This is a genomic window from Pigmentiphaga sp. NML030171 (assembly GCF_002188635.1).
In the GTDB taxonomy this organism is placed as follows: domain Bacteria; phylum Pseudomonadota; class Gammaproteobacteria; order Burkholderiales; family Burkholderiaceae_B; genus Pigmentiphaga; species Pigmentiphaga daeguensis.
Window position 1 is genome coordinate 1 of record NZ_NINX01000024.1, and the last position, 56,533, is coordinate 56,533.

The following is a 56,533-nucleotide window of genomic DNA, read 5'->3' on the forward strand; positions in this document are numbered from 1 at the left end:
CGGCCGCGCTGCGCCCGGGCTGGCGCGCGCCCGCGGCGGCACTGGCCGCGCTGGCCGTCGGCATGGCGGGCGCCGCCTGGAACTGGGTGCAACCCTACGGCGCGCCGCTGACCGTCCGGCTGGTCCAGGCCAATATCCCGCTGTCCGACAAGTTCGACCCGGCGCAGATCTGGCAGGGCATGGACCGGCACCGCGACCTGGCCGAGCCCCCGCGGGCCGACGGCAAGCCCATCGCCCTGACGCTGCTGCCCGAGACCGCCGTGCCGGTGTTCCAGGACCAGCTCAGCGCCGAGGCCTGGAAGGAATGGGTGGACAGCGCCGCGCTGCGGGGCGGCACGTTCGCGCTGGGCGTGGCCATGCGCGACATCCATCCCGACCGCGACTACTACTACAACAGCGTCATCTCGCTGGATGGCCGCAGCTCGCCCGAACAACTGGTCGCCGGCCGCGTCGCGCACCGCTACGACAAGCGCCATCTGGTCCCCTTCGGCGAATTCGTGCCGCCCGGCTTCCGCTGGTTCGTGGACGAGATGGTCATGCCGCTGGGTGACTTCGACCGGGGCCGGGAACGGCAGAAACCGTTCGACATCGGCGGCCAGTACATCGCGATGAACATCTGCTACGAGGACGTGTTCGGCGAGGAACTGCTGCCCGCGGTCCGGCCCGGGCCGGCCGACCCGGGCGCCACCATCCTCGCCAACGTCAGCAACCTGGCCTGGTTCGGCAATTCGCTGGCGCTGCCCCAGCACCTGCAGATGTCCCGCATGCGGGTGCGCGAGACCGGTCGCCCCATGCTGCGCGCCACCAACACCGGCATGACGGCGGTGGTGGACGAGCGGGCGCAGGTGGTGGGCGAACTGGCGCCGCACACCGCCGGCGCGCTGGACGCCACGGTGCAGGGCACCACGGGGCTCACGCCTTACGCCCGCACCGGCAACGTGCCCATCCTGTTCATCGTCGCGGCCCTGCTGGCGGTACTGGGCTGGCTGCGGGTCCGGCGCGTGGACTGAGCCCGCCGCGGCACCGTCCGTCCGTATTTCGCCCGGGCCAGTTAAAATCCAGGGTTTGGCCGTGCCGCAAGGCCGCCCGCGGCCGCATCTACTCCAACACCATGCTGACATTTCAACAAATCATTCTCCGACTCCAGGAATACTGGAGCCAGCAAGGCTGCGCCCTCCTGCAGTCCTACGACATGGAAGTCGGTGCCGGCACGTCGCACACCGCCACCTTCCTGCGGGCGCTCGGCCCCGAGCCCTGGCGCGCGGCCTACGTCCAGCCCTCGCGCCGCCCCAAGGACGGCCGCTATGGCGAGAACCCCAACCGCCTGCAGCACTACTACCAGTACCAGGTGGTGCTCAAGCCCTCGCCCCCGAACATCCTCGACCTGTACATCGGTTCGCTGCAGGCGCTGGGCATCGATCCCCAGGAACACGACATCCGCTTCGTCGAGGACGACTGGGAAAACCCCACGCTGGGCGCCTGGGGCCTGGGCTGGGAGGTCTGGCTCAACGGCATGGAAGTGACGCAGTTCACCTATTTCCAGCAGGTCGGCGGCATCGACTGCAAGCCCATCATGGGCGAGATCACGTATGGCCTGGAGCGCCTGGCCATGTACCTGCAAGGCGTGGAAAGCGTATACGACCTGGTCTGGACCGAAGCGCCGGACGGCACGCGCGTCACCTACGGCGACGTCTACCACCAGAACGAAGTCGAGCAGTCCACCTACAACTTCGAGCATTCGTCGGCCGAGACCCTGTTCCGCCATTTCAACGACTACGAGGCCCAGGCCAAGCGCCTGGTGGAAGTGCCGCTGGCGCTGCCGGCCTACGAGATGGTGCTCAAGGCGGCCCACACCTTCAACCTGCTCGATGCCCGCGGCGCCATCAGCGTCACCGAGCGCGCCGCCTACATCGGCCGCATCCGCAACCTGTCGCGCGCCATCGCGCAGGCGTACTACGAATCACGAGAACGACTGGGCTTTCCCATGCTTGCACGCAAGGAGGCCGCGTAAATGCCGGCCGCTCAACCCCTCCTGCTGGAACTGTTCACCGAGGAACTCCCGCCCAAGGCGCTCAACCGCCTGGGACAGGCCTTCGCCGAAGGCATCGCCGCCGGCCTGAAGAGCCGGGGCCTGTTGGCCGAGGGCAGCACCGCCACCGCCTATGCCACGCCGCGGCGGCTGGCCGTGCGCCTGTCGGCCGTGCTGCCGCAAGGGGCCGACAGCGAGTTCTCCGAAAAGCTCATGCCCGTGAGCGTGGGGCTGGACGCCAACGGCCAGCCCACGCCCGCGCTGCTGAAGAAGCTCGCGTCCAAGGGCCTGGAAGGCGTGGACGTCTCCGGGCTGGCGCGTGAGTCGGACGGCAAGAACGAACAGCTCGTGTACCGCGGCATCGCCAAGGGCGCGGCGCTGGCGCCCGCCTTGCAGGCGGCGCTGGAAGATACGCTGGGCAAGCTGCCCATCCCCAAGGTCATGAGCTACCAGTTGGCCGACGGCGTCACCACCGTCCGCTTCGTGCGCCCCGCGCACGGCCTGGTCGCGCTGCACGGCGACACGGTGGTCGACATCTCCGCGCTGGGCCTGCGCGCCGGCCGCAACACGCGCGGCCACCGCTTCCAGTCGCAGGCGACGATCGAACTGCCCTCGGCCGACGCCTACGAGGCGCTGCTGCACGAGCCGGGCCGCGTGATCGCCTCGTTCGAACAGCGTCGCGCCGCCATCGAGCGCCAGCTGCGCGACCAGGCCGAGCGCCTGCAGTCGTCGCTGGGCGACGAGGCCGACGTGGCCTCGCTGCTGGACGAGGTATGCGCGCTGGTCGAGTACCCCACGGTCTACGTGGGCGAGTTCGAATCCGAATTCCTTGCCGTGCCCCAGGAATGCCTGATCCTGACGATGCGGCTGAACCAGAAGTACTTCCCGCTGTTCGACGCCGCCACCGGCAAGCTGACGCATCGCTTCCTGATCGTCAGCAACATGGCGCTGGCCAACCCGTCCAACATCGTCGAAGGCAACCAGCGGGTCGTGCGGCCGCGCTTGGCCGACGCGCGCTTCTTCTTCGAGACCGACAAGAAGGTGCCCCTGGCCCAGCGGGTCGAGCAACTCGCCACCGTCGTCTATCACAACAAGCTCGGCACCCAGCTCGAACGCGCGCAGCGCGTGCGCGCGCTGGCGCGCTGGGTGGCCGGCGCGATCGGCGCCGACCCCGAACGCGCGGACCGCGCCGCCCTGCTGGCCAAGGCCGATCTCGTCACCGGCATGGTGGGCGAGTTCCCGGAACTGCAGGGCGTCATGGGCGCCTACTACGCGGCGGCGGACGGCGAAGCCCCCGACGTGGTCGAAGCCATCCGCCAGCAGTACCGCATCCGGCTGGACCGGCCCGTCGACGCCGACGGCGCCACGGCGGCCGCGCTGTTCGTGGCCGAACGCGCGGAAACGCTGCTGGGCATCTGGAGCATCGGCCTGGTGCCCACCGGCGACAAGGACCCCTACGGCCTGCGCCGCGCGGCGCTGGGACTGATCAGCGCGTTCGAGCAGCTCGATGCGGGTGGGCGCCTGCCCGCCGACGGCAGCGGACTCACGCTGGACGGCCTGCTGGCGCGGGCGGCGGAAACCTTCGCCACGCCGCCCACGGCGGCCCAGATCGACGAGGTCCGCGCCTTCGTGTTCGAACGCTACCGCAACCAGCTGGCCGGCCAGTTCGACCGTGCCGCGGTCGATGCCGTGGTCGCCGTGACGCCGCCGCTGGCCCAGGTGCCGGCGCGGGTGCGCGCGGTGGTCGCCTTCTCGGCGCTGCCCGAGGCCGCCGCGCTGGCGGCCGCCAACAAGCGCATCGGCAACCTGCTCAAGAAGGTCGAGGGCGAACCCGGCGCGGTCGACGAAGCCCTGCTCAAGGAGCCGGCCGAACAGGCGCTGGCGCAGGCCGTGCGCACGCTGCGGCCGCAGGCCGAAGGCAAGTTCGCGCAGGGCGACTTCGGCGGCGCCCTGACGGTGCTGTCGCAGGCCCGCGAACCGGTCGACGCCTTCTTCGCCGACGTCATGGTCATGGCCGAGGATCCCGCCGTGCGGGCCAACCGCCTGGCGCTGCTGGCCGAACTGCATCGCACGATGAACCACGTGGCCGATCTGTCCCGTTTGGCAACCGCCTGACATGATGAGCCCCCCGCTACGCGCTGACGCGCGCCCCCCAGGGGGCGACGCAGGCGGACCGGCAAAGCCGGATCCGCTGCGTCCCGGATCGAGTCGCGCTCGTTTCATGCGATGCGCATCGTGCCACACCATGGATACCTGACATGCCCACCACTCCTGCCCGCCCCAAGCTGGTGGTCCTGGACCGCGACGGCGTCATCAACCAGGACAGCCCCGACTTCGTGAAGTCGCCGGACGAGTGGATTCCGCTGCCCGGCGCGCTCGAGGCCATCGCCCGGATCAACCAGGCCGGCTATCGCGTCGTGGTCGCCACCAACCAGTCGGGCCTGGGCCGAGGCCTGTTCGATGCGGCCACGCTGAACGCGATCCACGCCAAGCTGCGGGCGTCGCTGGCCAAGCATGGCGGCGCCATCGACGCCATCTTCGTCTGTCCGCATGCGCCGGATGAAGGCTGCGACTGCCGCAAGCCGCTGCCCGGCCTGTACCGCGAAATCGCCCGGCGCTTCGAGGCCGACCTGCACGGCGTGCCCTCGGTGGGCGACTCGGCCCGCGACCTGGAAGCCGCGGCGGCCGCGGGATGCACGCCCTGGCTGGTACTGACCGGCAACGGCCCCAAGACCCTCGCCAAGGGGCAATTGCCGGCCGGCACCGTGGTCTGGAACGACCTGGGCGAGGTGGCCGACGCGCTCGAAGCCGCGGCCCAGGCCGAGGAGCACTGATGCGCTGGCTCCGGTCGCTGCTGTTCTCGGTTTTCTTCATCGCCACGGTCATTCCCTACGCCATCGCCTGCGTGCTGTGGCTGCCGCTGCCCCTGCGGTGGCGCTACCGGCTCACGATAGGCTGGCCGCGCCTGATGATCTGGGGTGCCCGCTGGATCGTCGGCATACGGTGGCGCGTCAAGGGCTGGGAAAACCTGCCCGATCAACCGGCCATCCTGCTGCCCAAGCACCAGTCGACCTGGGAAACCATGTTCCTGGCCGGCTGGATGCCGCGCGAGATCTGCTACGTGTACAAGCGCGAACTGAACTGGGTGCCGTTCTTCGGCTGGGGCCTGGCGGGGCTGCGCATGATCGCCATCGACCGCAAGAAAGGCAGCGACGCCTTCGAGCAGGTGGTGGCGCAGGGCCGCGAGCGCCTGGCCGCGGGCCGCTGGATGGTGATGTTCCCGGAAGGCACCCGCATCGCTCCGGGCAAGAAAGGCAAGTACAAGAGCGGCGGCGCTCGCCTGGCCGCCCGAACCGGCGCCCTGGTGGTGCCCATCGCCCACAACGCGGGCGAATGCTGGCCGCGCAAGGCCTTCGTCAAGCGCCCCGGCCTGGTCACCGTTTCCATCGGCCCGCCTATCGATCCGCAGGGCCTGACCGCCGACGAGATCAACCGCCGCGTCGAGGACTGGATCGAAGCCGAGATGCGCCAGCTCAACCCCGAGCGCTATCCGGAGGCCCGGGGCGCCGAACGCGCCGCCGGTTGACCGCCATGGCCACACGTCCCGCTACCGATCCCGGCGCGCCTCCGGCTCCGCAGCGAGAGACCGCTCCACAGTCCGCGCAGCTCGACCTGTTCGCCGAGCCTCCCCCCCAGGCCGTGGCCGCGCCCGCGGCGGCCGCGCCCGCCGTCCTCGCGCCCGCCGCGCCGGCGCCCGCCTCCCCGGCCATCCAGCTGCCGCCCGGCGCGCGCTGGCACGAAGTGGTGGCCGAGGGACAGCGGATACGATTCGTTCTGCAACGCTCGCGCCGCCGCACCATAGGTTTCCTGATCGGCGACGACGGCCTGCGCGTGACGGCGCCGCGCTGGGTCGGCCTGGCAGAAATCGACGGCGCGGTCCGCGAGAAGGCGCGCTGGATCCTGTCCAAGCTGCACGAGTGGCAGCAGCGCCGGGAACGGCTCGCACTGAACCAGACGCGCTGGGAAGAAGGAGGCGACCTGCCCTACCTGGGCCGCCGCATCGTCATGCGCCTGGACGCGCAACGCGACACCGGGCTGGCTACCGCCGACCTCGACGCGCCGGCCGATGGCGACGTGCTTTGGCTGGGCCTGCCGCCCGACGCGACGGCGGCCCGCATCCGCGATACCGTCCAGGCCTGGCTGCAAGGCCGTGCCCGCGTCCTGTTCGACGTCCGCCTGCGCGACTTCCTGGCCCGCACCGGGCTTTCCATCAGCCGCTGGCGCCTGTCGTCGGCCGCCACGCGCTGGGGATCGTGCACCAGCGAGGGCAGCATCCTGCTGAACTGGCGCCTGATCCATTTCCCGGTCGACATCATCGACTACGTCATCGCGCACGAGCTGGCGCACCTGCGCGAGATGAACCATGGCCCGGGATTCTGGGCCGAGGTCGGCCAGCTGATGCCCGGTTTCGAGAACGCCCGCGACGCCCTGCGGCGCCACGATCCAGGCAGCCTGCCGCGGTTCGACTAGGCCTGTTTACACTAAGGGGCCGGATTCCCCTTCCCACGATTAGCGAGGTCATCCATGCGACTACTCCACACCATGCTCCGGGTCGGCGACATGCAACGTTCGATCGACTTCTACACCAAGGTCCTGGGCATGCGCCTGCTGCGCAGCAAGGACTATCCCGACGGCAAGTTCACGCTGGCCTTCGTCGGCTACCAGGACGAGAAGGACGGCGCGGTGATCGAACTCACGCACAACTGGGGCGTGGACAAGTACGACCTGGGCACCGGCTACGGCCACATCGCCGTGGCGGTCGACGATGCCTATGCCGCCTGTGACCGGGTGCGCGAACTGGGCGGCAAGGTCACGCGCGAGGCCGGCCCCATGAAGCACGGCTCCACGGTCATCGCCTTCGTCGAGGACCCGGACGGCTACAAGATCGAGTTCATCCAGGCCAACACCCACAAGGACTGACGCGCGGCCGCGCGGCGCGCCGCTATCGGCCCGCCGTGCGCAGGCGCTCCAGTTCGGCGAAGAAGCCGTCCACCTTCGCCTGCCCTTCCCGTCGCAGTGCCTCGTCGCGGCGCGCGCAGCCTTCGGCGTCCTCCAGCGCGCCCGCCTGTCCCACCTGCCGCGAGACCTCCTGCACCAGCCGGCACATGGGATGGCGGCGGCGGCCGAACGCCAGCAAGGCCTGATCCAGCGTCCCTTCCGCCCCCAGCGACTCGGCCAGCACCACCGCATCCTCGAGCGCCATCGCACCGCCCTGCCCCATGAAGGGCGTCGAGGCATGCGCGGCATCGCCGATCAGCAGCACCCGCCCGCGGTGCCAGGGCAAGGGCGCGATCACCTCCTCCACGCCGGTGTACAGCACCTCGGCCCCCTCGCCCAGTTGATCCAGGAAGGGCGCCGCCGGCCCCCCGAACTCGGCGAAGCGCTCGCGCATCAGTGCCGGCCACGCCGCGCGCTCGTACCAGCAGTCCCGGGGTTCGAGCATGACGCCGAACAGATAGAGCTTCTCGTCGCTGATGGGCATGATGCCCAGGCGCTTGCCCGTGCCCATCATCATGATCTTGGCGTCGAGCTCCCGCGGACGATCGTGCACGCTGCGCCAGACGCCAAAGCCCGAATAGGTCGGCGCCAGCTCCGGGAATGCCTCGGCCCGTACCTGGGATCGAATGCCGTCGGCGCCGATGACCAGGTCGCAGGCGGCTCGCGTGCCGTCGGACAGGACCACGCGCACCGGACCGTCGTCCTGGGCGGACGACAGGCTGGCCAGCGTCGTGCCGAGCTTGAGCGCGATGCCCAGCTCCTGGATGCGGCCGGCCAGGATGCGATGGAGTTCGGCACGCTTGATGCCGAGGATGGCAGGCAGTCCCTCCGGCGAGGGATAGACCGTCTCGACGATGAACGAGCCGTCCGGGCCGAAATAGCGGTTGCGCCCGCCCGGCACGGCAAAACCCGCCTGCAGGATCTGCGCAAGCACGCCGATTTCCCGCAACGCCCGCAGGCCATTGCTGTAGATGAACAGCCCGGAGCTCTGGAACTGCCAGGCCTGCTGCTTTTCCACCAGGGTCACCCGCGTGCCTTGCTGCGCGAGCGCGATCGCCGCCGAGCAACCGGCGATGCCGGCGCCGACGATCAGGGCGTGGTCGATTCGAGGCATGATAATCTCCGTGTCGATTCCATGAGTGTCGATGCCGCCGGCTCCCGCCTCAACCCTCGAGACGCCGGATCCGGGCACCAAGCGTCCGGAAATCCGCCACGCGGCGCGTCCCGACTTCCGATTCCGCATGCACGCTTCCGGAGACCTTCTGAGCCGCCTGCTCGCCCACTGGCGATCCGATCGCGCGGTGACGGCCCGTTTCACGCTGTCCGCGCCCTGGGCCTTGCGATCGGATGGCGTCGAAGGCGCGCTGATCAGGATGGCGACCGGGACTCCCTACTGGATCGCCGTCGGCCAGGACGAACCGCAAAGGATCGAGGCCGGCGACATCCTGATGCTGCCCCACGGCGACACGCATACCATCTCGTCCACGCCCGGGCTGCCCGCGCGTCCGTTCCAGCCACTGATCGCGGCGCACCAGGTCGGCGCCCACGGCGAACGGCCCATCGTGTTCTCGCACGGCGGCGACGGCGCGGTCACGGGCATGTTCTCGCTCCACCTGTGGATGCCGGAGAGCGGCGTGGGCACGCTGGTCGATACCCTGCCCCGGCTGATCGTGATCCGCCGGAGCGAGGCGCCGATGACGGCCGCGCTGGCGCAGACGATGGAGTCGCTGGTCGACCAATCGCTGCTGCAGCCCCCGGGATGGCAGCTGGCGACGGCCCGCATGGCCGACCTGTTGCTGGCGCACATCCTGGGGGAACACCTGCGAGCCTCGGCCGAACGGGGCGCCGGCATGCTGCGCGGCATGGCGGACCAGGGCATCGCGCGCGCCATGCTGGCCATCCATGACCATCCCGGGCGCCCCTGGACCGTGGCCACGCTGGCCTCGGCCTGCCATCTCTCGCGCACGGTGTTCAGCGAACGCTTCCGGCACCTGGTGGGCATGACGCCCATGCAGTACCTGGCCTCGTACCGCATGGCCGTCGCCGCCGAGAAACTCAAGGATCCCGCCCTGACCCTGGACGACATCGCCGCCGTCGTGGGCTACGAATCGGACAAGGCGTTCGCGCGCGCTTTCCGGCGCTGGAACGGCATGACGCCCGCGGCCTACGCCCGCCGCCGCTGACCGGCAGCCGGACGAATCGCTACAATCAGCGGGATTTGCCGCGCCTCCCAGGCCGGCGCCTTGTCCTCTACTCCTGTCGCGCATGCTGAACAAACTCTGGCTGGGATTTTTCATCGCCGCGGCAGCCGCCGCCCTGGCGCGCTGGGGCATCGCCCACGATCCGACGGTCTTCCAGGCCATGGTCGCCTCGCTGTTCGCGATGGCCAAGCTCTCGGTGGAAGTCATGGTGCTGCTGTTCGGCACCATCGCGCTGTGGCTGGGTTTCCTGAAGATCGCCGAACAGGCCGGGCTGGTCGACGCGCTGGCGCGGATCCTGGGACCGCTGTTCGCGCGGCTCATGCCCGAGGTACCGCGCGGCCATCCCGCCATCGGCCTGATCACGCTGAACTTCGCCGCCAACGTGCTGGGCCTGGACAACGCCGCCACGCCCATCGGCCTGCGGGCGATGAAGTCGCTGCAGACGCTCAACCCCAGCGGCACCACGGCCAGCAACGCGCAGATCCTGTTCCTGGTCCTCAACGCCTCGTCGCTGACGCTGCTGCCGGTCACCATCTTCATGTACCGCGCGCAGCAGGGCGCGGCCGACCCCACCCTGGTGTTCCTGCCCATCCTGCTGGCGACCAGCGCCTCGACGCTGGCCGGCTTCCTGTGCGTAGCCGCGGTGCAGCGCCTGCGGGTCTGGGATCCCGTGGTGCTGGCCTGGGTGGGCGGCACCGCGCTGCTGCTGGGCGGCTTCATGGCCTTCCTGTCCACGCTTTCGGTGGCGGCGCTGGGCGCGCTGTCCTCGCTGCTGGGCAACCTGACGCTGTTCGCGCTGATCCTGTTCTTCCTGGTCGTGGCCGCGATCCGCAAGGTTCCCGTCTACGAAAGCTTCATCGAGGGCGCCAAGGACGGCTTCGACGTGGCCAAGGGGTTGCTGCCCTATCTGGTCGCCATGCTGTGCGCGATCGGCGTGCTGCGGGCCTCGGGCGCGCTCGACTTCGCGCTGGACGGGCTGCGCCTGGCCATCCAGTGGCTGGGTTTCGACACCCGTTTCGTGGACGCCCTGCCCACCGCGCTGGTCAAGCCTTTCTCCGGCAGCGCGGCCCGCGCGCTGATGATAGAGACCATGCAGAACCACGGCGTGGACAGCTTCCCCGCGCTGCTGTCGGCCACCATACAGGGCAGCACCGAAACCACTTTCTACGTGGTGGCCGTGTACTTCGGCGCGGTCGGCATCCAGCGCACGCGGCATGCCGTGGGCTGCGCGCTGCTGGCCGACCTGGCCGGCGTGCTGGCCGCCATAGGCGTGTGCTACTGGTTCTTCGGCTGACCCGCCGGCGCGGCGATCGGCCGCGCGCCCTTGGCCTGCGCGAAGGCCCGCAGCGAATCGAGCATGAGCGCCAGCATGTGCGCCGCCGCCGGCGACAACGACCGGCCCTCGCCATGCAGCACGCCGACACGGCGCTCGATGCGCGGCGCCGCCAACGGCACGAACGCCAGGTCGTGCTCGACCGCCGGCCGCGCCAGCGTCGGCAGCACGGTAATTCCCAGGCCCGCCTTCACGGCGGCGATCAGCGACGTCCGGTTCTTGATGACCAGGTGGGGCCGTTGGAGCAGCGCCGCCACGCGATGCCCGCGCAGCGCATGGAAAGTGGTGTTCTCGATGATGGGTTCGCCTTCCAGGATCCGCCAGGGCACCGGTCTCCCGCGCCCGGCGATGGGATGGTCGCGGCGGCAGACGACGCCGAACGTGTCCTGGGCCACGGGTATGCAGCGCAGGCCCGCGAGGTCCGCGCCCACTCCGGCGATGCCGAGCTGGGCCTCGCCGCTGGCCACCATGGGGCCGACCTGCGGCGAGGACACGTCGGCGATTTTCAGGCTGACGCCGGGATGATCCGCGGCGAACCGCCGCAGCACCCGGGGCAGCCATTCCTCCGCCAGCGACGGCATGACGGCCAGGGCGATCGACCCCTGCTCGCCCGACGCCAGCAGGCCGACCTCGTTCTGCACGCGGTCGTGCAGCGCCACCAGCTCCCGCAGCAGCGGCAGCACGGACTCGCCCAGGGGCGTAAGGCGGGCCTGGTGCCCGTGCTCGAACAGGCTGCCGCCTACCTGGGCCTCGAGGTTCTGCATGGCCAGCGTGACCGCGGCCTGGGTGCGGTGGGTTTCCTCGGCCGCGGCCCGCAGGCTTTGCCGCGTGGCGGCGATGACGAACTGACGAAGCTGGGGGATCTTGAACGCCTCGGGCATGGGGACGTGGCCGGTTTTCCAGTAAGTCTTAATTTTAATTAAAAAAATTAAAATTGTTAAAAGCCCGGGAAGCACGGATAGTGGGCGGCATCGCCACGGCAAGACCGTGGGCAACGTCAACCGGAGACTTCATGTCCACTCCCGCATCCATGTGGCCGGGCGGCGCGCGCATCGTCGTGGCGCTGACCTTCCTGGTCGAAAGCTGGTCCGAGGGCAAGGCCCCGCCCTACTCGCCCATGACGAGTCCCCCCAAGCCGGGCGCGAAGGACCTGGCCGGCATCACCTGGTCGGAATATGGCGCGCGGGCCGGCGCCTACCGGCTGATGCGGCTGGCGCGCGACCGCGGGCTGCCCGCCACGTTCTGCGTCAACGCGCGGGTGGCCGAACTGTTTCCCGAGGTCATCCACGCCATCGTCGGCCAGGGCTTCGAGCTGGCGGGCCACAATTACGCGCAGGACGAGGTGCTGCCCGGCCTGGACGAAGCGGAGGAACGCGCCCTGATCCGCAAGAGCCTGGACATCCTGCATCGCACCGCCGGGGTGCGGCCCCAAGGATGGCTGAGCTCGACCATCGCGACCACCGAACGGACGGCGGACCTGCTGGCCGAGGAAGGCATGCTCTGGCATGGCGACTACAACTACCTGGACCTGCCCTGCCAGATCCAGACCCGGCACGGCGGCATGGTCGCCATCCCGCACAGCGATTTCGCCGACAACCGCGTGCTGCGCGCCGCCCCGCGCGACTTCTTCCAGTGCTACCGGGACACCTTCGATTTCCTGTATCGCAAGGAACCCAACGCGTTCATCAACATCACCGTGCATGGCCACTTCGGCGGGCGGCCGCTGATCAGCGCGATGCTGGACGAGGTGCTGGGCTACATCGCCGCCCATCCCGGCGTCTGGTTCCCCCGGCACGATGAGCTGGCCCGCTGGGTCAACGAAAACCGCATCGGATTCATTCCTTATTCCGTGCGCTTCCCGCCCGCGGCCTGACACGGCGACGGCCGCCTCTCGCGCGGCCGCGACCACGAACATCAAGGAGACACCATGAACCCGATGAGGCGGGCGCTGGCCGCCCTGTGCCTGATGCCCCTGCCGGCCCTGGCCGGCACCTATCCCGACCGCCCGGTCCGGGTGGTCGTGCCTTTCGCGGTGGGCGGCGCCGCCGACACCGTGGCCCGGGCCGTGGCCCACAAGCTGGGCGAGGCGCTGGGGCAGACCTTCATCGTCGACAACCGCGCCGGCGCCAACAGCATGATCGGCTCCGAACTGGTGGCGCGGGCCGCCCCGGACGGCTACACGCTGCTGATGCAGCTCGGGCCGCCCCACAACACGCTGCCATTCTTCTCGCGCAACGTCCCCTACGATCCGGTCAAGGACTTCACGCCGGTGGCGATGATAGGCACGGCGCCGCAGGCCATGGTGGTCAACGCCGCGCTGCCCGTGAAGGACCTGAAGGAATTCCTGGCCTATGCCAAGGCGCGCCCGGGCAAGCTCTCGTACGGGACATCGGGCGTCGGTTCATCCCAGCAACTGGGCGGCGAACTGCTCAAGGCCTCGACCGGCATAGACATGATCCACGTGCCCTACAAGGGTGGCGCGCCGGCGCTCAACGACGTGGTGGGAGGACAGGTGCCCGTGGGCATCCTGGTCCTTTCCAACGTCCTGCCGCACGTGAAGGCGGGCAAGCTGCGTCTGCTGGGGGTGCTGCAGGCCGAGCGCGCCAAGGCCGCGCCCGAGGTCCCCACGCTGGCCCAGGCGGGCCTGGCGGGCTTCGCCGTGCCGGACACCTGGGTGGGACTGCTCGGCCCGGCGGGCATGCCGCCCGCCGTGGTCGAGAAACTGCGCGGCGGCATCGAAGACGCCCTGGCCTCGCCGGACCTGCAGGAGCGCCTGGAGACCGCGGGCTTCGAGGTCGAGGCGCATCCTTCGCCGGCGACATTCGCGTCGCTGCTGGCCAGCAGCGTGGACACCTACCGGGGCATCGTCGCCAAGGCGGGCATCCAGCCCGAGTAGCGCGCCGCGCCGCCGGATGGCGGCGCGATCAGACCACGCCGGCCTCGTGCAGCACGTCGGCCAGCGCGATGAACTGCGCCACCGACAACGCCTCGGCGCGCGCGGTTTCCGGTATCCCCAGTCGTTCCCAGGGCACCAGCCCCGCCCAGTCGCCCAGCCCCCGCCGCAGCATCTTGCGGCGCTGGGCGAACGCGCGGGCCACGGTGGCCGACAGGGCTTCCTCGCTGCGCGCGCGCGGCCGGTCGGCCGGCAGCGGGATCATGCGCACGACGGCCGAGACCACGCGTGGCGGCGGATCGAAGGCCTCGGGCGGCACGTCGAACAGCTTCTCCATGTCGTAGCGCGACTGCAGCATGACCGACAGGCGCCCGTAGTCGGCATCGCCCGGCCGGGCCACCATGCGGTCGATGACTTCCCGCTGCAGCATGAAATGCTGGTCGCGCACCTGGTCGGCATAGGCCATCAGGTGAAACAGCAGCGGGCTGGAAATGTTGTAGGGCAGGTTGCCCACCACGCGCAGCGCCTGGCCGAACGGCGCGAAATCCACCGTCAGCACGTCGGCCTCGGTCACCTGCAGGCGCTCGGGCGGATACTGCCCCCGCAGCCGCGCCGCCAGGTCGCGGTCGATCTCGACGACCTTCAGGCAATCGAGCCTGTCCAGCAGCGGCCGGGTCAGCGCCGACAGGCCGGGACCGATCTCGACCACGTTGTCGGACCGGCGCGGGTTCACCGCGCGGACGATGGAATCGGTGATGCTTTCGTCGACCAGGAAGTGCTGGCCGAAGCGCTTGCGCGCCTGATGTTTCATGCGGAAACTCCGGAGCCGGCGGCCTGGACGCCCGCTCGTATCATCTGGAGGGCCGTGACGATGGCCTCCTGCAAACTGCCGGGATCGGCCTTGCCCGTTCCCGCCAGGTCCAGCGCGGTGCCATGGTCCACCGAGGTCCGCACATAGGGCAGGCCCAGGGTGATGTTGACGCCGTGCCCGAAACTCGCGTGCTTGAGCACGGGCAGGCCCTGGTCATGGAACATGGCCAGGGCCGCGTCGAACTGCGCGACGTGCGCGGGCACGAACAGCGTATCGGCGGGCAGCGGCCCGCGCGCGTCGATACCCGCGGCGCGGGCGCGCGCGATGGCAGGTTCGATGACCTCGATTTCTTCACGCCCCAGGTGGCCGCCTTCGCCGGCGTGCGGATTCAGGCCGCACACGGCGATGCGCGGGTTCGCCAGCCCGAAGCGCCGGCGCAGGTCGGCGTCCAGGATGCGCAGGACCTGGTCCAGCGTCTGCGCGGTGACCGCATCGGGCACCGCCCGCAGCGGCAGGTGCGTAGTCGCCAGCGCCACCCGCAGGCCGCCGCCGGCCAGCATCATGACGACCTTGTCGACGCCCGCCCGCTCCTGCAGATATTCGGTATGCCCCGAGAAGGCCACGCCGGCATCGTTGATCACGCCCTTGTGGACCGGCGCGGTAACGATGGCCTGCGCCCGGCCATCGGCCACCATGGCGATGGCCGCATCCAGCGTGTCGAGCACGTAGCGCCCATTAGCCACCGCCAGCCTGCCCGGCTCGGAGGGCACGCGCAGCGGCACATGATGCACCGCCACCTCCGCCAACGCCGCGGCATCCCGCCCGCCGCGCTGCGCGAGCAGATCGCGATCGCCCACCAGCACCAGCTCCACGTCCGCCGGCACCCGCCCCGCCCCGCGCTCGCCCGCGAACCACGCCGCGGCCGCGACCGACAACTCAGGCCCGATCCCCGCCGGTTCGCCGGTCGTCAAGACCAGCCTGCGCATCGCACTCATCTCACTCATCCGCCAGCCCAACGACCGGCCATCACAAAAAAACAAAAAACGGCGCCCAAGACGCCGTCCCCCACCCGCCGGGTAGTACCCCAGGGCACCGCGGATCCGGCTCCGCCGGTCCGCCAGTGCCGCCCCCTGGGGGGCGCCCGTCAGGGCGTAGGGGGGGGATTCAGTCTCATTTCGACATAGGCCTTGTCCCGCAACTGCCGCGCCCAGTCTTCGTACGCCTGGTCCAGCTTGCGCTGGAACAGCGTCTGGCGCGCCTCGGCCCGCTGCCGTTCGCGGCCGACGTCCTGCGTGCGGCGCTCGACGACCTGGATCAGGTGCCAGCCGAACGGCGACTGCACGGGCTCGCTCACCTGGCCGGGCTGCAGCGCGTCCATGGCGCGCTCGAACTCCGGCACGGTTTCCTGGGGCGACAGCCAGCCCAGGTCGCCGCCCTGTGGCGCCGACGAATCGTTGGAATACTGGCGGGCCATGTCGGCGAAGTTCGCCCCACCCTGCACGATGCGCTGGCGGATGTTCACCAGCCGCTCGCGCGCCTGCTCGGCGGTCAGCACCTCGGTGGGCCGGATCAGGATGTGGCGGGCATGGGTCTGCCGCACCGGCATCGCGCCGCCCGTGCCGCCGCCGGACGACTTGCGGTCGACCAGCTTGATGATGTGGAAGCCGTTGCCGCTCTGGATGATCTCGCTGATGCCGCCGGGGCTCAATTGCGCCACCGCGTCGACGAACATCGACGGCCAGCGGTCGGCGGGACGGGAACCGAGATCGCCGCCGCGCAGGGCCTCTTCGCCATCCGAGGACGACGCCGCCAACTGGGCGAAGTCGGCGCCGCCGCGCGCCTGCTGGAGCAGGGTCTCCGCCTTGCGGCGCAGGCGCGCCACCATGTCCGACGAGCTGCCCTCGGGCACGCGCACCAGGATCTGCGCCAGCGTCAGGTCGGAAGGCGCGGCTTCGTGCTGCTCGGACAGATAGGCATCGATCTCGGGTTCCGAGATCTGGATCTGGCTGTCCACCGCCCGTTCGCGCAAGCGCAGCAGCGTGATCTCCTGCCGCAGGTCTTCGCGATAGACCGAGAACGGCAGCCCGTCGCGTTCGATCTGGTCGCGCATCTGCGACACGGACACGTTGTTCTGCTGGGCGATGCGGCTGATGGCGCGGTCCAGTTGCAGGTCGTCGATGCGGATGCCGGTCTGCGCCGCTTCCTGCAACTGGGTCTTCTCGACGACCATGCGTTCGAGGACCTGCCGCTCGAGCGTGGCCGCGTCCGGCGGCGCGATCTGCTGGCGCGCCAGCGTGGCCTGGGCGGCGTGCACGCGGGCATCGAGTTCGCGGCGGGTGATGACGTCGGTGTTGACCACCGCGACGATGTTGTCGCCCATCTGGATGCGCGAACCGTTCGTGCTGCGCGGCGCCTGCGCGGCGGGAGCCGCCGGGGCCGCGGGAGCCTGGCTGGCGGGCGGCGCGGATTGAGGTCCGAGCAGGGTGGGACCGTTGCCGCCCGGCGAGCCGCCGAGGTCGCCGGGCATGCGCAGCCCCTGGGCCACCGCCGAACCGCCCGCCAAAGCGGCCAGGCAGCAAAGGGCGACGCCGTGGGCCGCTTTCGTCATTCTGGGCAATACCTTGGAAACCATCATTCGTACCTTTCGAACACCGTCCCTTTCTCAGGCGGCGGGTTGATTACCTGATAACCCGGGATGCTCCGGCGCAGCGTCGTCATCGGGCTCGCCCCGATGCCGCCGAATCCGGTCAGCTCGAGCTGGAAGAACATCGCGGTCGTGGCGTTGTCCTTGGCCACCGCGTAGCGCTGGCCGACCAGGCGGAAAGCCCAGCAGCACCCGCCGTTGTATTCGATGCCGGCCACCGCCTCGGCGATCCGGTTCTCGAGCAGCGAATAGTTGATGCGCCCGATGCCGAACCAGCGGGGCGCGAGCGGCCACTGGAAGGCGATGTCGATCAACTCCTGCCCCGGCACGCTGATCGTCTCCCGCTTGTAGCGGTAGGCCAGCGATATCGTGCTGAGGCGTTGCGGGCTCCATCGCGCGCCGATCGTGGACCGGGTCACCCGCTCGATCTTGGGATTGTATTGCACCGTCGTCTCGCCGCTGAGCGTGGACGTCAGCGCGCCATAGACCGACACCAGGAAATCGGAACGGCCGTCGGAACTGGGCTCCTCGCCCGGCAGCGTGACCCGCTGGTCGCTGAAGTACAGCCGCTGGGCGCCCATGATGCGCGCGCGCTCCACGCCGGTCTTGGGATCGAGCCAGCGCGTGGTCAGCGCCGCGGTCAGCTGGTTGGCCTCGGCGATCCGGTCCCAGCCCGAGTAAAGGTTCTCGGAGAAGATCTGGGCGAAGTTGAAGTCGGCCAGCGCCGTGTCGTAGATGGGCAGGTTCGACTGGTTGCGGTACGGCACCCGCAGGTAGTACAGGCGCGGCTCCAGGGTCTGGCGGGCTTCCTTGCCGAGCAGCGTGCTGTCGCGCTCGAAGATCAGCCCGGTGTCCAGCGACATGATGGGCACCGTCCGGTTCGCGGTGTAGGACGCCGCGCCCTGGTAGGAATCGGTGTTGTAGCGGGTGGAATGGATGCCGATCTTGGGAATGAAGAAACCGCCCGGCCGGATGATGGGGTACGACACCGACGGATACGCATAGGCGCGCGAACCGTTCACCAGCGTATTGCTGCGAAAGCGCGTGGCGTCGGCGTCCATGCGCACGTCGAAACCGTTCCAGTCGTAGCGCTGGCCGGTCAGGTGCAGTTGCGGCTCGCGGCCGTACGGCGGCACGATGGGCGCCAGCGGATCCTGCAAGGTCTGGTAGCTGATCACGCGGCCATAGGCTTCCCAGTATCCCTGCTGCCAGTTCAGCGAGAACGAGCGCTCCAGCGTCGCGGTCGAGGCCAGGCCCGTGCCCAGCACGGACAGGTCGCGGAAATAGGCGTCGTCCGAGGCCTTGGAGACGTTCCAGTTGAAACCCAGGTTGGGCGTCAGTTGCTGCCGGTGCTGCGAACTGAACAGATAGCGGTCGCGCTGCGCGACCCGGTCGTCGGGCAGGTAGCTCAGCCGCGTCACCCCGCTGAACGAAGGCTCCAGGTAGCGGAACTCGCCCGACAGCTGCAGCCCGCGGCGGGTCATGAACTTGGGCGTCAACGTGGCGTCGCGGTTGGGCGCGATGTTGAAGTAGTACGGAATCGAGAATTCCGGACCGCTCTTGCTGGTCAGGCCGAACGTGGGCGACAGGAAGCCCGACTTGCGCTCGTTGTTCAGCGGGAAGGAAATAATGGGCGAAGCCAGGATGGGGACGTTCTTGAAATAGAGCACCCCGCCGTAGCCCACCCCGGTGCCGGCGTCATAGTCGAAGTCGGCCCGCCGGGCGCGAAGCTCCCAGTCAGGCGTCTCGCACGCGCATCCCGAATAGCGCACCCTGTCGGCGCGGACCCGGTTCTGCCCCAGCATGCGGATGCGCTCGGCCGAACCGCTGCCGCCATTGAGGCCGAAGAAGAACCGGGCGTTGTCGATCTCGCCCGTGCCGCTGCTCATGTTGAGCTTGAGCCTGGGGCCGGTCAGCAGGTTGCCGTCGCGGATCAGCCGTACGTTGCCCAGCGCGTCCAGTTCGTCCTCGACCTGGTCGTACTCGATGGCGTCGCCCTTCAGGATGATGTCCTGGCGCCGCACCTGCGCATTGCCTTCCAGCCTGAGCTTGTCCTGGTCCTCGGCCGTGAGCGTGTCGGCCTGCATGAACACCGGCAACTGGTCGGGATCATAGGTATGTTCGCGCAGGCCCGGCGACAGGCGCAGGCCGGGGCCGGATACCGACCCGGCACCGGCCGGGGACTCGGACGGACCGTCTTGCGCATAGGCCAGCGGCGCTACCGCAAATGCTGCAAACAGGCTGAACCACCGGATCAATCGCACGGGCCTCGAGGAATGAAAAAACGGAAAGTCGAAGAATACGCGAGCCGGCGGCCGCGCGCGGTAAAAAAAGATAGCGGCCCGCCGGCTTTCGCCGGGGGCGCCGGACCCCGCCGAAAAGGGGCCGGTTCGTTCCGGGAACCGATATCGGTCGGTATTATAGGAGGCATGAATGCCATCCCCGATCAAGCCGCCGGCCAGGCCGGCGCCGACCCCCGGCGAGCCCAGGCCGCCGCCTGGCTGTCCAGCCTTCCCCCCGAGCTCGAACTCGACCCGTCCAGCCTCCAGCCCGCCTCCAGCGACGCCAGCTTCCGGCGGTATTTCCGGGTCGCCATGGGCCCGGGCACCGCGGTCGTGATGGACGCCCCGCCCGACAAGGAAGACTGCCGTCCCTTCCTGCACGTGGCCGGACTGCTGCACGACGCCGGGGTGCACGTGCCGCGCGTGCTGGCGCAGGACCTGGGCCAGGGCTTCCTGCTGCTGTCCGACCTGGGGCGCACGACCTACGTCGATTACCTGCGCGGCACGCCGACCCCGCACGATACCCACCGCATCTACATGGACGCGCTGGCGGCGCTGGTGAAGTTGCAACAAAGCGCAACCACCGGCCTGGTGCGCTATGACAAGGCCCGCCTGGCAACCGAACTCGAGCTGTTTCCCGACTGGTACGCCGCGCGCTACCGCGGCCTGCCCCTGGACGCGGCCGACCGGACCGCGCTCGACGCCGTGTTCCAGACGCTGATCGATGCCAATCTGGCCCAGCCCTTCGTGCTGGTGCACCGCGACTACCACTCGCCCAACCTGATGCTGACCGACCTGCCGGCGGGCGGCCCCGACTACGGCCCCAATCCCGGCGTCATCGACTTCCAGGACGCGGTCGTGGGCCCCATCACCTACGACCTCGCCTCGGTGCTGACCGACGCCCGCACCACCTGGGACGAGCCGCAGCAGCTCGACTGGGGCATCCGGTACTGGGAAATGGCGCGCAAGGCCGGCCTGCCGGTGGCAGCCGACTTCGCCGATTTCCATCGGGCCTACGAATGGATGGGACTGCAGCGCAACCTGCGCATCCTGGGCGTCTTCTCCCGCCTGGCCCACCGCGACGGCAAGCTCGGCTACCTGGACCACATGCCGCGCGTGAACACCTACGTGCGGCAGGTCGCCGGCCGCTACCTGGCCTTCAAGCCGCTGATCAAGCTGCTGGACAAGCTGGACGGGCGGACTCCCGACACCGGGTACACGTTCTGATGCGTGCCATGATCCTGGCGGCCGGACGCGGCGAACGCATGCGGCCGCTGACCGACACCACCCCCAAGCCGCTGCTGCCGGCCGGCGGCAAGCCCTTGATCGTCTGGCACATCGAACGGCTGGCGCGCGCGGGACTGCGCGACATCGTCGTCAATCATGCCTGGCTGGGCGCGCGCATCGAGGAAGCGCTGGGCGACGGCTCGCGCTGGGGCGTGCGCGTGCGCCATTCGGCCGAGGCCACCGCGCTGGAAACGGCCGGCGGCATCCGCCAGGCTCTGCCCCTGCTGGGCGACGAGCCCTTCCTGGTGATCAACGGCGACATCTGGACCGATTGGGATCCCGCCCTGGCACAGGCCGCCGCCGGCGACCTGTCGCGGCAGGACCGCCTGGCCTGGCTGGTACTGGTCGACAATCCCGCCCACCATCCCACCGGCGATTTCCACCTGGCGTCCTGCGGCCTGGTCCGGGACGGCGATCCGCGGCTGACCTTCGCCGGCATCGGCGTCTACCAGCCGGCCTTGTTCGCCGGCCTGCCGGCGGGCGAGCCGGCCAGGCTGGCGCCCCTGCTGCGCGCCGCCATGGCCCGCGGCCAGGTCGGCGGCATGCACCACCGGGGGCGCTGGACCGACGTGGGCACGCCGCAGCGCCTGGCCGACCTCGATGCCAGCCTACAATAAACCCTGGTCATTCCCGCGCACGGATCCATCGCCATGAGCATTCCCGCCCAGGACCTCTCCCCCTTCGCCGCGCGCCGCCGCCGCGTGCTGGACGTCATGCGCGCCCGAGGCGGCGGCATCGCGATCCTGCCCACCTCGCGCGAGCTCGTCCGCAACCGCGACGCCGAATTCCCGTTCCGCTTCGACAGCGATTTCTTCTACCTGACCGGCTTTCCCGAACCCGAGGCCTGGCTGGTCCTGATCGCGGGTGCGCAAGACCGCAGCATCCTGTTCTGCCGCAGCAAGAACCTGGAACGCGAGATCTGGGACGGCTACCGGGTCGGCCCGGACGCGGCCGCCGAGCAGTTCGGCTTCGACCGCGCGCTGCCGGTCGAGGCGCTGGCCGACGAACTGCCCAAGCTCATCGCCGACCAGCCCGCGCTGTTCGTGCCCATGGGCAGCGACCGCCTGTTCGACACCCACCTGCGCGGATGGCTGGAGCGGGTGCGCGCCATGGGCCGGTCCGGCGCCACCGCGCCCGCCAGCAGCTACGACCTGCGGGCCATCCTGGCGGAAATGCGCCTGGTCAAGGACGCCTTCGAGATCGAAACCATGCGCCGGGCCGGCGCCATTTCCGCAGGCGCCCACGTGCGCGCCATGCGAGCGTCGCGCCCGGGCCTGCGCGAATACGAGATCGAGGCCGAACTGCTGCACGAATTCCGCCGCCACGGCTCGCAGTCGGTCGCCTACAACTCCATCGTCGCCACCGGCCACAACGCCTGCGTGCTGCACTACCGCGCCGGCGACGCCGAGCTCAAGGACGGCGACCTGCTGCTGATCGACGCCGGCTGCGAACTGGATGGCTATGCGTCGGACATCACCCGTACCTTCCCCGTCAACGGCCGCTTCAGCGGACCGCAGCGCGCGCTGTACGACCTGGTGCAGGAAGCGCAGAACGCTGCCGCCGCCCTGACCCGTCCCGGCGCGCGCTGGAACGAGGGCCACGACGCGGCGGTCCGCGTGCTGGCCCAGGGCATGATCGACGAGGGCCTGCTGACCGGCACGCTGGACGGCGTACTGGAATCCCAGCAGTACACCCGCTTCTACATGCACCGTACCGGCCACTGGCTGGGCATGGACGTGCACGACGTGGGCGACTACCGCGAACCGGGCGCGGCGGCGTCCGCGGACGAGCCCCGCCCATGGCGCGAGCTGCGGCCGGGCATGGTGCTCACCATCGAGCCGGGCATCTACGTCCGCCCCGCGGCCGACGTGCCCGAGCGGTTCTGGGACATCGGCATCCGCATCGAGGACGATGCCGTCGTGACCGAATCCGGCTGCGAACTGATCACCCGCGGCGTCCCCGTTGCCGCCGACGAGATCGAAGCCCTGATGCGGGGCTGAAGCGGGCATGCAAGCGGACGTCACCATCCTGGGCGGCGGCCCGGTCGGGGCCACGCTGGCGCTGCTCCTGGCCCGGGCGACCTCCCGGCCCGAGCGCATCGTGCTGTGCCGGCCCCGGCGCCCCGCGGTCGTCTCCGCCGACACGACGGCCGACCCGCGCTCGATGGCGCTCAACCATGGCAGCCGGGTGCTGCTGGCGTCGCTGGGCGCCTGGCCGGCCGGCGGCGCCGACATCCTGCACGTCCACGTCTCGCAGAAGGGCCGCCTGGGCCGCACCCACATCTCGCACGCCGATTTCGGCGTGCCGGCGCTGGGCACGGTGGTGCCCTATCCGGGCATCGTCGAAGCCCTGGACGCCGCGCTGGCGCTGTCGGGCATCACCATCCGCGCGGGCGAGCCTGCCGCCATCCTGCGCCAGGAGGGCGACGCCGCGGTGGTCGGCCAGGACGGCCAGGACGGCCAGGAATGGACCACCCGGGCCTGCGTCCACGCCGAAGGGGGTACCTTCGACCACCAGGCCCGCAACGACCTGCACCGCGACTACGGCCAGCATGCCGTGCTGGCCATCGTCCGCGCCAGCCGCCCGCGCCCGGGCTGGGCCTGGGAACGCTTCACCACCGAGGGCCCGCTGGCGCTGCTGCCCTACCCCGCCGGCCCCGCCCACGACACCGGCCGCTACGCGCTGGTCTGGTGCTGCCGCCCCGGCCATACCGAGCGCCTGGCGGCCCTGGACGACGGCGCCTTCGCCGACGCCCTGGGCCGGACCTTCGGCACCCGGCTGGGCGGCTTCGCCGCCGCCGGCCCGCGCCACCGCTATCCCTTGGGCATCAATCTGCGCCGCCACGTGGTCGATGGCGTCACCGTGGCCATCGGCAACGCCGCCCAGACCCTGCACCCGGTGGCCGGCCAGGGCATGAACCTCGGCCTGCGCGATGCCGCCCGGCTGGCCGAAAGCCTCGCGCCCCTGCTGCGCGACCCGTCCGCCCGCGCGGCGCCGCTGCTGTCGGCCTATGCCCGCGCCCGTGGAGCCGACCGCTGGCTGACCAGCGGCCTGACCGATTTCATGCCGCGCATCTTCGCGACCGGCCTGGCACCGGTCGAGCATGCCTGCGGCCTGGCCTTGCTGGGCCTGGACGTGTCGCGCACCCTGCGCGGGCCGCTGGCGCGACAATTGATGGAAGGGCTGCGGGCCTGATCGCCGCGGCGCCCCGACAGCGGTACAATCCCCGCCTTCCTCGGACATTTTTGCCCACGCGCCGCAACCCCCATGAATGGGGCTGACGGCGCATCCAGCCATGCGCATCGGCCCCTACGACCTTCCGAACAACGTTTTCGTCGCTCCCATGGCCGGCGTGACGGACCGTCCGTTCCGCCAGTTGTGCAAGCGGCTGGGTGCCGGCCACGCCGTGTCCGAGATGGCCGCCAGCAACCCGCGCCTGTGGAACAGCGTCAAGACTTCGCGCCGCCTGGACCACGAGGGCGAAAGCGACCCCATCGCCGTGCAGATCGCCGGCAGCGATCCCGGGATGATGGCGCAGGCCGCCGTCTTCAACGTCGGCAAGGGTGCCCGCATCATCGACATCAACATGGGCTGTCCGGCCAAGAAGGTCTGCAACGTGGCCGCCGGCTCGGCCCTGCTGCGCGACGAGGATCTGGTCGCGCGCATCCTGGAAGCCGTCGTGCGCGCCTGCGAGCCGCTGGGCGTGCCCGTCACGCTCAAGACCCGCACCGGCTGGCGCCGGGCCGACCGCAACGTGCTGCGCGTGGCGCGGCGCGCGCAGGACATCGGCATCGCGGCCCTTGCCCTGCACGGCCGCACCCGCGAGGACCTGTACATGGGCGAGGCGGAGTACGAGACCATCGCCGCGGTCAAGGCCGAGCTCGCCATTCCCGTCATCGCCAATGGCGACATCGACTCTCCCGAGAAGGCGCGCAGCGTGCTGGAGGCCACCGGCGCCGACGCCGTCATGATCGGCCGGGCGGCCCAGGGCCGGCCCTGGCTGTTCCGGGAAATCGACCACTACCTGCGCACCGGAACCCGCCTGCCCGCTCCCACGCAGTCGGAGATGCGCGAACTGCTGCTGCAGCACCTGGACGACCACTACCGTTTCTACGGCGAGTACACGGGCGTGCGGACCGCGCGCAAGCATATCGGCTGGTATCTGGGCTCGCTGCCGGGAGGGCCGCAGTTCTGTGCGCAGCTGAATTTGATAGAAAACACGCGCGACCAATGGCAGGCGGTGGCCGACTGGTTCGATCGCCCCGCAACGCCAGCCTCGCGGCTGGCCGCCTAGGCCGCGCATCAAGGAAACAACCAATGAAAGAACATACGCTTGAAGAGTGCGTACGCCACACCCTGGACCGCTACTTCAAGGATCTCGAAGGCGAGACGACCAGCGGCATCTGGGACATGGTGCTGACGGCCGTCGAGCGTCCCATGCTGGAGGTCGTGCTGGAGAAGGCCGACCGCAACCAGTCGCGCGCCGCCGAGATGCTGGGCATCAACCGCAACACCCTGCGCAAGAAGCTCGACCACTACCAGATCAAGGTCTGACGCGGCCCCCTCATCCCCATTGTCCCGTGCCGGCCCTGGCACGCCATTCTGCCCCACACTCATGAAAATCGAACGCGCGCTTCTTTCCGTTTCCGACAAATCCGGCATCGTCGACTTCGCCAGGGCCTTGCACGACCGCGGCGTGCAACTGCTGTCCACCGGCGGCACGGCCAAGCTGCTGGCCCAGGCCGGCCTGCCCGTGCAGGAAGTTTCCGACTACACCGGTTTTCCCGAGATGATGGACGGCCGCGTCAAGACGCTGCATCCGAAGATCCACGGCGGCCTGCTGGCCCGCCGCGACGCCCAGGCGCACCTGGACGCCATCGCCAGCCACGGCATCGGCCGCATCGACCTGCTGGTGGTGAACCTCTATCCCTTCCGCGAGACCGTCGCCAAGCCCGGCTGCACCTTCGCCGACGCCGTCGAGAACATCGACATCGGCGGACCGGCCATGCTGCGCGCGGCGGCCAAGAACCATGGCACCGAAGCCGGCGGCGTCACGGTCGTCATCGATCCGGCCGACTATGCCCAGGTGCTCGAGGAAATGGACGCCACCGGCGCGACCTCCTACGCCCTGCGCCTGAACCTGGCCAAGAAGGTGTTCGCCCATACCGCCTCGTACGACGGCGCGATCGCCAACTACCTGACCAGCCTGACCGACGCGCCGGCCCAGGAGGCCGTGCCCGTGCGCGAGGCCTACCCCGAGATCCTGAGCTTCCAGGCCACCAAGAGCCAAGCCATGCGCTACGGCGAGAACCCGCACCAGTCCGCGGCCTTCTATCGCGACACCGCGCCGGCCGCCGGCCTGCTGGCCAACTACCGCCAGCTGCAGGGCAAGGAACTGTCCTACAACAACATCGCCGACGCCGACGCCGCATGGGAATGCGTACGCACCTTCGATGCGCCGGCCTGCGTCATCGTCAAGCACGCCAATCCTTGCGGCGTGGCGGTATCCACCGACGCGCTCCACGCCTACCAGCAGGCGTTCAAGACCGACCCCACGTCCGCCTTCGGCGGCATCATCGCCTTCAACCGTCCGGTGGACGCCGCCACCGCGCAGGCGGTCAGCAAGCAGTTCGTCGAAGTGCTGCTCGCCCCCGCCTACGAGGCCGGCGCGCTGGAGATCTTCGCCGCCAAGCAGAACGTGCGCCTGCTCGAGATCCCGATGGGCGACGGCGTGAACGCTTTCGACGTCAAGCGCGTGGGCGGCGGCTGGCTGGTGCAGCAGCCCGATTCGTTCAACGTCGCGCGCGACCAGCTCAAGGTCGTCACCAAGGTCGCGCCCACCGAAGCCCAGATGGACGACCTGCTGTTCGCCTGGAAGGTGGCCAAGTTCGTCAAGTCCAACGCCATCGTGTTCGTGGGCGGCGGCATGACGCTGGGCGTGGGCGCCGGCCAGATGAGCCGCGTCGATTCCGCCCGCATCGCGTCGATCAAGGCCGAGAACGCCGGCCTGTCGCTCAAGGGATCGGCCGTGGCTTCCGATGCCTTCTTCCCGTTCCGCGACGGCCTGGACGTGGTCGTGGACGCGGGCGCGAGCTGCGTCATCCAGCCCGGCGGCAGCATGCGGGACGCGGAAGTCATCGCGGCGGCCGACGAACGCGGCATCGCGATGGTGCTGACGGGCACCCGCCACTTCCGCCATTGAAAATGCCCCCCCCCTACGCGCTTACGCGCGCCCGGCATGGTGAGCCCCCAGCCGCTACGCGACAGCCCCCCGAGGGGGCCGGGACCCGCCTTGGGGCGGCCCGGCGCCGGGTCCCGGGGGCGGCGCTGGCGGACCGGCGGAGCCGGATCCGCGGCGCCCTGGTTATGGGGTAGGCTGACGTTATGCGTATTCTGGGGGTGGATCCGGGATTGCGGCGTACGGGGTTCGGCGTGATCGAATCGGAGGGGCCGCGGCTGCGCTATGTCGCCAGCGGGACCATCGTGGTGCCCGCCGACGACGACCTGTCGGCGCGGCTCAAGATCATCCTGGACAACCTGCGGCAGGTCGTGCGCGACACCGCGCCCGACTTCGCCGCCGTCGAGAAGGTGTTCGTCAACACCAACCCCGCCTCGACGCTGCTGCTGGGCCAGGCGCGCGGCGCGGCGCTGTGCGCGCTGGCCGACACCGGGCTGCCGGTGCACGAATACACCGCGCTGCAGATCAAGAAATCGGTGGTGGGCACCGGGCGGGCCGCCAAGACCCAGGTACAGTCCATGGTGCAGCACCTGCTGTCGCTGGACGGCGCCCCCGCGGCCGATGCCGCCGACGCGCTGGCCTGCGCTATCTGCCATGCGCACATCTCCCCCCTGGCCGACCGCCTGCGGGAGCATGGCAGCCATCCCGCCTTCGCCCGCCGCGGCACCCGGCTGCGGGCCGGAAGATTAGTATGACGCGCGACGACAAGTCGCCAAGGTGAATTCATGATCGGACGCCTGACCGGAACGCTGGTCGAGAAACAACCGCCCACCGTCTGCCTGGACGTGAACGGCGTGGGCTACGAGCTGGACGTGCCGATGAGCACGCTGTATTCCCTGCCCGAGCTCGGCGCCCGGGTGACGCTGCTCACCCACCTCGCCATACGCGAGGATGCCCACGTGCTGTACGGCTTCGGCACCGCGGCCGAACGCGCCACTTTCCGCGAACTCATCAAGGTCAGCGGCGTGGGCGCCAAGATCGCGCTGGCCGTGCTGTCGGGCATGACGGTGGCCGAGCTGTCGCAGGCCGTCACCCTGCAGGAGGCTGGCCGCCTGACCCGCGTGCCGGGCATAGGAAAGAAGACGGCCGAGCGACTGCTGCTGGAACTCAAGGGCAAGCTGGGCGCCGACCTCGGCGCCGTGGCCGGCCACGCGGTGGCGGACGGACAGGCCGACATCCTCAACGCCCTGGTGGCGCTGGGCTATTCCGAACGCGAGGCCGTGGCCTCGGTGAAGAACCTGCCGGCCGGCGTGGGCGTCTCGGAAGGCATCAAGCTGGCGCTCAAGGCGCTGGCACGCTAGGGCCGGCGGAGGCCGCATGCTCAGGATCTGGGGACGGCGCAGCTCCTTCAATGTACAGAAGGTGCTCTGGTTCGCGGGCGAACTGGGCCTGGCCTACGAGCACATCCCCGCCGGCGGCGAGCACGGCCTGGTCGATACGCCGGCGTTCCGGGCCCTGAACCCGCACGGCAAGGTACCGGTCATCGACGACGACGGCACCGTCGTCTGGGAATCGCACACCATCCTGCGCTACCTGGCGGCCCGCCACGGCGCCCCGGCCTTCTGGCCGGCCGACCCGGCCGAGCGCTCTCGGGCCGAACGCTGGATGGACTGGGCCCACACCGCGCTGCAACCCGCCTTCCTGAACGGCGTGTTCTGGGGCTACTACCGGACGCCCGAGCCCTTGCGCGATCTCGATGCCATCCGCGCCCGCGTCGAGGAATGCGCCGGGTATTTCCAGTTGCTGGATGCGCGACTGGCGAACCGGCCGTTTCTGGAAGGCGAACGGCTGACGCTGGCCGACATTCCCGCCGGCACGGCGCTGTACCGCTATTTCAGCCTGGACATCGCCCGGCCCGAGGTGCCCCATGTCAGGGCCTGGTACCAGCGGCTGCAGCAGCGGGCGCCCTATCGCGAGCACGTCATGGTGCCCTTCGGCGAACTGTACGGGCGGCTGGACTACTGAACCGGCGGCGCCCTCCGCAGGCCGGCGCGGAACGGGCTAACATACCAGCAGTTCAAGGCAGAATACCTCCATGGCGATCCAGCCCGACAAGCTTTCCATCCGAGACGACGCCCCCGACATGCGGGTGATCTCTCCGCGCGCCTCGTCTCCCAACGAAGAGGCCATCGAACGCGCGCTGCGCCCCAAGGCGCTCGACGAATACGTCGGCCAGCGCCGCATCCGCGAACAGCTCGAGATCTTCATCGCCGCCGCGCGCAACCGCCAGGAGTCGCTGGACCACGTCCTGCTGTTCGGCCCGCCGGGCCTGGGCAAGACCACGCTGGCCCACATCGTCGCGCGCGAGATGGGCGTCCAGCTGCGCCAGACCTCGGGCCCGGTGCTGGAGCGGCCGGGCGACCTCGCGGCGCTGCTGACCAACCTGGAACGCAACGACGTCCTGTTCATCGACGAGATCCATCGCCTGTCGCCGGTAGTCGAGGAAATCCTCTACCCCGCGCTCGAGGACTTCCAGATCGACATCCTGATCGGCGAAGGTCCCGCCGCCCGCAGCGTCAAGCTGGACCTGCAACCCTTCACGCTGGTCGGCGCCACCACCCGCGCGGGCATGCTGACCAATCCGCTGCGGGATCGCTTCGGCATCATCGCCCGGCTGGAGTTCTATACCGCCGACGAACTGTCCTCCATCGTGACCCGCAGCGCCGGCCTGCTCAACGCCGCCATCGCCGAGGACGGCGCCCGCGAGATCGCGCGCCGTTCGCGCGGCACGCCCCGCATCGCCAACCGGCTGCTGCGCCGGGTGCGCGACTACGCCGAGGTCAAGGCCGGCGGCCGCATCACCGGCGAAGTCGCCCACGCCGCCCTGTCCATGCTGGACGTCGACCCGGCCGGCCTGGACATCATGGACCGCAAGTTGCTGGAAGCGATCGTCTACAAGTTCGACGGCGGCCCCGTCGGCCTGGACAGCCTGTCCGCGGCCATCGGCGAGGAACGCGACACCATCGAGGACGTGATCGAGCCCTACCTGATCCAGCATGGCTACGTCCAACGCACCCCGCGCGGCCGCATCGCCACCCAGGGCACCTACCGCCACCTGGGCCTGACCCCGCCCGCGCAAACCGGTGGCGATCTGTTCTCCAGTTGATACGGAAATGATCAACGCAGGTCCCGGCCCCCTTGGGGGGCTGCCGCGTAGCGGCTGGGGGCTCACCCTACTGGGCGCGCGCAAGCGCGTAGGGGGTACAAAAACAAAACCCGTGCCTGGGCATCCCCCAGGTCACGGGTTCTACTGTGCAGGGCACAGCGACATCAAGTCGGACGAAATCATGAACGGCGTCGATGACGCAGCCATGACAGCACGAAGCGGAATCGTCCAACCATAAAAATAAAGGGTGGAAGCGTCGATAACCCGGACGGCGCCACCCACGCACCCGAAGCCGCACAGGCTTGCAATCAACGCTTCCTGGCGTCTGACGGCGCCGGCGCGCTAAAGTTTCCCGCTTTACAAGCCGTCACATTTGGCACAATGCCCGGATGGCGGCCGGGTGCCCAGGGCCGGCGGGTTGTTTACAATTTCGCCCCAGGGCCTCATCGGCCTCCAAGCTTGCTCGACTCATCCAAGGTTCGCCTCGTGCCCCAACCCGCCAGTGCAGATTTCCGGTTCCCCATCCGGGTCTACTACGAAGATACCGACGCCGGCGGCGTGGTCTACTACGCCAACTATCTCAAGTTCTTCGAACGCGCCCGCACCGAGTGGCTGCGCGCGCTGGGCGTGGAACAGCGCGCGCTGGCGGACGAAACGGGCTGCATCTTCGTCGTGCGCGGCATCGACACCCAGTACCGGCGGCCGGCCGCCCTGGATGATTCCTTGACCATACGCAGCCAGGTCTCCCGCCTGGGCAAGGCATCGATCGATTTCCTGCAGTTTTGCGAACGCGGCGATGAACTGCTCGCAACCGGCAAGGTCCAGGTAGGATGCGTCGATCGCGCGACGCTGCGTCCGCGCGCGCTGCCGTCCGGACTCGTCCGGACGCTGGCGCCGCTGGCGGCCGGACCCGCAACCGATTAACCCCGACATCAACCCCCAGGCATTCTCTTTCGCCCCCCAAAGGACTCTGCATGAACGTCAACCAGGACATGTCCATCCTGTCCCTGATCACCCAGGCAAGCTTTACGGTCCAGTGCGTGATGGCCATCCTTGCCATCGTGTCGCTGATGTCCTGGACCTACATCTTCCGCAAGCATTTCGCCATCAAGCGCGCCAAGCAGCAGACCGAGCGCTTCGAGGCCGACTTCTGGTCCGGGGGCGACCTGAACATGCTGCACCAGGCCGTCGCCACCCGGCGCGGCGAACAGGGCGCGCTGGCGCGCATCTTCGAGGCCGGCATGGCCGAATTCGTCAAGGGCCGCCAGAGCAAGCTGAGCGACGTCAACACGCTGCTGGACGGCTCCCGCCGCGCGATGCGGGCCGCCTACCAGCGCGAGATGGACTCGCTCGAATCCCACCTCGCCTTCCTGGCCTCCACCGGCTCGGTCAGCCCCTACGTCGGCCTGTTCGGCACGGTCTGGGGCATCATGCACGCCTTCCGCGGCCTGGCCAACGTCGAACAGGCTACCCTGGCCAGCGTCGCGCCCGGCATCGCCGAAGCGCTGGTGGCCACGGCCATCGGCCTGTTCGCCGCCATCCCCGCGGTGGTCGCCTACAACCGGTTCTCGCACGACATCGACCGGCTGTCCATCCGCTTCGACAGCTTCATCGACGAGTTCCTGAACATCCTGCAACGACAGGTGCGCTGATGCCCTCGATCCGCTCCAGCAACCGCGGCGGCCGAGGCGGGCGCCGCTCCATGAACGAGATCAACGTCGTCCCGTACATCGACGTCATGCTGGTGCTGCTGGTGATCTTCATGGTCACCGCACCCATGATGTCGCCGGGCGTCATCGACCTGCCCACGGTGGGCAAGGCCTCGCAGGTGCCGGTCAAGCCGCTCGAGGTCATCCTGGCCGCCGACGGCAGCGTCACCATCCGCGACCGCGAACGCGGCGACAGCACGCCGCACGCCATCCCGCGCAACGACCTCGCGCGCCTGGCGCGCGAACGCCAGTCCGAACATCCCGACCAGCCCGTCGTCATCTCCGCCGACCGCAAGGCGCAATACGAGTCCGTGCTGAAAGTCATGGACGACCTGCAGCGCCAGGGCGTCAAGCGGGTCGGCCTGCTGGTCAAGCAACAAGGCTCCTGATCGCCCATGGCGCCCAACGACCGATCCAACCGACCTCTCCGACGACCGCCGGAACCCGGCAAGTGGAAAGCCTTCGCCCTGGCGGTGCTGATGCACCTGCTGCTGGCCGCCGCCCTGATCTTCAGCCTGGACTGGAACCGGCGCGCGCCGGGCCCGGTCCAGGCCGAACTGTGGACGGCGCTGCCCGCGCCCAACCAGCCCGAGCCCGACCCCACCCCCACGCCCGAACCGCAGCCAGAACCGGTCAAGCCTCCCCCGCCGCCGCCTCCGCCACCCGAACCCAAGGTGACGCAGGAGAAACCCGACATCGCCATTGAGCAGGAAAAGAAGCGCCGCGAGGCTGAACGGCGCGAGGCCGAGGAGCGCGAGGCCGAGCGCAAACGCGAGCAGCAGAAGCTGGAAGAAAAGAAGCAGGCCGAGAAGCGCGCGCAGGAAAGGAAGGAAGCCGAGCAGCGCGAGGCCGAGAAGAAGAAGGCCGAGCAACTGGCCGCCGACAAGGCCGCGGCCGAAAAGAAAGCCGCGGCCGAGAAAGCCGCGGCGGAGAAGAAGGCCGCCGCCGAGAAGAAAGCCCAGGCCGAGCGCGATCGCAAGCTGCGCGAAGCCTTCCGCAACGACACCGCGCGCGCCGCCGGCCTGGAAGGCGGCCGCGAGGGCGGCACCGCCAGCCGCAACCAGGCGGGCGGCGGCGGGGGCGATCCCGGCTATGCGGACCTGGTGCGCGCTTGCATCAAACCTGGAGTCATTTATAGTGCAAGTGGCAGTTCCTCCGACGGGAACCCCACAGCCGTGTTCCGGGTCCAGTTGCTACCCACCGGGGACCAGGCGGGCGCGCCGCGCCTCCTCCGCTCCTCCGGCGTCCCGGCTTTCGATCGCGCGGTCGAGACCGGTATCCGGCGTTGCGACCCCTTCCCGCGGCCGTCCTCCGGCCGGTACGAGTCCAACATAGAAGTTCAATATCGGATGTTCGACTGATGACATTTGCAAATCCCGCTTTCCCCCCCTCGTCCGCCCTGTCCGGCAGCGCCCGCCTGCGTGACCTCGGCAACCGGCTAGGACGGCGGCTCCTGCAATGCGCCGCGGCCCTGGCCGCGACGGCGTTCGCCCTGGGCTCCGCTCCGGCCCGGGCCCAACTGACCGTCCAGATCTCCGGGGCCGGCGCCAACCAGTACCCGGTGGCCATCGCCAACTTCGAATCGGCCGACCCGCAGGGCAAGGCGATCGCGGAAATCATCCGCGCCGACCTGAACCGCACCGGCCTGTTCCGCATCATCGATGCCGGGGAAACGCCGCTGTCGGACTCGGCCGTCATCGGTTTCGCGGCCTGGAAGACCCGCGGCGCCGACGCGCTGGCCGTGGGCAGCGTGCAGCGCACGGGCGACGGCCGCTACGACGTGCGCTACCGCCTGGTCGACACGGTCAAGCAGGCACAGATCGATGGCGTGGCCTTCGCGTCAGGCGCGAACGAGATGCGCCGTACCGCCCACCAGATCGCCGACCGCATCTACGAGAAACTGACCGGGGATCGTGGCATTTTCGCAACACGCATCGCCTACGTCCTCAAGCGCGACAACATCTACGAACTGCAGATCGCCGACGCCGACGGCCAAAACGCCCAGACCGCCCTGCGCTCGCGCGAGCCCATCATCTCGCCCGCCTGGTCGCCCGACGGCACCCGCCTGGCCTATGTCAGCTTCGAATCGCGCAAGCCTGTTGTGTACGTGCACACTATCACCACGGGCCAGCGGATACCGGTTGCCAATTTCAAGGGCAATAACAGCGCCCCCGCGTGGGCGCCCGATGGCAACCGCCTGGCGGTCGTTCTGACCCGCGACGGACTGTCCCAGCTCTACATGCTGAACGCCGACGGCTCGGGTTTGCGCCGCCTAACCCAGTCTCCGGGCATCGATACCGAACCCACTTTCACGCCCGACGGCCGCGCCATTCTGTTTACCAGCGACCGCGGCGGCAGCCCGCAGATCTACCGCCTGAACGTGGACAGCAATCAAGTCGAGCGCGTCACGTTCAAAGGGACTTACAATATTTCTCCCCAGTTGTCGCCTGATGGCAAAACCTTGCTGTACGTCACCCGCCGCGCCGGCTTCCAGATAGCGTCCCTAGACCTCGCCACCGGTAATGAGCTCGTCCTCACCAACGGCGGCCGGGACGAATCCCCCAGCTTTGCCCCCAACGGAAAGATGATTCTTTATGCAACATCGCAGTCCGGCCGCGGTGTGCTGGCTGCGGTTTCGAGCGACGGTCGCGTTACCCAGACTCTGTCGGTGCTCAACGGTGACGTACGCGAACCCACCTGGGGGCCTTTCCTGAACAATTGATTACCTGAAACGGGCCTCGCTGTCGCGGCGCCGCATCGTTGTCACGTCTTGCAACCTTGCGCGCCGTGGGGCTCATGTGACACTTTAGGATCACGTTTCGGTCTGGTCATCGTCTTTTCCAACCCACTATCGTCCCTCGGAACCCAAGGAAAAAATCATGTCTACTCGTGCATTCAAAATGTTCGTCGTGGCGAGCGTTGTCGCGGTAGTCTCGGCTTGCAGCAGCCCCGTCAAGCTCGATGAGAGCAGCAACGTCCCGGTCGAAGACCGCTCCGGCCAGAACACCGGCGCCAACGCCAACGGTGTCGCCCGTGTCGATACCACCCAGCAAGGCCTGGATCCCCTGAACGATCCGAAGGGCGTGCTGGCCCAGCGCTCGGTGTACTTCGATTTCGACAGCTATGCGGTCAAGGACCAGTACCGTCCCATCGTCGAAAACCACGCTCGCTTCCTGAACAACAACCGCAACCGCAAGGTCGTGATCGAGGGCAACACCGACGACGTCGGCAGCAGCGAATACAACCTGGCACTGGGCCAGCGCCGCTCCGAAGCCGTGCGCCGCATGATGCTGCTGCTGGGCGTGCGCGACGACCAGGTCGAGGCCATCAGCTTCGGCAAGGAAAAGCTCAAGTCCACCGGCACCGATGAAGCCTCGCGCGCCGAAAACCGCCGCGCCGACATCGCCTACCGCTAAGGATCTGCCCTCATGACGCTCCGCACTTCCCGCCTCCGGCTGCTGGCCGCCACCGCCTGCATCGGCGCCAGCTTGACGGGTTTCTCGGCCCACGCGGCCCTGTTCTCCGACGACGAGGCGCGCCAGGCCATCATCGACCTGCGCAAGGAAGTGCGCGAGCGGTCCGATCAGCAAAGCCGCAAGCTGGCCGACGACCTGGCGCAGAGCCAGCGCAGCCAGCTGCAGCTTGCATCGCAGATCGAGCAGTTGCAGCAGGAAATCGCCCGCCTGCGCGGTCAGATCGAGATCCTGACCAAGCAGGTGGCCGATACCCAGCAGGCCCAGAAAGACATCTACCTGGACGTCGACACGCGCCTCAAGCGCCTCGAGCCCCAGACGGCCTCGATAGACGGCCAGCAGGCCACCGTGGGCGCCGACGAAAAGCGCGCCTATGACGCCGCCATCGACCTCTTCCGCAACGGCAACTACGCCGACGCCATTCCCGCCCTGTCGAACTTCGTCCGCCAGTATCCCCAAAGCCCCTATGCGCCCGCCGCCCAGTTCTACATCGGCAGCAGCCACTACGCGCTCAAGGACTACAAGGCGGCCATCGCGCAGCAGCAGGCCCTGGTCAAGAACTTCCCCACCAACGTCCGCGCGCCCGACGCGCTGCTGGTCATCGCCGGCAGCCAGGTCGAACTGAACGACCGGCGCGGCGCGCGCACCACGCTCGAACGCATCGTCCGCGACTATCCTGGCGTACCCGCCGCGCAGACCGCGAAAGACCGTCTCGAATTGCTGAAGTGACGCGAGATCCGTTCAAAATGAAAAGGGCCGGTTCATACCGGCCCTTTTCATTTGACAAAGCGTCGTCAGGTTGCCATAATTTTGGGCTTCGGGTCGCAAGCCCGGCTTAGCCGGGCAGCGAACTCCGTGAGTACGGGGGGTGGTAACTCAGTTGGTTAGAGTATCTGACTTTTAATCAGAGAGTCGAGGGTTCGAGTCCCTCCCACCCTACCAACCATCCTCGGATGGTTGAATGAAGCCTCCCATGCGGAGGCTTTTTTTTGCCTTGGGCCGCCCCAAGGCAAAAAACGCCCCTCGAGGACTACTCGTTCGTGACCGCCTTCGGGTGCAGCCGCAACGTCGCCTGCGAGCCACCGGTCTGTCCCGCATACGGACGCATGGCCCGCATGTCGGTCACGTTCTCGATGCCTTCTTCCTTGACCCGCTTCAGGAAACTGACCCGCTCGCGGTAGTACTCGGCGTACATGATCGCATCGCGAACCCGCTGCTCGGCACGATACAGCGCCAGCCGCGCCTCGTTCAGCGCCTTCTCCGCTTCTCTTTCCGGGGTCGGGGCGTGACTCAGCACCCACCTGCGAAGCCACTCGAGCATCATGCCCTCCAATTGAAGTGAGGTTGGGCAAAGCTTAATCCATGGTCTCCGCTGCCAGCCGATTTTCGCGAATGTTTTACCTTCTCAGATGTAACGCTTTCCACCGCGGCGCGGGCCAGGGCCGGCACGGGCCGATTTATCGCGGGTCCCGCGCCATCGGATGACGACCCGATGACCGCGCGCGTGTCGGCAACGCAACAAGGGCCCGGCGCGAAAACACCGGGCCTGCGGCCCAACCGTGATGGAAAGAACGCTCAATCCACCTTGACGCCTCCCTTCTCTATCACCGGCCGCCAGCGGGCGATCTCGGTGGCAATGAGCCTGGCAAAGACCTCGGGCGGATTGGGCGTGGCTTCGGCGCCCTCGCCGGCCAGGCGCTGCTCGATCTCGGGCGAGGACAAGGACCGGTTGATCTGCCGGTTCAGCTTGGCCACCACCTCGCGTGGCGTGCCGGCCGGGGCAACCACGCCATACCACTGGTCCGCCTCGAAGCCCGGATAGCCGCTCTCGGCCACGGTGGGCACGTCGGGCAGCATCTTGATGCGCCGGGGCGAGGACACCGCGATCGGCCGCAGCTGGCCGGCCTTGATCTGCGCGATCACGGCGGGCACGCCGGTGAACATGACCTTGATGTGGCCGGCGACAAGGTCGTTGACCGCCGGCGCGGTGCCCTTGTAGGGCACGTGCTGCATGCTCGCGCCGCTTTGCAGCTTGAGGTATTCGGTGGCGATGTGAGCGGCGCTGCCGTTGCCGCCGGATCCGTAGTTGAGCGCGTCGGGATGGGCCTTGGCATAGGCGATCAGTTCCGGCAGGTTCTTCGCCTGGACCGAGGGATGCACCACCAGGACGTTGGGGACGCGCGCCACCCAGGCCACCGCGGCAAAGGCCTTCACCGGATCGTATGGCAGCTTGGCGTACAGCGACGGCGTCACGGCCAGCGTGCCGATGTGGCCCATCAGCAGCGTGTAGCCATCGGCGGGCGCCTTGGCCACCTTGTCCGCGCCGATGCTGCCGCCGGCGCCCGGCACGTTTTCGACCACCACGGCCTGGCCCCAGGCCTGGTTCAGTTGCTGGCCGATGGTGCGGCCCAGGATATCGGTGGAGCCGCCCGGCGTGAACGGCACCACCAGGCGCAGCGGGCGGTTGGGATAGCCGCTGGCGGCATCCTGGGCGTGGGCCACGCCGGCGGCCGCACTGGCCATGAGGGCCGCGAACGCCGCGGCACGCCACGCGCGCGGCAGGAGGAAGAAAGAGGGCGTCATGATTGGTCTCGTTCTGGTTGGAGAAAGACGGCCGGGGCCGTCAGAAGCTCGTCGGCTGCCCCGGGGCGGGCACGATGACACGCACCGCGCTCTGCCCCATCGCCTGGGTGAACTGGGCGGCGGTGCCGCGCGCCAGGGGATTGGTGCCGTAGTGCATGGGCATCACCGCCTTGGGCTTGATCAGCTCCTTGACGGCCCAGGCCGCTTCTTCAGGATCCATCGTGAAGTTGCCCCCTATGGGGACCAGGGCGAGGTCGGGCCGGTAACGCTCGCCGATCAGCCGCATGTCGCCGAAGGCCGCGGTATCGCCGGCGTGGTAAATGCGGAATCCGTTCTCCAGCTCGATGATCCAGCCCACGGGTTCGCCGCCGGGATGGGTCTCGTCCTTGCTCGAGGCCGGATTGCGCCAGACGTAGATGGAGGAATGCTCGGCGCGCACCGCCGTGACCTTGATGCCGGGCGCCGGTTCGATGGTGCCGCCCTTGTTCATGCGAGGCAGCAGCCTGGGAGGCAGGACCGCCAGCGTCGTCAGCGTCTGGTTCAGGTCGCCCGGCGCGCGGACCGGCACGTCGTGGCGCTGCGCCAGCGCGGCCGCATCGGCGATATGGTCGAAATGCCCGTGGCTGACCAGGAGGACGTCGATGCGATCGAATGCATCGGGCCGCTTGTAGCGCTCGGGCGTCAGCGGATTGGTCTTGAGCCAGGGGTCCGTGACGATGACCTTGCCTTGCGGCGTCGTGATCTTGAAGGCGGACTGGCCCAGCCAGACCACTTCGGTCCTGCCGCCGCCCCGGCCGGCGTCGCCCTGGACCGGGACCTGTCCCGCGGGCGTCGCGCAGCCCGCCGCCAGGCCGGCAAGCACCAAGCAAATCGTTGCGCGCACGCTATTCCACATGTCGTGGCCTCCTCTTTTTTCTTGTCGTTTCCGCCAGCGGCGAAGGCGTGGACGAGCCGCGCATCGCCGGAGCTTTTCCTTGCCGGGCAGTATACGAACTGGGCCCGTGCCGGGGCGGGCCCTGCCTTGCGTGTTGGGGAGCCTGCGTTGCGTTCTACTTATCGGCAGGGTTGCCGATGGCTTCGGCGGCGGCCTGGCGCAAGGCCGCCATGGCGGCCAGGCAGGCCGACGATGCCAACGCGTCCCGGCGCTGGGTGATGCCGATGCCCCGCTCGGTCCCGGCCAGGGGGCCGCTTGCGTGGACCAGCAGCCCGGCCTCCACCTCCGCGCGTACCTGCAACGGCGAAACCAGCGCCACATGGTCGCCGGACAACAGGACCGACCGCACCACGGCCGTGCTATGCGCCTGCATGGAGACGCCAGGCATGGGAATGCCCGCCTGCTCGAACAAGTGGTCGAACACCCGCTTCGCCGGCGTGCCGGGCAAGGGCCCCACCCAGGGATAGGCCGCCATCCGGCGCAACGAAGGGTGCCGGCGGCGCGCCAGCAGCGGATGGCCGGCGCGCACGACCGCCACGAAGCGATCGACGAACAACACTTCCTCGACGAAGTCGGCGGCCAACGCGGCGCCGCGCAAGGGACCGACCATGAAATCGATGTCGGCGGCGCGCAGCATCTCGGTCAAGGCCTCGTAGGTACCGCCCTTGATGGTCAGCGAGATGTCGGGCTCGGCGCCGATCGCGAGCGCGGCCGCGCGAGGCACCAGTACGTCGCCGGCCATCGGCAGCGAGCCTATCGACACGCTCCGCCCTCCCAGTCCTCGCCAGCGGGCCAGTTCCTCGTGCCCGATCCTGATCTCGGCCATGGCCCGGCGCGCGTGCAGCAGGAGCCAGCGGCCCGATTCGTTGAGCCGCGTGCCGACGCGCGTCCGCTCGAACAAGGGAAGCCTGGCCAGATGCTCGAGCCGGCGCAGCGCCTGGTGCAGCGCCGACTGGGAAATGCCCAACGCATCCGCCGCGGCCCCTTCGGTGGCATGTTCCGCGCGCAGGGCCAGCGCCGCCAGCGAGGTATCGCCGACCAGACGCGGCAGGGCCATCGCCGACTCCGGCGCACCGCGCAACCGCAAACCTTCGGCGGCCGCGCGCAGCAAGGCCATCGCGCGCGCGACCCGCAAGGCCAGGACCTCGCCGGCCGCCGTGGCCGCCATGCCCCGGGCGCCGCGATCGAACAGGCGTACGCCCAGCAGCGACTCCGCCTCCTGGACGGCCCGGGTGACCGAAGAAGCGGACTGGTGCAGCGCCCGCGCGGCCGGCGTCACGCCCCCGGCCTGCGCCACCGCGGCGACCGCGCGCAGCACGCGCAGCGGCACGACGGCCCGCGCGTCGGCCTCGGCCCGGTTCATCTGGGCATCATCGACTGGATCCGCTCGGCGGCCTTCAACAGCACCGGCAGGCATGCGCTCTTCAATTCGGATGCCTTGCGGCTTCCCAGCACCATGCTGACGCTCAGCCCGGCCACCGTGCGCCCGTCGCTGCCGCGCAGCGGCACCGCCACGCCGGCGAAGCCGTCCACCAGTTCGCTGATGGAGATGCAGTATCCATCGCCGCGCACCTGCCTGACCAGCTTGCGCAGCGCGGCCTTGGACACCGTCGTGGTGGACGTCAGGCGCTTGGGCTCCACCGTTTGCAGGTACTTTTCCAGCGCGTCGTCCTCGAGTCCCGACAACAGCACGCGCCCGAGGGAATGGGGATAGGCCGGCAGCCGGCTCCCCACCGACAAGTCCAGCCGGAACGGCTTGGGCGCATCCTCGCGCGCCAGGAACACGACGTCCTCGCGGTCCAGCACGCCCAGCGAGCAGGTCTCCCCCAGCACGTCGGCCACTTCCCGCATCGCCGCGCGCGCGAGCTGCGGCAGCTTCATCGCCGCGAAGTACGCGTACCCCAGTTCCAGCACCTTGGGCGTCACCGAGAACTGCCTTCCCTCCTGGCCCACGTAGCCCAGCTTCTCCAGCGTCAGCAGGATGCGCCGCGCGGCCGCGCGCGTCACGCCCAGTCGCTCGGCCACGTCCTGCATGGTCAGCGACGGCACGCCGCCCGCGTAGATCTGCAACACCTGCAGGCCGTTGGCCAGGCCGTCGAGGAACTCCTCTTTCTTTTCCTTTTCTTCGCTCTGCGTCATGTCCGTTCGTGTCCCGTGGCACCGCGTGGATTGTAGTTTGACAGTCTCGCCCTCCGGGCGTAAATTTAATTAGCGAACTTTTGTTCGCTAATTAAGGGTGTTTTCAGAACCCGACCAGGAGACCTCATGCGCAAGACCTTGCGACTCACACTGGGGCTGGCCTGCCTGGCAGCGGCCGGCTTCGCCACCAGCGCGGCGGCGGCCGACGCCTATCCGGCCAGGCCGATACGCTTCATCGTTCCCGCGGCCGCGGGCGGACCGACCGAGATCGTGACCCGCATGCTGGCCGAGAAAATGTCCGACAGCATGGGCGTGCCCGTGGTCGTCGAGGCCAAGCCCGGCGCCGGCGGCAACATCGGCGCCGACCTGGTGGCCAAGGCGGCGCCCGACGGCTACACCATCCTGATGGGCACCATGGGCACGCACGCGATCAACCAGACGCTGTACCGCTCGCTGCCCTTCGATCCGATCAAGGATTTCGCGCCCGTCACGCAGGTCGTGTCCTATCCGCTCATGGTGGTGAGCAACCCCAGGCTGCCGGTGCACGACGTGGCCGGGCTCATCGCCTACGCCAAGGCCCATCCCGGCGCGCTGAACCGCGCCTCGGGCGGCAGCGGCACGTCCATGCACATGTCGGGCGAACTGTTCAACGAGATGGCGGGCGTGTCCATGCAGCACATTCCGTACAAGGGCAGCCTGCCGGCGCTGACCGACGTCATGGGCGGCCAGGCCGACCTTGCCTTCGACAGCATGGTGGTGGCGCTGCCCCTGGTGAAGGCGGGCAAGCTGCGGGCGCTGGCCGTGACCGGCCCCAGGCGTTCGCCCGCCGCGCCCGACGTGCCGGCCATCGCCGAGACCGTGCCGGGCTACGCGATGACGTCGTGGATAGGCGTCTTCGCCCCCGCGGGCACGCCGCGCCCCATCGTCGACCGGTTGCAGCGCGAAATCGCCAAGGCGCTGACCGACCAGAAGATCAAGGAACAACTCACTTCGCAGGCCGCCGACCCCGTCGGCAGCACCCCCGACGATTTCGCCCGCTTCGTGCGCGAGGAAACCCAGAAATGGGCCCCCGTCGTCAAGGCGTCCGGCGCGTCGGTTTCTTGAACCACGGAGACACACTCATGCAGTCCATCGATTTTCCAGCGCGGCGCCGCAACGTCTCGCGTCACGTTCGCGAAGCGGGCTTCGACGCCTACCTCGGCACGCGCCAGGGCGCGCTGCACTACCTCAGCGGCGCCTTCATGCCCTGGCGTGGCGCCGTGCTGGTCACGGCCGACGGCAGCTGCGAATTCCTGTACTGGGCCATGGACGCGGCGCGCGTGGCGGCCGAAGGCCACGACGTGGCCATGCACACCTTCGAGTTCTCCGACTTTCCTCAGTTGATCGCGCAGCGCCTGCGTCACCATGGACTGGACCGGGGGCGCATCGGCCTCGACCTGGCCCACCCCGGCGCGGCGCAGGTCGCGCCCGGCATGCTGACCGCGGCCGAGTATTTCGAGATTTCCTCGCACCTGCCCGGCGCGAAACTGGAAAACGGCGTCGACCTGCTCGATGAAGCGATGCTGATCAAGGAGGCCGCAGAGATCGAGCGCCTGCGCCATGCGGCCCACGTGTCGGACTACGGCTTCGAGCGCGGACTCGCGGCCGTCCGCCCGGGCGCGACCGAGAACGAGGTGGCGGGCGAGATCGAACGCGCGATCCGGCAACGCGGCAGCACCTGGTCCTGGGCCGTCACGGGCGGCACCGAGGTGGGCGCGGGCGAACGCACCGGCTTCCTGCGCGGCGTGACCCAGCAGGCCACCGACCGCCCCATCCGCAACAAAGAGTTCGTCATCCTGGACCTGCACCCCATGCTGGACCTGTATCTGGCCGACACCGCGCTGCCAGTGTTCCTGGGCAAGCCGGACGCGCGGCAGCAGACCATGATCGACTGCTGGGAAGCCACCGTGGACACGATGCTGGCATCGCTGCGGCCCGGCCGCCCCATTCCCGACTGCGTCAAGGAAGGCCTGGCCGTGTTCGAGAAATTCGGCCTGGGCGAATTCGGCCTGCCGCTGTTCGGCCACGGACTGGGCACCTGCGCGCGCACCCGCCCCTTCATCAATCTGCGCAGCCAGGACACCGTGCGACCCGGCATGGTGGCGGCCCTGGGCACCCATCTCTACCAGCCCGGCGTGGGCGGACTGCGCCTGGAGTATCCCGTGCTCATCGGCGAGCACGGCGCCGAGCCGCTGGTGTGCACGCCCGCGCGCGTGCAGCGCCTTTCCTGACACGCAAGGAGCCAGACATGCAAGCTACTCCACTCAGTCCGCTGATCGGCGCCGCCCTGCGCGGCGTCGATCTGGGCAACCTGGACGACGCGACCTACGACGCGGTCTACCGCAGCTTCCTGGATCATCAGTTGCTGGTCTTCAAGGACCAGGCCCTGACCCCCGAGAAGCAGCTGGAATTCAGCCGCCGGCTCGGGCCGCTGGACATCCACGTGCTGTCCCAATACAACCATCCCGAATACCCCGAGATCTTCGTGCTGTCCAACGAGGTCAAGGACGGCGTTCCCGCCGGCATCGCCGACGGCGGCTCATACTGGCATTCGGATTTCGCCTTCCGCGAAAAACCGGCCAAGGCGACCATCCTCAACGCCCAGGTCATCCCGCCCGAAGGCGGCAACACGCTGTTCGTCAACATGTATCGCGCGTACGAAGAACTGGACGACAGCCTGAAGACGAGGCTGGAGGGGCAGCTCGCGGTGCATCGCTACCGGCCGCGCAGCGACAGGACCGACGACGGCACGCGCGTGGTCATGAATCGCAGCCAGCTGGCCCAGACGCCCGACGTCGAGCACCCCATCGTACGCACCCATCCCGAAACCGGCCGCCGCGCGCTGTTCGTCCATCCCGGCATGACGGCCGAGATCGTGGGCTGGCCCGAGCGCGAAAGCCGCGAAATGCTGGACCGCCTGTTCGCGCACTGCACGCAGGACCGCTACCAATACGCGCTGCAATGGTCGCCCGGCGACGTGGTCATGTGGGACAACCGCTGCGTCATGCACAAGGCGACCACGCGCGACCTGCCCGCGCACCTGAAGCGGACCATCCTGCGCACCACCGTGCTGGGCGACCGGCCGGTCTGAAGGCACGTCGCCCGGGCCAGCACCATGACCGACCTTCCCGCCGCGACCGGCGTCCACATCGAACCGGGGCTGCCCCTGGACCTGGGCGGGCGCCTCGCGCCCGCCCGGCTATCCTGGTGCCGCTACGGGCCGGAACCCGCGCAGGCCTCGCGCGTGGTGCTTTTCCTGCACGGCATCTCCGCCAGCCCGCAGGCGCTGCCGATACCCGGAGCCGATCCGGCTCCCGACGCGGGCTGGGGCGCCGGGTGGATAGGGCCCGGCCGCCACTACGACACGCGCGATTGCTGCGTGCTCGTCCCCAACGCGCTCGGATCCTGCTTCGGCTCCAGCGGACCGTCGTCGCAAGCCGACCCGGCCGGTTTTCCCGCCGTCACCATCGGCGATACCGTCCGCCTGCAAGGACGCTGGCTCGCCTCGCTGGGCATCTCGCGGCTGGACGAAGTCATCGGCTATTCCTACGGCGGCTACCAGGCCTTCCAATGGGCGGTGGCGGCTCCCGCGGACACCTCGCGCGTCGTCGTGCTGGCCTCCGGGCCGGCGGGCAACGGAACGCCCGCCGAACTGGACCGGTTGCGCGCCCTGGCCCGGGCCTGGCAGGCCGGCGAGCCGCAAGCCCGGGCGCAATGGCAGCGGCTGCGCGAGGCGACGCTGACCCGCTACGGCCAGGCCGATTGGCTGGCCGCCAGCGGCGTGGCCGATCCCGCGCCGGCCATCGCCCACGAAGCCGCCCGCTGGACCGAGCGGTTCTCCCCCTGGTCGCTGGCCGCCCTTCGGAAGGCGGCCATGAGCTTCGATGTGCGGGCGAGGCTGCCGGCTTGCCGCACGCCGGTACGCTGGCTGCTGGGCAGCGGCGACCGGCTCTTCCCGCCGGAACACGGGCTCGTCCTTTCCCCGTTCATCCGCCAGGCCGTCGTCCACGGCCGGGCGGGGCATCTCTCACCCATGCTGGAAAGCGCCGCCTGGCAGCGAGCCCTGCACGCCTGAGGCGTTACAGCCGCTTGCGATTGCCTCCCGGCCGGGGCCGGCCGCCAGGCGTTAAGCTGGATGGCTCTGTCAACCAGGAGGCGTCTCATGAAGAAATCGGCTTCGGCCGTCTGGAAAGGCGGCATCAAGGACGGCAAGGGTACGCTCAGTACCGAAAGCGGCGTGCTTTCGCAAACCCCCTACAGCTTCCACACCCGGTTCGAGGGAGGCAAAGGCACCAACCCCGAGGAATTGATAGGCGCGGCCCATGCCGGCTGCTTCTCGATGGCCCTGTCCGCCGAACTCGGCAAGGCGGGCATGACCGCGGAAAGCATAGCGACCACCGCCACGGTCACGCTGGACAAGGTGGGAGACGGCTTCTCGATCACCGCGGTGCACCTGGACGTGGAAGTCGCCATTCCCGGCGCCTCCCGGGCGGCCTTCGAGACCGCGGCCAATTCGGCCAAGGCCGGCTGCCCGGTGTCCAAGGTGCTGAACGCGCAGATCACGATGGATGCCCGGTTGAAGGCCTGAGGCCGGGCTGGCCTTTCGGGGCGCGCTTCCTGTACCAGCCGGCGTAGACCGCCGACAGCAGGACCAGCATGGGCACGCCGCACAGCAACGTCATCCGGAACTCGCGGGTGAAATAAGTGGTGGCCAGCGCGGCCAGCATCAGGGCGGCCCCGAGCACGGACGTCGACGGGAACCCCCACATCCTGAAGACCAGCGCCTGGCCGCGGTAGCGGCGGCGGAAGAACAGGTGCGTGAGGAAGATCATCAGCCACGTGAACATCGCGCCGAACATCGATACCGACATCATCAGCGTGAACGCGGCCTCGGGATAGGCCACGTTCAGCACCGCGGCCAGCGCGATGCCGATGGCCGACAGGAACAGGGCCGCCGCCGGCACGCCCCGTGCGTTCACCCGGCCCAGGCGTTCGGGAGCATAGCCGGCGCGGGACAGGCTGAACATCATGCGCGTGGTGATATAGAGCTGGCTGTTCATGGCCGACAACGCCGCCACCAGGACCACGAAGTTGATGACGCTGGCCGCGCCAGGCACCCGGGTAGCCGCCATGACCTTGACGAAAGGACTTTCATCCACGCCCGCGGCGGTCCACGGCACGATGGCCAGCATCAGCGCGAGGGTCAGCAGGTAGAAGAACACCAGCCGGAACAGCGTCGCGCGGAAGGCCCGCCTGACGGCCTGCTGCGGGTCGCGCGCCTCGCCGGCGGCGACCGCGATCATCTCTATGCTCAGATAGCTGAAGATCGAGACGATCACCGCCACCCACATGCCCCACCACCCCTTGGGAAAGAACCCTCCATGCGACGTGTAATTGGCCAAGCCGACGCCTGAACCGGCGGGCGCCTCATACACCAGGTGGGCGCCCAGCAGGATGAAGCCGACGATGGCGGCAATCTTGAGCATCGAGAACACATATTCCACCGCGCCGAAAACCTTCACGCTCAGGGCGTTCACGCCGATCAGCGCGGCCGAGAACCCCACGATCCAGTACCAGCCGGGCACCGCCGGAAACCAGAACTTCATGTAGACCGCGATGGCGGTCACCTCGGTGCCGACCGCGAACACGATGGACGCCCAATAGGCGTACCGGACCAGGAACCCCGCCCATGGGCCGATGTAGTGCTCGGCATAGGCGCCGAACGAACCGGAGGTGGGATGGGCCACGGTCATTTCCGCCAGGCATCCCATCAGCAGCAGGGCGATCAGCGCGCCGATGGCATAGCTGACCAGCACGCTGGGGCCGGCGAATCCGATGGCGAAGCCGCTCCCCAGGAACAGTCCCGTCCCGATGGCACCGCCTATCGCGATCATCGACAGCTGTCCCGTCGACAATCCGCGCTGTAGTCCTTGCTCGCGCTCGACGATCGTGTCGAAGCCCCGAGGCTGCTGCGTCATGAGTATCTCCTCCATGGGCCGCGCCCCGCGGCGCGGCTGTTGATTTCTTGTGGCCGGGGAAAGCGGTCAGGTCACCGACTTGCGCGTCTTGAACGCCTCGGTGTTCCAGGCACCCGTGCGGACAATGTCCTCGAGCGCGGCGATGGTGTCCCAGATGTCGACGTAGCGGACGTACAGGGGCGCGAAGCCGAAGCGCAGGATGTCGGGCGCGCGGAAATCGCCGATCACGTTGCGGGCGATCAGCGCCTGCATGATGGCGTAGCCCTCCTCATGCGCCAGCGACACCTGGCTGCCGCGCTCCCGTGGATCGCGCGGCGACGCGAGCCGGCACCCCAGGCCGGCGAGCTGCTGGTCGGCCAGGTCGATGAACAGGTTGCCCAGCGCGACGCTCTTGGCACGCAGCACGTCCAGGTCCACGCCGTCGAAGGCCTCCAGCGCGCTTTCCAGCGCGATCACGCCAAGCTGCGGCGCCGTCCCGGTCAGCATCCGGTCTATGCCCGGATGCGGTTCGTAGTCATGGGTGAACGCGAAGGGCCTGGCATGGCCGTGCCAGCCGGTCAGGGGCTGGCGCACCTGTGCCAGGTGGCGCGACGCCACGAAAACGAAGGCCGGCGCGCCAGGCCCGCCGTTCAGGTACTTGTAGCCGCAGCCCACCGCGAAATCGACGCCGCAGTCGTTCAGGCGGACCGGCATCGCGCCCGCCGAATGACACAGGTCCCAAACGATCAGCGCGCCCGCCTCGCGTGCCCGTCGCGTTACCTGCGCCATGTCGTAGCACCAGCCGCTCTTGTAGTTCACGTGGGTCAGCGACACGATCGCGACAGTCTCGTCGATGGCGCCGAGCACGTCGGCCGGATCGACGCAGCGCAGTTCTCGCCCCGTCATCTCGGCCACGCTGTCGGCCACATAGACATCGGTCGGGAAGTTGGTGCGCTCGGCCAGGATCACCGGACGCCCCGGACGCATGCGGGTGGCCGCCACCAGCACCTTGAACAGGTTTACCGAGGTCGAATCGGCCACGATCACTTCGTCCCGGCCCGCGCCGATCAGCGTGGCGATCCGGTTGCCCGTGCGCTGCGGTGCCGGGTACCAGTCGGCGTCGTTCCACGAACGAATCAGGCCGTGCGCCCATTCCTGTTCGAGCGCGCGCCTGATGCGGGCCGGGACGTTGGCCGGCATCGCTCCCAGCGAGTTGCCGTCCAGGTAGATCGTGTCGGGCGGCAGGTCGAAGCGCGCCCGGCAATGGGCCAGAGGGTCGGCCGCGTCGAGCGCGGCGCAGTGTTCGCGAGTAATCATCGGACGGATCGCTGAAGAAATGGACGGGAAGTCGCCGAGCCGGGATAGCTGACGGCCATGAAGTATACATATCAAAATATATGTATTCTCAATAGCAAATAAGGAATACGGTATTCGACAAAGGAATAGCTAACGAATTTTTCGCCCAGCCGCCCCGGATTTCCGGCCAACAGCCCATTTTCATGAGTTTTTCGCGAATTTCCGTCACTTCCTCCCTTCCAGTCCGTTTTCCTATCTTGTATTCCTTAAATGAATAATGGATTTTTAATAATCTATATGAACTTTTTTATATTCATATGTATACACTTGACGCCGACAGGAGATAAGCCTGCAACGAAGCCTGGCCAACCGCGTGCCGGCGCGTCTACCTGCGCACGACAACAACGAGCATTTGGAGGGAGTATGGAAAGAAGATCATCCACGCGATGCGCCAGGCTGTCCGCGTCCTGCGCCATGGCGGTGGCCTGCGCGGGAGCGCATGCGCAATCGGGCGTGACGCTGTCGGGCTTCGTCGACCTGAACATCGAACACCTGCGCGCTTCCGGCGCGGGCGGCAACCGCACCGGAGTATCGAGCGGCGGCCTGAACAACTCGCGTTTCAACATCAGCGGCTTCGAGGAACTGGGCAACGGCAACCGGGCCATGTTCACCATCGAACCGATGTTCTCGGCCGATACCGGCGCGCAGTCGGCGCAGTTTCGCCAGTCGTTCGTCGGCCTGAAGGGCAACTGGGGAACGCTGACGCTGGGCCGGCAGTTCACGCCCTCGTTCTGGATCGCGGGCTACGCGGACCCGTCCTATGCGGCCGCGTTCAGCATGGTCAACAACATGCAGTTCTTCTACTCGTCCTACCGGGTCGACAACGCGGTCAACTACACCTCGCCGTCGTTCGGCGGCTTCACGGTGCGCGCCATGTACGGCGCCGGCGCGGAAGACGGCACCAGATCGGGACGCTTCCTGAGCGCGTCGCTCGAATACCGCAACGGTCCGCTGTACCTGGGCGCGGTCAGCCAGTTGCAGCGCACGCGGGACATCTTCCAGCCCTCGCAGATCCGCACAGCACGCGACAACTTCGTGTCGATGGTCTACCGGGTGGGCAACCTCGAACCGACGATCAGCTTTCACAACTACAGCGGGTACTACGCCTATCCGCCCTATGTCGCCTTCGATTCCCAGGGCTGGGACGTCCAGGCCGGCGTGCGCTGGAAGATCAACGACCGCCATCGCATCTTCGCCAGCCTGGTCCATCGCCACGACGACCACAACCAGGCCATCTCCAACGCCACGGGCGGCGTGCTTGGCTACATCTACAGCCTGTCCAGGCGGACCGACCTGTACGGCACCGTGGCCCACGTCCAGCACCGCAACAAGACGCCCGTGCCCTATCCGGTCACCTGGCAGGCCTATCCCGAAGGTGGACAGAACCCGACCGGCTTCCAGCTCGGCATCCGCCACGCGTTCTGATTTTCCCGCCATCCGGCCCAGCGTTTGAAAAACGTATCGATGTCATAAAGGAGGAATCGATGCACAGGCTCTCCCCTCGAATCCAGCACGCCGCCACGGCCCTGGCCGCCATCCTGGTGGCGGCCTTCCCGCCCGCGTGGGCCGCCGGCCCCTCGGCCCCGCCCGCGACCGGCCAGGCCACGCCCGGCACCCCCAACGTCAAGGACCGCTACCTGGCCGATTGGCTGCGCCTGACGCCCGAGCGCCGTCCCGCACCGCTCAAGCCCGGCGTCGACTACGGCATGGATCCCGCCACCGGACGATTCATCTGGCCCAAGGCCACGCCGGAGGTCCACGAGGGCCAGCCCTTCCCCGGTGAAATGACGAGCTGGGACAAGAACAGCTACGCGAAGAACGTCAAGGTGCTGGCCTTCTATCCGGGCGTGAATTCTCCCTTCCATGCCTGGAACAACATCATCGATTTCGAAGGCAAGCGCTATCTGTACATCCATGATCGCGACTACCTGCGCATCATGGACGTCACCGATCCGGCCAACGGCAAGATCGTCTTCTCCAGCGGCGGCGTCTGGGGGCCCAAGGGCCCCAGCGAGTGGTACGACGCGGCCAACGTCAAGGACTACCTGGGCGGCGCGACCATCGCGTGGAGCAAGAAACTCGGCAAGCCGGTCCTGGTGGCCTCGTACGAGATCGGCCGCTATGGCCTGATGTCCGAGAAGCTGGACGAGCCGGACAAAGTGGCGGCGCAGCGCAGCTACAACTCGCTCAAGGGCTTCAAGGTATTCGCGATGGACGGTCCGCTGCCCAGCCAGTGGCGGCTGCTCGCCACGCGTACCACCGACGTCCGACATCCCGACGCCCCCATTGGCCAGCAGCAGGGATCGGGCTCGCTCGATGCGCCCGAATACTACGGCGGCAAGTACATGATCGTGGCGGCGGCCCCGGACGACACCTACGCGCTGACCGAATATCCCAACTACCTGTACTCGCCCGGCTACCAGGTCTGGGACATGTCGGATCCGGCCGATCCGGTGTTCGTGTCGCAGATCGCCGTGCCGGGGCAGATCCTGGGCAACCCGGAGCACGAATCGGCCTATCTGATGAACCCTCGCGCCGGCAACCGCACCTCGTGGATGGGCGCCCGCAATCCGATCTTCCTGCCCAAGGCGCTGGAGGATGGCGGCAAGATCGGCTTCGGCGCCATGGGCGGCCTGGGCATCTATGCCTTCGATCTGTCCAATCCGGCCAAGCCGCGGATGCTCAGCGGCGTGAACACGCCACCGAGCTTCGCCGGCACGGAGTTCGACAACGCCGACGTCAGCCAGTACGCGCGCACGGGGTACGTGTTCACCAACGGCTACCCGATGAACCGCGATTGCTATGAACCGTACAAGGACATCTTCGTCATCGATGCGCGCGACCCGTCCAATTTGAAGGTCGCGGCCAAGATGCCCGAGCCGGAAGTCCCCAAGGGCGCGCCGTTCACGCACTTCTGCCAACGCGGCGGCAACTACGGTCCCAAGCGCGCCAACGCGATCGGCCAGCCCGGGCAGTGGCGCCAGGGCATCGTCCCGTACTCGTTCTACAACGCCGGCGTGCAGATCTACGACGTGAAGGATCCGGCCAAGCCGACCATCGCCGGCTACTTCGTGCCTGCCCTGGCCGATGAGACGCAACTGCCCAAGTACACCCTGGGCAAGGGCATCTTCGCGATCTATACCGAGTACGACCGCAACATCATCTGGGCCTTCGCGGAAAACGGCGCCTACGCGCTGTCGACCCCGCTGCTGGGAGAACCGGTGCTGGGCGCCCCCGCCAGGCCCTGGCCCCACCGCTGATCCGGCACCGGACCGTGCGACCGCCATGCCCCGGGATGGGGCATGGCGGTTTTTTGCCGCCGGGCCGCGCCGCCGCGTAGCGGCATGCGTGGAGGCATTTTTTGCCGCCGGGCCGCCCCAAGGCAAAAAGCGCCCCCTCGGGGGGCAGCGCCGCCGCGTAGCGGCAAGCGTGGGGGCATTTTTGTAACCAAGGTCCACGGCCGGCCTGACGCTACCCAGGGAGATCCCTGACAGGCGTGGCGCGGCGCCATCATCGCCCGCCGCGCCCAGGCCGCTTGTGATTCAATATATGCCGCGCCGGCGGGGCCGGCACAACAGAATGTCCTGGTCGTGGAGGAATGAGACCGTGCACAACGATGCGGGCGCCACGACGGCGTGGTCCGCTCAGCAATGGACCGCCACCGCCTACCAATTGGCGATGCAGTCGGCCCCTTGCGGCATATTCATGTGCGATGCGCATGGCGTGTTCACCATGGTGAATCCCGCCTACGAACGCATCACGGGTTATTCCTCCAGCCAGTTGATCGGCAAGCTGCGCTTCGACGCACTGCATGACCCGTCGGAACTGGCCTTGCGCCAGGGCGAACTGGCTTCGCCGCCGGTGCGCGACATCGTGGGCCTGCATCCCGACTCTGAAATGATCGCCAGCCAGGGCGCCGAAGCCGACTGGACCTACCTGCGCCGCAACGGCGCGCGTGTCACCGTCACGCTGGCCCTGAGCCGGCTGACCCAGGCCGACGGCCAGACCGCCGGCTACGTGGGCACGGTGTTCGACAACTCGCGCCGCCCCCGCAATGGCCTGCAGCTCTGGCATCTGCTGCACCACGACCCGCTGACGGGCCTGCCCAACCAGGAACTGCTGGAGGAGCGCCTGGGGCTGGCGCTGGAACGCGCGAAAACCGGCAGCGATCCGGTCCTGCTCGTGCTGCTGGAGCTGGACAACCTGCGCAAGCTGCGCGATACCCTCGGCCATGCCGCCGCCGACATCGCCATCAAGCAGGTGGCTGCCCGCCTGAAACGCCTGTGCGGCGACGAGCATGTGCTGGGGCTGATGCGCGGCTCGCTGTTCGTCATGATCTCCACCGGCCGCAACACGCTGTCCGCCGAGCGCGAAGCCGCGCTGCTGGCCGAGGTATCGCGGCCCATCCCGTTCGCGTCGGCGACCCTGCACGTCAGCGCCAGCATCGGGGTCAGCTCCTATCCCACCGCCGGCAATGACGCGCGCGCGCTGCTGCAACGGGCCATGCTGGCCCTGCACGCCGCCAGCCGCAGCGGCGGCGGCACCGCCCGCCACTTCGACTTCGGCATGCAGACCCAGTCGGCGCGCCGCAACCATCTCGAAAGCCTGCTGCGCGAGGCGGTGGAAACACGGCAGTTCTCGCTGGCCTACCAACCGCAGGTCGACCTGCGCACCGGCCACATCACCCGCACCGAGACGCTGCTGCGCTGGCAGCACCCGCGGCTCGGCGCCGTGGGGCCCGCCGAGTTCGTGCCCATGGCGGAAGACCTGGGCCTGATGGACGAGCTGGGCGCGTGGGTCGTCGATACCGCCTGCCAGCAGGCCGTGCGCCTGCATGCCAAGTTCGGCCAGTCGCCGTGCATGGCCATCAATATCTCTCCCACCCAGTTGCGCGATCGCAAGCTTTACGGCGTGGTCGCTTCCGCGCTCGAACGCTGGCAATTGCCGCCGGGCTATCTCGAACTCGAGATCACCGAAGGCCTGCTGCTGGACAACACCCGCCAGGTCTCGGACACGCTGCAAAGCCTGCGCAAACTGGGCGTGGCCATTGCCATCGACGATTTCGGCACGGGCTATTCCAGCTTCGCCTACCTGGCCCGCTTCCCGGTCAACCGCATCAAGATCGACCGCTCGCTGGTGCGGGCGATCTCGTCGGTCAAGAACGGCGACGCCATCATCAGCGCCATCATAGGCATGGCCCATGCGCTGGGCATCAAGGTCACCGCCGAAGGCGTGGAGACCGCGGCCCATGCCCGCCGCCTGGGCGAACTGGGCTGCGATGAGGCGCAGGGATTCTGGTTCTCGCGGCCGCTGACCGCCCAGGCGCTGGAGAACGCGCTGGCGCCCATCGCCTGAAGTCTAGGGCCTGTTCACGCGGGAAGGAGGCTCGCACAGGCCGGGAATGGGTCCTAGTCCGGTCCGGACGGCCCGCCCTGCGCTTGCGCCAGGGTCTGCGCCTGGGCCGGCTCGTGCACCGATCTATAGGGCCCATGCCCCGGTGCCAGGGGCGGTTCCGAGCGCATCGGCGACTTGCCTTGCGGCAGCGCCGAGACCGGGGCCCATTGCGGGTCGGGAATCTCGGCGAATACCTGGCGGAGCCGCTCGCCCCACGACGAGTGGATCATCCGGAAATAGTCGTTGTCGTGGTCGATCATCGCGAATTTGGTCACGCGCAGGCTGTCCTTCTCGTACACCAGCAGGTCCAGCGGCAGGCCGACCGACACATTGGACCGCAGCGTGGAATCCATCGAGATCAGCGCGCACTTGGCCGCCTCGTCCAGCGGCATCGAGGGCGTCAGCACACGATCCAGGATGGGCTTGCCGTACTTGGCCTCGCCGATCTGGAAATACGGGCTCATGGTCGAGGCCTCGATGAAATTGCCCGCGGCATAGATCTGGAACAGCCGCATCGGCTGTCCCTGGATCTGGCCGCCCAGCAGGAAGCTGCAATTGAACTCGATGTTGAAATCGCCCAGCGCGCTGCCGTGCATGCGATGGACTTCGCGCACGGCCCGGCCCACCAGGCAGGCCGCCTCGAACATGTTGGGCACGTTCCACGGCGTGGGCAGGTCCGGGTCCGAGGGTTCGGACAGCAACTGCACGACCGACTGGGTCAGCGCCAGATTGCCGGCCGTCAACAGCACCATGACGCGCTCGCCGGGCTGCTCGAACACGGTCATCTTGCGGAAAGTGCTGACGTGGTCCACGCCCGCGTTGGTACGCGTGTCCGCCAGGAACACCAGGCCCTGGTCCACGCGCGTCGCCACACAATAGGTCATACCGGAATCATGCTGGTCGGAATATTGAACAATTCTAGCGCCGGCTTCCGAGGGGCGCATGGATGGGCAGGCCCCCGCCGTGCGGGGGCTCATTGCCCGGCGCCCACCCTGACGTCGACCGCCATCGCCTCGGCGCCGCCCCCCACCCGCATGCCGCGGACCGGCGCGGCGCTGTCGTAGTCGGCACCGACAGCGATGCGGCAATAGGGGCCGGAAGCATAGCGGCCATGGGTCACGTCCACGGAAACCCAGCCTTCGTCCAGCCAGACATCGGCCCACGCATGGCTGGCCGCATGCGGGACGTCGCCCGGATCGATATAGCCGCTGACATAGCGCGCCGGCACGCCCTGGGCGCGGCAGCAGGCGATGAGCAGGTGGGAATGGTCCTGGCATACGCCCTGGCCCAGCGCCAGCGCCTCGGCCGCGGTGCTGGTCACCTGGGTGATGCCGGAACGGTAGGCCACGCGCTCCTGGATGCGGCACGCCAGCTCGAGCAGGGCCGACGGCCTGTCCAGCGGCCCGGTGTCGCCCGCCAGTTCGCGCACGGCCGCGTCGGCCTCGGTCAGCCGCGTCGCGCAGGTGAAATGTTCGAGCGGGATGCGCCCCGGGCCTTCCCCCAGCCGCCCGTCGCGCAGCGGCGTCGTCTCGACCTCGCCGCGCACGGCGAACTTCATCTCCGACAAGGGCCGCGTCATGACCAGCATCTGGACCGCGTTGCCATAGGCGTCCGTGGCCATGTCCAGCTTGCCGGGCGCGTTCAGGTCCCAATGGACGACGACCTGCGCCGGACCCGATCCCGGCACCAGCCGCAGTTGCTGGATCGAGTAGAGCACCGGCGCATCGTAGCGATAGGTGGTCTCGTGATGGATGAACAGGCGCATGATGGATATCCCTTCAGACGGTCAAGGGCAGGAGGAAGGCCGCGCTGATCTTGTTGCCCAGGATGGCGATGCGCCCCAGGAACTCGGTCAGGTACAGGTGCAGGCCTCGGGACAGGATGGGCCGTATCTCGGCATACAGCAATTCGGCGCGCAGCCGGCCGGCCTCGCGCTCGCAATCGCGGGAGTTGTCCGTCCTGAGCATGGCAAGGTTCTCGCACACGTGGTCCAGCGAGGCAAGCAGCGATCTCGGCATGGACGGGTTCAGGATCAGCAGCTCGGCCACGCGTTCGGGGACCAGCACGTCCCGATAGACTTGCCGGTATGTCTCCAGCCCCGACACCGAACTCAGGATGGAGGTCCAGTAATAGAAATCGTCGAGCGGCGCCCCGGAGGACGCGCGCGAGGCCGGCGCGCCGTCGGCGAAGCGCACGTCCAGGATGCGCGCGGTATTGTCCGCGCGCTCCAGGAAGGTCCCCAGCTGGGTGAAATAGAAAGCCTCGTCCTTGAGCGCGGTGCCCAGGGTCACGCCGCGCGACAGGTGCGAACGCAGCTTGACCCACTCGAACACCGAGTCCGGGTCCACCGCCAGCATGCCTTCGTCGATCTGGCGGTTGAAGTCCAGCCAGGTATGGTTGATGGTCTCCCACGACTCCGTCGTCAGCGCGCCGCGCACCGCGCGGGCGTTTTCGCGGGCGGCACGCAGGCTGGACAGGATGCTGGAAGGATTGCCGGGGTCGGCCACCATGAAACGCAGCACGTTGTCCGCCGTCACCGCGTCGTAGCGGCCGGCGAAAACCTCGCCCAGTTCGGATATCGCCAGCACGGCCCGCTGGCTGCGCAGCGCGCTTTCGTCGGTCTGGGGCAGCAGCAGCGCCTTCATGGTGACGTCCAGCATGCGCGCGGTGTTCTCGGCCCGCTCCATGTAGCGGGCCATCCAGAAAAGATGGTCGGCGGTGCGGCTCAGCATGTCTTTTCCTCCGTGCCGGCGCCTTCGACGGCGTCGAGTACCCAGGTATCCTTGGTTCCGCCGCCCTGCGAGGAATTCACGACCAGCGATCCCTCGTGCAGCGCGACGCGTGTCAGGCCGCCCGCCACCATGGAGACATTCCGGCCCGACAGCACGAACGGCCGCAGGTCGATGTGGCGCGGCGCGACGCCTTGCTCGACGAAGGTCGGGCAGGTCGACAGTGCCAGCGTGGGCTGGGCGATGTAGCCCTGCGGCCTGGCCAGCAGACGGGCGCGGAAGGACTCGATCTCGGCGCGGCTTGCCGTCGGGCCCACCAGCATCCCGTAGCCGCCCGC

54 protein-coding genes and 1 tRNA gene (1 of these 55 cut by a window edge) are annotated in these 56,533 nt (G+C 68.6%); 38 read left to right on the forward strand and 17 right to left on the reverse strand.

The annotated features are described in order from the left end of the window. The 7 genes from lnt to gloA all read left to right on the forward strand — a co-directional run. The coding region (lnt, locus tag CDO46_RS06165; protein ID WP_087837687.1) for an apolipoprotein N-acyltransferase at positions 1-1,010 on the forward strand (1,010 nt) is incomplete at its 5' end. Positions 1,011-1,111: 101 nt separating this feature from the next. After that, positions 1,112-2,011 (forward strand): glycine--tRNA ligase subunit alpha, encoded by a 900-nt coding sequence (gene glyQ / locus CDO46_RS06170; protein WP_087837688.1) that lies wholly within the window; start codon positions 1,112-1,114, stop codon positions 2,009-2,011. Then, complete coding sequence (glyS, locus tag CDO46_RS06175) at positions 2,012-4,144, forward strand: glycine--tRNA ligase subunit beta (RefSeq protein WP_087837689.1); 2,133 nt, start codon at positions 2,012-2,014, stop codon at positions 4,142-4,144. Between the two features lie 143 nt (positions 4,145-4,287). Continuing rightward, positions 4,288-4,863 carry a D-glycero-beta-D-manno-heptose 1,7-bisphosphate 7-phosphatase gene (gene gmhB / locus CDO46_RS06180; RefSeq protein ID WP_087837690.1) on the forward strand — a complete coding sequence of 192 codons (576 nt, stop codon included), beginning with the start codon at positions 4,288-4,290 and terminating at the stop codon, positions 4,861-4,863. After that, positions 4,863-5,615 carry a 1-acyl-sn-glycerol-3-phosphate acyltransferase gene (locus CDO46_RS06185; protein WP_087837691.1) on the forward strand — a complete coding sequence of 251 codons (753 nt, stop codon included), beginning with the start codon at positions 4,863-4,865 and terminating at the stop codon, positions 5,613-5,615. Before gmhB ends, CDO46_RS06185 begins: the two co-directional genes overlap by 1 nt. A gap of 5 nt (positions 5,616-5,620) precedes the next feature. After that, positions 5,621-6,559, forward strand: a complete 939-nt coding sequence (locus tag CDO46_RS06190; protein ID WP_087837692.1) for a M48 family metallopeptidase — start codon at positions 5,621-5,623, stop codon at positions 6,557-6,559. A 54-nt stretch (positions 6,560-6,613) separates the two neighbouring features. Next, positions 6,614-7,009, forward strand: a complete 396-nt coding sequence (gene gloA, locus CDO46_RS06195; RefSeq protein ID WP_087837693.1) for a lactoylglutathione lyase — start codon at positions 6,614-6,616, stop codon at positions 7,007-7,009. A gap of 22 nt (positions 7,010-7,031) precedes the next feature. On the opposite strand, the gene CDO46_RS06200 is transcribed toward gloA, so the two are convergent. Beyond that, positions 7,032-8,201, reverse strand: a complete 1,170-nt coding sequence (locus CDO46_RS06200; RefSeq protein WP_087837694.1) for an FAD-dependent oxidoreductase — start codon at positions 8,199-8,201, stop codon at positions 7,032-7,034. A gap of 127 nt (positions 8,202-8,328) precedes the next feature. Between CDO46_RS06200 and CDO46_RS06205 the strand changes: the two genes are divergently transcribed. Beyond that, positions 8,329-9,270, forward strand: coding sequence for an AraC family transcriptional regulator (locus tag CDO46_RS06205; RefSeq protein WP_087837966.1), 942 nt, complete (start codon positions 8,329-8,331; stop codon positions 9,268-9,270). Positions 9,271-9,352: 82 nt separating this feature from the next. Next, on the forward strand, positions 9,353-10,582 hold the full coding sequence (locus CDO46_RS06210) for a nucleoside recognition domain-containing protein (protein WP_087837695.1): 1,230 nt from the start codon (positions 9,353-9,355) through the stop codon (positions 10,580-10,582). On the opposite strand, the gene CDO46_RS06215 is transcribed toward CDO46_RS06210, so the two are convergent. Beyond that, the gene (locus tag CDO46_RS06215) at positions 10,564-11,502 is read right to left on the reverse strand and encodes a LysR family transcriptional regulator (RefSeq protein WP_087837696.1); all 939 of its coding nucleotides are present in this window, start codon (positions 11,500-11,502) and stop codon (positions 10,564-10,566) included. The two genes, CDO46_RS06210 and CDO46_RS06215, sit on opposite strands and share 19 nt — an antisense overlap. A gap of 131 nt (positions 11,503-11,633) precedes the next feature. Between CDO46_RS06215 and CDO46_RS06220 the strand changes: the two genes are divergently transcribed. Together CDO46_RS06220 and CDO46_RS06225 are read left to right on the forward strand one after the other, a co-directional pair. Then, positions 11,634-12,494, forward strand: a complete 861-nt coding sequence (locus tag CDO46_RS06220; RefSeq protein WP_140416835.1) for a polysaccharide deacetylase family protein — start codon at positions 11,634-11,636, stop codon at positions 12,492-12,494. Between the two features lie 54 nt (positions 12,495-12,548). Beyond that, positions 12,549-13,517: a tripartite tricarboxylate transporter substrate binding protein gene (locus CDO46_RS06225; RefSeq protein ID WP_087837698.1), complete on the forward strand. Its 969-nt coding sequence runs from the start codon at positions 12,549-12,551 to the stop codon at positions 13,515-13,517. Between the two features lie 28 nt (positions 13,518-13,545). Here CDO46_RS06225 and rsmA read toward each other — a convergent pair whose 3' ends face one another. From rsmA to CDO46_RS06245, 4 genes are all read right to left on the reverse strand, one after another. Beyond that, complete coding sequence (rsmA, locus tag CDO46_RS06230; protein ID WP_087837699.1) at positions 13,546-14,325, reverse strand: 16S rRNA (adenine(1518)-N(6)/adenine(1519)-N(6))-dimethyltransferase RsmA; 780 nt, start codon at positions 14,323-14,325, stop codon at positions 13,546-13,548. Then, positions 14,322-15,320, reverse strand: a complete 999-nt coding sequence (pdxA, locus tag CDO46_RS06235; protein WP_087837700.1) for a 4-hydroxythreonine-4-phosphate dehydrogenase PdxA — start codon at positions 15,318-15,320, stop codon at positions 14,322-14,324. Before pdxA ends, rsmA begins: the two co-directional genes overlap by 4 nt. Before the next feature lie 149 nt (positions 15,321-15,469). Next, positions 15,470-16,933 carry a peptidylprolyl isomerase gene (locus CDO46_RS06240; RefSeq protein WP_165963183.1) on the reverse strand — a complete coding sequence of 488 codons (1,464 nt, stop codon included), beginning with the start codon at positions 16,931-16,933 and terminating at the stop codon, positions 15,470-15,472. Positions 16,934-16,956: 23 nt separating this feature from the next. Beyond that, positions 16,957-19,233 carry an LPS-assembly protein LptD gene (locus tag CDO46_RS06245; RefSeq protein ID WP_087837702.1) on the reverse strand — a complete coding sequence of 759 codons (2,277 nt, stop codon included), beginning with the start codon at positions 19,231-19,233 and terminating at the stop codon, positions 16,957-16,959. 165 nt (positions 19,234-19,398) lie between these two features. On the opposite strand from CDO46_RS06245, the gene CDO46_RS06250 reads away from it, so the two are divergent. From CDO46_RS06250 to CDO46_RS06340, 19 genes are all read left to right on the forward strand, one after another. Beyond that, entirely contained in the window at positions 19,399-20,478 is a 1,080-nt protein-coding gene (locus tag CDO46_RS06250) for an aminoglycoside phosphotransferase family protein (protein WP_087837703.1), read from the forward strand. Next, positions 20,478-21,155: an N-acetylmuramate alpha-1-phosphate uridylyltransferase MurU gene (gene murU, locus CDO46_RS06255; RefSeq protein WP_087837704.1), complete on the forward strand. Its 678-nt coding sequence runs from the start codon at positions 20,478-20,480 to the stop codon at positions 21,153-21,155. The genes CDO46_RS06250 and murU overlap by 1 nt, the downstream gene beginning before the upstream one ends. Before the next feature lie 33 nt (positions 21,156-21,188). Beyond that, positions 21,189-22,538, forward strand: coding sequence for an aminopeptidase P N-terminal domain-containing protein (locus CDO46_RS06260; protein ID WP_087837705.1), 1,350 nt, complete (start codon positions 21,189-21,191; stop codon positions 22,536-22,538). A 7-nt stretch (positions 22,539-22,545) separates the two neighbouring features. Continuing rightward, the gene (locus CDO46_RS06265; protein WP_087837706.1) at positions 22,546-23,733 is read left to right on the forward strand and encodes a UbiH/UbiF/VisC/COQ6 family ubiquinone biosynthesis hydroxylase; all 1,188 of its coding nucleotides are present in this window, start codon (positions 22,546-22,548) and stop codon (positions 23,731-23,733) included. Between the two features lie 100 nt (positions 23,734-23,833). Then, positions 23,834-24,832: a tRNA dihydrouridine synthase DusB gene (gene dusB, locus CDO46_RS06270; RefSeq protein WP_087837707.1), complete on the forward strand. Its 999-nt coding sequence runs from the start codon at positions 23,834-23,836 to the stop codon at positions 24,830-24,832. 23 nt (positions 24,833-24,855) lie between these two features. Next, positions 24,856-25,092, forward strand: a complete 237-nt coding sequence (locus CDO46_RS06275) for a helix-turn-helix domain-containing protein (RefSeq protein WP_087781600.1) — start codon at positions 24,856-24,858, stop codon at positions 25,090-25,092. 61 nt (positions 25,093-25,153) lie between these two features. Further along, entirely contained in the window at positions 25,154-26,740 is a 1,587-nt protein-coding gene (purH, locus tag CDO46_RS06280; RefSeq protein ID WP_087837708.1) for a bifunctional phosphoribosylaminoimidazolecarboxamide formyltransferase/IMP cyclohydrolase, read from the forward strand. Between the two features lie 182 nt (positions 26,741-26,922). Then, a complete protein-coding gene (gene ruvC / locus CDO46_RS06285) occupies positions 26,923-27,471 on the forward strand; it encodes a crossover junction endodeoxyribonuclease RuvC (RefSeq protein WP_087837709.1) in 549 nt (182 codons plus the stop codon). Between the two features lie 30 nt (positions 27,472-27,501). Beyond that, positions 27,502-28,077, forward strand: a complete 576-nt coding sequence (ruvA, locus tag CDO46_RS06290; protein ID WP_087837710.1) for a Holliday junction branch migration protein RuvA — start codon at positions 27,502-27,504, stop codon at positions 28,075-28,077. A gap of 16 nt (positions 28,078-28,093) precedes the next feature. Next, positions 28,094-28,741, forward strand: coding sequence for a glutathione S-transferase family protein (locus CDO46_RS06295; RefSeq protein WP_087837711.1), 648 nt, complete (start codon positions 28,094-28,096; stop codon positions 28,739-28,741). A 70-nt stretch (positions 28,742-28,811) separates the two neighbouring features. After that, the gene (ruvB, locus tag CDO46_RS06300) at positions 28,812-29,882 is read left to right on the forward strand and encodes a Holliday junction branch migration DNA helicase RuvB (RefSeq protein WP_087837712.1); all 1,071 of its coding nucleotides are present in this window, start codon (positions 28,812-28,814) and stop codon (positions 29,880-29,882) included. 486 nt (positions 29,883-30,368) lie between these two features. After that, positions 30,369-30,806: a tol-pal system-associated acyl-CoA thioesterase gene (ybgC, locus tag CDO46_RS06305; RefSeq protein ID WP_243724537.1), complete on the forward strand. Its 438-nt coding sequence runs from the start codon at positions 30,369-30,371 to the stop codon at positions 30,804-30,806. Between the two features lie 50 nt (positions 30,807-30,856). After that, the gene (gene tolQ / locus CDO46_RS06310; protein WP_087837714.1) at positions 30,857-31,534 is read left to right on the forward strand and encodes a protein TolQ; all 678 of its coding nucleotides are present in this window, start codon (positions 30,857-30,859) and stop codon (positions 31,532-31,534) included. Next, the gene (tolR, locus tag CDO46_RS06315) at positions 31,534-31,980 is read left to right on the forward strand and encodes a protein TolR (protein ID WP_087837715.1); all 447 of its coding nucleotides are present in this window, start codon (positions 31,534-31,536) and stop codon (positions 31,978-31,980) included. Before tolQ ends, tolR begins: the two co-directional genes overlap by 1 nt. A 6-nt stretch (positions 31,981-31,986) precedes the next feature. After that, positions 31,987-32,952: a cell envelope integrity protein TolA gene (gene tolA, locus CDO46_RS06320; protein ID WP_087837716.1), complete on the forward strand. Its 966-nt coding sequence runs from the start codon at positions 31,987-31,989 to the stop codon at positions 32,950-32,952. A 92-nt stretch (positions 32,953-33,044) separates the two neighbouring features. Next, entirely contained in the window at positions 33,045-34,313 is a 1,269-nt protein-coding gene (gene tolB, locus CDO46_RS06325; protein ID WP_243724543.1) for a Tol-Pal system beta propeller repeat protein TolB, read from the forward strand. Positions 34,314-34,470: 157 nt separating this feature from the next. Beyond that, a complete protein-coding gene (locus CDO46_RS06330; RefSeq protein WP_087837718.1) occupies positions 34,471-35,007 on the forward strand; it encodes an OmpA family protein in 537 nt (178 codons plus the stop codon). Between the two features lie 12 nt (positions 35,008-35,019). Continuing rightward, on the forward strand, positions 35,020-35,793 hold the full coding sequence (gene ybgF, locus CDO46_RS06335) for a tol-pal system protein YbgF (protein ID WP_087837719.1): 774 nt from the start codon (positions 35,020-35,022) through the stop codon (positions 35,791-35,793). 136 nt (positions 35,794-35,929) lie between these two features. Continuing rightward, a tRNA-Lys gene (locus CDO46_RS06340) sits at positions 35,930-36,006 on the forward strand. An 88-nt stretch (positions 36,007-36,094) separates the two neighbouring features. Here the strand turns inward: CDO46_RS06340 and CDO46_RS06345 are convergent. The 5 genes from CDO46_RS06345 to CDO46_RS06365 form a co-directional block, all read right to left on the reverse strand. Beyond that, the gene (locus CDO46_RS06345) at positions 36,095-36,388 is read right to left on the reverse strand and encodes a hypothetical protein (RefSeq protein ID WP_176400667.1); all 294 of its coding nucleotides are present in this window, start codon (positions 36,386-36,388) and stop codon (positions 36,095-36,097) included. Between the two features lie 251 nt (positions 36,389-36,639). After that, entirely contained in the window at positions 36,640-37,587 is a 948-nt protein-coding gene (locus CDO46_RS06350; RefSeq protein WP_243724542.1) for a tripartite tricarboxylate transporter substrate binding protein, read from the reverse strand. A gap of 100 nt (positions 37,588-37,687) precedes the next feature. Next, positions 37,688-38,530 (reverse strand): metal-dependent hydrolase, encoded by an 843-nt coding sequence (locus CDO46_RS06355; RefSeq protein WP_087837967.1) that lies wholly within the window; start codon positions 38,528-38,530, stop codon positions 37,688-37,690. Positions 38,531-38,696: 166 nt separating this feature from the next. Then, positions 38,697-39,944 (reverse strand): LysR family transcriptional regulator, encoded by a 1,248-nt coding sequence (locus CDO46_RS06360; RefSeq protein WP_165963182.1) that lies wholly within the window; start codon positions 39,942-39,944, stop codon positions 38,697-38,699. Beyond that, complete coding sequence (locus CDO46_RS06365; RefSeq protein ID WP_087837722.1) at positions 39,941-40,720, reverse strand: IclR family transcriptional regulator C-terminal domain-containing protein; 780 nt, start codon at positions 40,718-40,720, stop codon at positions 39,941-39,943. Before CDO46_RS06365 ends, CDO46_RS06360 begins: the two co-directional genes overlap by 4 nt. Before the next feature lie 126 nt (positions 40,721-40,846). Here CDO46_RS06365 and CDO46_RS06370 point away from each other — a divergent pair, with 126 nt between their 5' ends. From CDO46_RS06370 to CDO46_RS06390, 5 genes are all read left to right on the forward strand, one after another. After that, positions 40,847-41,824, forward strand: a complete 978-nt coding sequence (locus CDO46_RS06370; protein ID WP_087837723.1) for a tripartite tricarboxylate transporter substrate binding protein — start codon at positions 40,847-40,849, stop codon at positions 41,822-41,824. A 17-nt stretch (positions 41,825-41,841) separates the two neighbouring features. Continuing rightward, positions 41,842-42,990, forward strand: coding sequence for a Xaa-Pro peptidase family protein (locus tag CDO46_RS06375; RefSeq protein ID WP_176400668.1), 1,149 nt, complete (start codon positions 41,842-41,844; stop codon positions 42,988-42,990). A gap of 17 nt (positions 42,991-43,007) precedes the next feature. Next, complete coding sequence (locus tag CDO46_RS06380) at positions 43,008-43,850, forward strand: TauD/TfdA family dioxygenase (protein WP_087837725.1); 843 nt, start codon at positions 43,008-43,010, stop codon at positions 43,848-43,850. Positions 43,851-43,874: 24 nt separating this feature from the next. Beyond that, on the forward strand, positions 43,875-44,834 hold the full coding sequence (locus CDO46_RS06385; RefSeq protein ID WP_087837726.1) for an alpha/beta fold hydrolase: 960 nt from the start codon (positions 43,875-43,877) through the stop codon (positions 44,832-44,834). An 87-nt stretch (positions 44,835-44,921) separates the two neighbouring features. After that, on the forward strand, positions 44,922-45,347 hold the full coding sequence (locus tag CDO46_RS06390; RefSeq protein ID WP_087837727.1) for an OsmC family protein: 426 nt from the start codon (positions 44,922-44,924) through the stop codon (positions 45,345-45,347). Here CDO46_RS06390 and CDO46_RS06395 read toward each other — a convergent pair. Both CDO46_RS06395 and kynU read right to left on the reverse strand, forming a co-directional pair. Continuing rightward, positions 45,319-46,737: an amino acid permease gene (locus tag CDO46_RS06395; RefSeq protein WP_087837728.1), complete on the reverse strand. Its 1,419-nt coding sequence runs from the start codon at positions 46,735-46,737 to the stop codon at positions 45,319-45,321. The genes CDO46_RS06390 and CDO46_RS06395 overlap by 29 nt on opposite strands. 66 nt (positions 46,738-46,803) lie before the next feature. Next, a complete protein-coding gene (gene kynU / locus CDO46_RS06400) occupies positions 46,804-48,033 on the reverse strand; it encodes a kynureninase (RefSeq protein WP_087837729.1) in 1,230 nt (409 codons plus the stop codon). Between the two features lie 402 nt (positions 48,034-48,435). Here kynU and CDO46_RS06405 point away from each other — a divergent pair, with 402 nt between their 5' ends. From CDO46_RS06405 to CDO46_RS06415, 3 genes are all read left to right on the forward strand, one after another. Continuing rightward, positions 48,436-49,497 (forward strand): porin, encoded by a 1,062-nt coding sequence (locus tag CDO46_RS06405; RefSeq protein WP_087837730.1) that lies wholly within the window; start codon positions 48,436-48,438, stop codon positions 49,495-49,497. 59 nt (positions 49,498-49,556) lie between these two features. Then, the gene (locus tag CDO46_RS06410) at positions 49,557-51,332 is read left to right on the forward strand and encodes a hypothetical protein (protein WP_087837731.1); all 1,776 of its coding nucleotides are present in this window, start codon (positions 49,557-49,559) and stop codon (positions 51,330-51,332) included. A 346-nt stretch (positions 51,333-51,678) separates the two neighbouring features. Then, positions 51,679-53,427: a GGDEF domain-containing phosphodiesterase gene (locus CDO46_RS06415; protein WP_165963180.1), complete on the forward strand. Its 1,749-nt coding sequence runs from the start codon at positions 51,679-51,681 to the stop codon at positions 53,425-53,427. 53 nt (positions 53,428-53,480) lie between these two features. Here CDO46_RS06415 and CDO46_RS06420 read toward each other — a convergent pair whose 3' ends face one another. The 4 genes from CDO46_RS06420 to CDO46_RS06435 form a co-directional block, all read right to left on the reverse strand. Then, a complete protein-coding gene (locus tag CDO46_RS06420; protein ID WP_087837733.1) occupies positions 53,481-54,350 on the reverse strand; it encodes a proteasome-type protease in 870 nt (289 codons plus the stop codon). A gap of 89 nt (positions 54,351-54,439) precedes the next feature. After that, positions 54,440-55,231: a transglutaminase family protein gene (locus CDO46_RS06425; protein ID WP_087837734.1), complete on the reverse strand. Its 792-nt coding sequence runs from the start codon at positions 55,229-55,231 to the stop codon at positions 54,440-54,442. A gap of 13 nt (positions 55,232-55,244) precedes the next feature. Then, a complete protein-coding gene (locus tag CDO46_RS06430; protein ID WP_087837735.1) occupies positions 55,245-56,198 on the reverse strand; it encodes an alpha-E domain-containing protein in 954 nt (317 codons plus the stop codon). Then, positions 56,192-56,533: the 3' end of a circularly permuted type 2 ATP-grasp protein gene (locus tag CDO46_RS06435; protein WP_087837736.1), read on the reverse strand. Its footprint extends 1,110 nt past the window's final position; the window shows 342 of its 1,452 coding nt (coding positions 1,111-1,452); its start codon lies off the right edge, out of view; it ends in the stop codon at positions 56,192-56,194. The genes CDO46_RS06430 and CDO46_RS06435 overlap by 7 nt, the downstream gene beginning before the upstream one ends.

Excerpts from the sequence above, each read along its gene's own strand:
- glyQ (WP_087837688.1), top strand. The coding sequence starts at position 1,112 with ATGCTGACATTTCAACAAATCATTCTCCGACTCCAGGAATACTGGAGC.
- glyS (WP_087837689.1), top strand. The coding sequence starts at position 2,012 with ATGCCGGCCGCTCAACCCCTCCTGCTGGAACTGTTCACCGAGGAACTC.
- gmhB (WP_087837690.1), top strand. The coding sequence starts at position 4,288 with ATGCCCACCACTCCTGCCCGCCCCAAGCTGGTGGTCCTGGACCGCGAC.
- CDO46_RS06185 (WP_087837691.1), top strand. The coding sequence starts at position 4,863 with ATGCGCTGGCTCCGGTCGCTGCTGTTCTCGGTTTTCTTCATCGCCACG.
- CDO46_RS06190 (WP_087837692.1), top strand. The coding sequence starts at position 5,621 with ATGGCCACACGTCCCGCTACCGATCCCGGCGCGCCTCCGGCTCCGCAG.
- gloA (WP_087837693.1), top strand. The coding sequence starts at position 6,614 with ATGCGACTACTCCACACCATGCTCCGGGTCGGCGACATGCAACGTTCG.
- CDO46_RS06200 (WP_087837694.1), bottom strand. The coding sequence starts at position 8,201 with ATGCCTCGAATCGACCACGCCCTGATCGTCGGCGCCGGCATCGCCGGT.
- CDO46_RS06205 (WP_087837966.1), top strand. The coding sequence starts at position 8,329 with ATGCACGCTTCCGGAGACCTTCTGAGCCGCCTGCTCGCCCACTGGCGA.
- CDO46_RS06210 (WP_087837695.1), top strand. The coding sequence starts at position 9,353 with ATGCTGAACAAACTCTGGCTGGGATTTTTCATCGCCGCGGCAGCCGCC.
- CDO46_RS06215 (WP_087837696.1), bottom strand. The coding sequence starts at position 11,502 with ATGCCCGAGGCGTTCAAGATCCCCCAGCTTCGTCAGTTCGTCATCGCC.
- CDO46_RS06220 (WP_140416835.1), top strand. The coding sequence starts at position 11,634 with ATGTCCACTCCCGCATCCATGTGGCCGGGCGGCGCGCGCATCGTCGTG.
- CDO46_RS06225 (WP_087837698.1), top strand. The coding sequence starts at position 12,549 with ATGAACCCGATGAGGCGGGCGCTGGCCGCCCTGTGCCTGATGCCCCTG.
- rsmA (WP_087837699.1), bottom strand. The coding sequence starts at position 14,325 with ATGAAACATCAGGCGCGCAAGCGCTTCGGCCAGCACTTCCTGGTCGAC.
- pdxA (WP_087837700.1), bottom strand. The coding sequence starts at position 15,320 with ATGAGTGCGATGCGCAGGCTGGTCTTGACGACCGGCGAACCGGCGGGG.
- CDO46_RS06240 (WP_165963183.1), bottom strand. The coding sequence starts at position 16,933 with ATGACGAAAGCGGCCCACGGCGTCGCCCTTTGCTGCCTGGCCGCTTTG.
- CDO46_RS06250 (WP_087837703.1), top strand. The coding sequence starts at position 19,399 with ATGAATGCCATCCCCGATCAAGCCGCCGGCCAGGCCGGCGCCGACCCC.
- murU (WP_087837704.1), top strand. The coding sequence starts at position 20,478 with ATGCGTGCCATGATCCTGGCGGCCGGACGCGGCGAACGCATGCGGCCG.
- CDO46_RS06260 (WP_087837705.1), top strand. The coding sequence starts at position 21,189 with ATGAGCATTCCCGCCCAGGACCTCTCCCCCTTCGCCGCGCGCCGCCGC.
- CDO46_RS06265 (WP_087837706.1), top strand. The coding sequence starts at position 22,546 with ATGCAAGCGGACGTCACCATCCTGGGCGGCGGCCCGGTCGGGGCCACG.
- dusB (WP_087837707.1), top strand. The coding sequence starts at position 23,834 with ATGCGCATCGGCCCCTACGACCTTCCGAACAACGTTTTCGTCGCTCCC.
- CDO46_RS06275 (WP_087781600.1), top strand. The coding sequence starts at position 24,856 with ATGAAAGAACATACGCTTGAAGAGTGCGTACGCCACACCCTGGACCGC.
- purH (WP_087837708.1), top strand. The coding sequence starts at position 25,154 with ATGAAAATCGAACGCGCGCTTCTTTCCGTTTCCGACAAATCCGGCATC.
- ruvC (WP_087837709.1), top strand. The coding sequence starts at position 26,923 with ATGCGTATTCTGGGGGTGGATCCGGGATTGCGGCGTACGGGGTTCGGC.
- ruvA (WP_087837710.1), top strand. The coding sequence starts at position 27,502 with ATGATCGGACGCCTGACCGGAACGCTGGTCGAGAAACAACCGCCCACC.
- CDO46_RS06295 (WP_087837711.1), top strand. The coding sequence starts at position 28,094 with ATGCTCAGGATCTGGGGACGGCGCAGCTCCTTCAATGTACAGAAGGTG.
- ruvB (WP_087837712.1), top strand. The coding sequence starts at position 28,812 with ATGGCGATCCAGCCCGACAAGCTTTCCATCCGAGACGACGCCCCCGAC.
- tolQ (WP_087837714.1), top strand. The coding sequence starts at position 30,857 with ATGAACGTCAACCAGGACATGTCCATCCTGTCCCTGATCACCCAGGCA.
- tolR (WP_087837715.1), top strand. The coding sequence starts at position 31,534 with ATGCCCTCGATCCGCTCCAGCAACCGCGGCGGCCGAGGCGGGCGCCGC.
- tolA (WP_087837716.1), top strand. The coding sequence starts at position 31,987 with ATGGCGCCCAACGACCGATCCAACCGACCTCTCCGACGACCGCCGGAA.
- CDO46_RS06330 (WP_087837718.1), top strand. The coding sequence starts at position 34,471 with ATGTCTACTCGTGCATTCAAAATGTTCGTCGTGGCGAGCGTTGTCGCG.
- ybgF (WP_087837719.1), top strand. The coding sequence starts at position 35,020 with ATGACGCTCCGCACTTCCCGCCTCCGGCTGCTGGCCGCCACCGCCTGC.
- CDO46_RS06345 (WP_176400667.1), bottom strand. The coding sequence starts at position 36,388 with ATGATGCTCGAGTGGCTTCGCAGGTGGGTGCTGAGTCACGCCCCGACC.
- CDO46_RS06350 (WP_243724542.1), bottom strand. The coding sequence starts at position 37,587 with ATGGCCAGTGCGGCCGCCGGCGTGGCCCACGCCCAGGATGCCGCCAGC.
- CDO46_RS06360 (WP_165963182.1), bottom strand. The coding sequence starts at position 39,944 with ATGAACCGGGCCGAGGCCGACGCGCGGGCCGTCGTGCCGCTGCGCGTG.
- CDO46_RS06365 (WP_087837722.1), bottom strand. The coding sequence starts at position 40,720 with ATGACGCAGAGCGAAGAAAAGGAAAAGAAAGAGGAGTTCCTCGACGGC.
- CDO46_RS06370 (WP_087837723.1), top strand. The coding sequence starts at position 40,847 with ATGCGCAAGACCTTGCGACTCACACTGGGGCTGGCCTGCCTGGCAGCG.
- CDO46_RS06375 (WP_176400668.1), top strand. The coding sequence starts at position 41,842 with ATGCAGTCCATCGATTTTCCAGCGCGGCGCCGCAACGTCTCGCGTCAC.
- CDO46_RS06380 (WP_087837725.1), top strand. The coding sequence starts at position 43,008 with ATGCAAGCTACTCCACTCAGTCCGCTGATCGGCGCCGCCCTGCGCGGC.
- CDO46_RS06385 (WP_087837726.1), top strand. The coding sequence starts at position 43,875 with ATGACCGACCTTCCCGCCGCGACCGGCGTCCACATCGAACCGGGGCTG.
- CDO46_RS06390 (WP_087837727.1), top strand. The coding sequence starts at position 44,922 with ATGAAGAAATCGGCTTCGGCCGTCTGGAAAGGCGGCATCAAGGACGGC.
- CDO46_RS06395 (WP_087837728.1), bottom strand. The coding sequence starts at position 46,737 with ATGACGCAGCAGCCTCGGGGCTTCGACACGATCGTCGAGCGCGAGCAA.
- kynU (WP_087837729.1), bottom strand. The coding sequence starts at position 48,033 with ATGATTACTCGCGAACACTGCGCCGCGCTCGACGCGGCCGACCCTCTG.
- CDO46_RS06405 (WP_087837730.1), top strand. The coding sequence starts at position 48,436 with ATGGAAAGAAGATCATCCACGCGATGCGCCAGGCTGTCCGCGTCCTGC.
- CDO46_RS06410 (WP_087837731.1), top strand. The coding sequence starts at position 49,557 with ATGCACAGGCTCTCCCCTCGAATCCAGCACGCCGCCACGGCCCTGGCC.
- CDO46_RS06420 (WP_087837733.1), bottom strand. The coding sequence starts at position 54,350 with ATGACCTATTGTGTGGCGACGCGCGTGGACCAGGGCCTGGTGTTCCTG.
- CDO46_RS06425 (WP_087837734.1), bottom strand. The coding sequence starts at position 55,231 with ATGCGCCTGTTCATCCATCACGAGACCACCTATCGCTACGATGCGCCG.
- CDO46_RS06430 (WP_087837735.1), bottom strand. The coding sequence starts at position 56,198 with ATGCTGAGCCGCACCGCCGACCATCTTTTCTGGATGGCCCGCTACATG.